Source organism: Apibacter raozihei, assembly GCF_004014855.1.
In the GTDB taxonomy this organism is placed as follows: domain Bacteria; phylum Bacteroidota; class Bacteroidia; order Flavobacteriales; family Weeksellaceae; genus Apibacter; species Apibacter raozihei.
In genome coordinates this window covers 1,730,143-1,787,813 of record NZ_CP034930.1, presented here as the reverse complement: position 1 = coordinate 1,787,813, position 57,671 = coordinate 1,730,143, and the positions used below count along the sequence as shown (strand labels likewise).

At 34.0% G+C, this 57,671-nt stretch carries 51 protein-coding genes, 2 tRNA genes and 3 rRNA genes (2 of these 56 only partly in view); 12 read left to right on the top strand and 44 right to left on the bottom strand.

Going from position 1 to position 57,671, the window contains the following annotated elements:
• The 11 genes from EOV51_RS08025 to EOV51_RS07975 all read right to left on the bottom strand — a co-directional run.
• Positions 1-651, bottom strand: partial view of an aspartate aminotransferase family protein gene (locus EOV51_RS08025; RefSeq protein ID WP_128151643.1) — the 5' portion only. It extends 540 nt beyond the left edge of the window; 651 of the gene's 1,191 nt are visible here — the first part of the coding sequence; its start codon is at positions 649-651; its stop codon lies off the left edge, out of view.
• Between the two features lie 144 nt (positions 652-795).
• A complete protein-coding gene (locus EOV51_RS08020) occupies positions 796-1,353 on the bottom strand; it encodes a hypothetical protein (protein WP_128151641.1) in 558 nt (185 codons plus the stop codon).
• 10 nt (positions 1,354-1,363) lie between these two features.
• On the bottom strand, positions 1,364-2,122 hold the full coding sequence (locus tag EOV51_RS08015; RefSeq protein WP_128151639.1) for a PoNe immunity protein domain-containing protein: 759 nt from the start codon (positions 2,120-2,122) through the stop codon (positions 1,364-1,366).
• An 11-nt stretch (positions 2,123-2,133) separates the two neighbouring features.
• Positions 2,134-2,892 carry a PoNe immunity protein domain-containing protein gene (locus EOV51_RS08010; protein ID WP_128151637.1) on the bottom strand — a complete coding sequence of 253 codons (759 nt, stop codon included), beginning with the start codon at positions 2,890-2,892 and terminating at the stop codon, positions 2,134-2,136.
• Positions 2,893-2,903: 11 nt separating this feature from the next.
• A complete protein-coding gene (locus tag EOV51_RS08005) occupies positions 2,904-3,662 on the bottom strand; it encodes a PoNe immunity protein domain-containing protein (RefSeq protein WP_128151635.1) in 759 nt (252 codons plus the stop codon).
• Positions 3,663-3,694: 32 nt separating this feature from the next.
• A complete protein-coding gene (locus EOV51_RS08000) occupies positions 3,695-4,999 on the bottom strand; it encodes a PAAR-like protein (protein ID WP_128151633.1) in 1,305 nt (434 codons plus the stop codon).
• Positions 5,000-5,011: 12 nt separating this feature from the next.
• Positions 5,012-5,599 carry a hypothetical protein gene (locus EOV51_RS07995; RefSeq protein WP_128151631.1) on the bottom strand — a complete coding sequence of 196 codons (588 nt, stop codon included), beginning with the start codon at positions 5,597-5,599 and terminating at the stop codon, positions 5,012-5,014.
• Between the two features lie 2 nt (positions 5,600-5,601).
• Entirely contained in the window at positions 5,602-6,546 is a 945-nt protein-coding gene (locus EOV51_RS07990) for a hypothetical protein (RefSeq protein ID WP_128151629.1), read from the bottom strand.
• A gap of 11 nt (positions 6,547-6,557) precedes the next feature.
• A complete protein-coding gene (locus tag EOV51_RS07985) occupies positions 6,558-8,795 on the bottom strand; it encodes a type VI secretion system Vgr family protein (RefSeq protein ID WP_128151627.1) in 2,238 nt (745 codons plus the stop codon).
• 151 nt (positions 8,796-8,946) lie between these two features.
• Positions 8,947-9,879, bottom strand: coding sequence for a ribokinase (gene rbsK / locus EOV51_RS07980; RefSeq protein ID WP_128151625.1), 933 nt, complete (start codon positions 9,877-9,879; stop codon positions 8,947-8,949).
• 233 nt (positions 9,880-10,112) lie between these two features.
• On the bottom strand, positions 10,113-11,120 hold the full coding sequence (locus EOV51_RS07975; RefSeq protein ID WP_128151623.1) for a T4 RnlA family RNA ligase: 1,008 nt from the start codon (positions 11,118-11,120) through the stop codon (positions 10,113-10,115).
• Positions 11,121-11,324: 204 nt separating this feature from the next.
• Between EOV51_RS07975 and EOV51_RS07970 the strand changes: the two genes are divergently transcribed.
• The gene (locus tag EOV51_RS07970; protein ID WP_128153321.1) at positions 11,325-12,689 is read left to right on the top strand and encodes a hydroxymethylglutaryl-CoA synthase family protein; all 1,365 of its coding nucleotides are present in this window, start codon (positions 11,325-11,327) and stop codon (positions 12,687-12,689) included.
• 56 nt (positions 12,690-12,745) lie between these two features.
• On the opposite strand, the gene EOV51_RS07965 is transcribed toward EOV51_RS07970, so the two are convergent.
• From EOV51_RS07965 to EOV51_RS07860, 22 genes are all read right to left on the bottom strand, one after another.
• Complete coding sequence (locus EOV51_RS07965; RefSeq protein ID WP_128151621.1) at positions 12,746-13,873, bottom strand: DegT/DnrJ/EryC1/StrS family aminotransferase; 1,128 nt, start codon at positions 13,871-13,873, stop codon at positions 12,746-12,748.
• 124 nt (positions 13,874-13,997) lie between these two features.
• A complete protein-coding gene (locus tag EOV51_RS07960; protein ID WP_128151619.1) occupies positions 13,998-14,777 on the bottom strand; it encodes an FKBP-type peptidyl-prolyl cis-trans isomerase in 780 nt (259 codons plus the stop codon).
• A 47-nt stretch (positions 14,778-14,824) separates the two neighbouring features.
• Entirely contained in the window at positions 14,825-15,556 is a 732-nt protein-coding gene (locus tag EOV51_RS14785) for an FKBP-type peptidyl-prolyl cis-trans isomerase (protein ID WP_128151617.1), read from the bottom strand.
• 207 nt (positions 15,557-15,763) lie between these two features.
• Complete coding sequence (locus EOV51_RS07950) at positions 15,764-16,438, bottom strand: FKBP-type peptidyl-prolyl cis-trans isomerase (protein ID WP_128151615.1); 675 nt, start codon at positions 16,436-16,438, stop codon at positions 15,764-15,766.
• A 23-nt stretch (positions 16,439-16,461) separates the two neighbouring features.
• The gene (locus tag EOV51_RS07945; RefSeq protein WP_128151613.1) at positions 16,462-16,965 is read right to left on the bottom strand and encodes a hypothetical protein; all 504 of its coding nucleotides are present in this window, start codon (positions 16,963-16,965) and stop codon (positions 16,462-16,464) included.
• A 131-nt stretch (positions 16,966-17,096) separates the two neighbouring features.
• Positions 17,097-18,188 carry a DNA polymerase III subunit gamma/tau gene (gene dnaX, locus EOV51_RS07940; protein WP_128151611.1) on the bottom strand — a complete coding sequence of 364 codons (1,092 nt, stop codon included), beginning with the start codon at positions 18,186-18,188 and terminating at the stop codon, positions 17,097-17,099.
• A gap of 41 nt (positions 18,189-18,229) precedes the next feature.
• Positions 18,230-18,640, bottom strand: a complete 411-nt coding sequence (locus EOV51_RS07935) for a Fur family transcriptional regulator (protein ID WP_128151609.1) — start codon at positions 18,638-18,640, stop codon at positions 18,230-18,232.
• Between the two features lies 1 nt (position 18,641).
• The gene (argS, locus tag EOV51_RS07930) at positions 18,642-20,405 is read right to left on the bottom strand and encodes an arginine--tRNA ligase (RefSeq protein WP_128151607.1); all 1,764 of its coding nucleotides are present in this window, start codon (positions 20,403-20,405) and stop codon (positions 18,642-18,644) included.
• 122 nt (positions 20,406-20,527) lie between these two features.
• A complete protein-coding gene (locus EOV51_RS07925; protein WP_128151605.1) occupies positions 20,528-21,517 on the bottom strand; it encodes an alcohol dehydrogenase catalytic domain-containing protein in 990 nt (329 codons plus the stop codon).
• A gap of 85 nt (positions 21,518-21,602) precedes the next feature.
• The gene (locus EOV51_RS07920; RefSeq protein ID WP_128151604.1) at positions 21,603-22,028 is read right to left on the bottom strand and encodes a hypothetical protein; all 426 of its coding nucleotides are present in this window, start codon (positions 22,026-22,028) and stop codon (positions 21,603-21,605) included.
• Positions 22,029-22,126: 98 nt separating this feature from the next.
• Positions 22,127-24,214: a PAAR-like protein gene (locus EOV51_RS07915; protein ID WP_128151602.1), complete on the bottom strand. Its 2,088-nt coding sequence runs from the start codon at positions 24,212-24,214 to the stop codon at positions 22,127-22,129.
• Positions 24,215-24,218: 4 nt separating this feature from the next.
• Positions 24,219-25,118: an ankyrin repeat domain-containing protein gene (locus EOV51_RS07910; protein WP_164875267.1), complete on the bottom strand. Its 900-nt coding sequence runs from the start codon at positions 25,116-25,118 to the stop codon at positions 24,219-24,221.
• 159 nt (positions 25,119-25,277) lie between these two features.
• On the bottom strand, positions 25,278-26,198 hold the full coding sequence (locus EOV51_RS07905) for an ankyrin repeat domain-containing protein (RefSeq protein WP_164875266.1): 921 nt from the start codon (positions 26,196-26,198) through the stop codon (positions 25,278-25,280).
• 7 nt (positions 26,199-26,205) lie between these two features.
• Positions 26,206-27,336 (bottom strand): LysM peptidoglycan-binding domain-containing protein, encoded by a 1,131-nt coding sequence (locus EOV51_RS07900; RefSeq protein ID WP_128151595.1) that lies wholly within the window; start codon positions 27,334-27,336, stop codon positions 26,206-26,208.
• A gap of 128 nt (positions 27,337-27,464) precedes the next feature.
• On the bottom strand, positions 27,465-28,667 hold the full coding sequence (locus tag EOV51_RS07895; protein WP_128151593.1) for a glycoside hydrolase family 10 protein: 1,203 nt from the start codon (positions 28,665-28,667) through the stop codon (positions 27,465-27,467).
• A 150-nt stretch (positions 28,668-28,817) separates the two neighbouring features.
• Complete coding sequence (locus EOV51_RS07890; protein ID WP_128151591.1) at positions 28,818-30,206, bottom strand: dipeptidase; 1,389 nt, start codon at positions 30,204-30,206, stop codon at positions 28,818-28,820.
• Positions 30,207-30,464: 258 nt separating this feature from the next.
• Positions 30,465-30,573, bottom strand: a 5S ribosomal RNA gene (gene rrf, locus EOV51_RS07885).
• A 90-nt stretch (positions 30,574-30,663) separates the two neighbouring features.
• Positions 30,664-33,490: ribosomal RNA gene (locus tag EOV51_RS07880) — 23S ribosomal RNA — on the bottom strand.
• A gap of 144 nt (positions 33,491-33,634) precedes the next feature.
• A tRNA-Ala gene (locus tag EOV51_RS07875) sits at positions 33,635-33,708 on the bottom strand.
• A gap of 12 nt (positions 33,709-33,720) precedes the next feature.
• Positions 33,721-33,794: transfer RNA gene (locus EOV51_RS07870), tRNA-Ile, on the bottom strand.
• A 265-nt stretch (positions 33,795-34,059) separates the two neighbouring features.
• Positions 34,060-35,580, bottom strand: a 16S ribosomal RNA gene (locus EOV51_RS07865).
• Together the 16S, 23S and 5S rRNA genes with 2 tRNA genes alongside form the textbook arrangement of a ribosomal RNA operon.
• A gap of 704 nt (positions 35,581-36,284) precedes the next feature.
• Positions 36,285-36,932 (bottom strand): YceI family protein, encoded by a 648-nt coding sequence (locus EOV51_RS07860; RefSeq protein WP_128151589.1) that lies wholly within the window; start codon positions 36,930-36,932, stop codon positions 36,285-36,287.
• A 131-nt stretch (positions 36,933-37,063) separates the two neighbouring features.
• Between EOV51_RS07860 and radA the strand changes: the two genes are divergently transcribed.
• The 3 genes from radA (at position 37,064) to EOV51_RS07845 (ending at position 39,858) form a co-directional block, all read left to right on the top strand.
• Positions 37,064-38,416: a DNA repair protein RadA gene (radA, locus tag EOV51_RS07855; RefSeq protein WP_128151587.1), complete on the top strand. Its 1,353-nt coding sequence runs from the start codon at positions 37,064-37,066 to the stop codon at positions 38,414-38,416.
• Between the two features lie 155 nt (positions 38,417-38,571).
• Positions 38,572-39,432: a M23 family metallopeptidase gene (locus tag EOV51_RS07850; protein ID WP_128151584.1), complete on the top strand. Its 861-nt coding sequence runs from the start codon at positions 38,572-38,574 to the stop codon at positions 39,430-39,432.
• A 15-nt stretch (positions 39,433-39,447) separates the two neighbouring features.
• A complete protein-coding gene (locus EOV51_RS07845) occupies positions 39,448-39,858 on the top strand; it encodes a bactofilin family protein (RefSeq protein ID WP_128151582.1) in 411 nt (136 codons plus the stop codon).
• A 48-nt stretch (positions 39,859-39,906) separates the two neighbouring features.
• On the opposite strand, the gene EOV51_RS07840 is transcribed toward EOV51_RS07845, so the two are convergent.
• Complete coding sequence (locus EOV51_RS07840) at positions 39,907-41,169, bottom strand: NAD(P)/FAD-dependent oxidoreductase (protein ID WP_128151580.1); 1,263 nt, start codon at positions 41,167-41,169, stop codon at positions 39,907-39,909.
• 171 nt (positions 41,170-41,340) lie between these two features.
• Here EOV51_RS07840 and EOV51_RS07835 point away from each other — a divergent pair, with 171 nt between their 5' ends.
• Positions 41,341-41,928 carry a DUF3109 family protein gene (locus EOV51_RS07835; RefSeq protein ID WP_128151578.1) on the top strand — a complete coding sequence of 196 codons (588 nt, stop codon included), beginning with the start codon at positions 41,341-41,343 and terminating at the stop codon, positions 41,926-41,928.
• Here EOV51_RS07835 and EOV51_RS07830 read toward each other — a convergent pair whose 3' ends face one another.
• From EOV51_RS07830 to tamL, 4 genes are all read right to left on the bottom strand, one after another.
• Positions 41,929-42,459, bottom strand: coding sequence for a TlpA family protein disulfide reductase (locus tag EOV51_RS07830; RefSeq protein WP_128151576.1), 531 nt, complete (start codon positions 42,457-42,459; stop codon positions 41,929-41,931).
• A gap of 16 nt (positions 42,460-42,475) precedes the next feature.
• Complete coding sequence (gene lptB, locus EOV51_RS07825) at positions 42,476-43,204, bottom strand: LPS export ABC transporter ATP-binding protein (RefSeq protein WP_128151574.1); 729 nt, start codon at positions 43,202-43,204, stop codon at positions 42,476-42,478.
• Between the two features lie 63 nt (positions 43,205-43,267).
• The gene (locus tag EOV51_RS07820) at positions 43,268-44,416 is read right to left on the bottom strand and encodes a sensor histidine kinase (RefSeq protein WP_128151572.1); all 1,149 of its coding nucleotides are present in this window, start codon (positions 44,414-44,416) and stop codon (positions 43,268-43,270) included.
• Positions 44,417-44,457: 41 nt separating this feature from the next.
• Positions 44,458-47,250, bottom strand: coding sequence for a translocation and assembly module lipoprotein TamL (gene tamL / locus EOV51_RS07815; protein ID WP_164875265.1), 2,793 nt, complete (start codon positions 47,248-47,250; stop codon positions 44,458-44,460).
• Between the two features lie 9 nt (positions 47,251-47,259).
• Here tamL and EOV51_RS07810 point away from each other — a divergent pair, with 9 nt between their 5' ends.
• From EOV51_RS07810 to EOV51_RS07785, 6 genes are all read left to right on the top strand, one after another.
• Positions 47,260-48,006: an RNA methyltransferase gene (locus EOV51_RS07810; RefSeq protein ID WP_128151567.1), complete on the top strand. Its 747-nt coding sequence runs from the start codon at positions 47,260-47,262 to the stop codon at positions 48,004-48,006.
• Positions 47,993-49,285 (top strand): cryptochrome/photolyase family protein, encoded by a 1,293-nt coding sequence (locus EOV51_RS07805; RefSeq protein ID WP_128151565.1) that lies wholly within the window; start codon positions 47,993-47,995, stop codon positions 49,283-49,285. The genes EOV51_RS07810 and EOV51_RS07805 overlap by 14 nt, the downstream gene beginning before the upstream one ends.
• Positions 49,286-49,361: 76 nt before the next feature.
• Complete coding sequence (locus tag EOV51_RS07800) at positions 49,362-50,327, top strand: YheT family hydrolase (RefSeq protein ID WP_128151563.1); 966 nt, start codon at positions 49,362-49,364, stop codon at positions 50,325-50,327.
• Positions 50,328-50,445: 118 nt separating this feature from the next.
• Positions 50,446-50,934 (top strand): lipocalin family protein, encoded by a 489-nt coding sequence (locus EOV51_RS07795; protein ID WP_128151561.1) that lies wholly within the window; start codon positions 50,446-50,448, stop codon positions 50,932-50,934.
• Between the two features lie 85 nt (positions 50,935-51,019).
• Entirely contained in the window at positions 51,020-51,586 is a 567-nt protein-coding gene (locus EOV51_RS07790) for a cob(I)yrinic acid a,c-diamide adenosyltransferase (RefSeq protein WP_128151559.1), read from the top strand.
• Positions 51,579-52,190 carry a thiamine diphosphokinase gene (locus tag EOV51_RS07785; RefSeq protein WP_128151557.1) on the top strand — a complete coding sequence of 204 codons (612 nt, stop codon included), beginning with the start codon at positions 51,579-51,581 and terminating at the stop codon, positions 52,188-52,190. Before EOV51_RS07790 ends, EOV51_RS07785 begins: the two co-directional genes overlap by 8 nt.
• Positions 52,191-52,245: 55 nt before the next feature.
• Here EOV51_RS07785 and ffh read toward each other — a convergent pair whose 3' ends face one another.
• Positions 52,246-53,595, bottom strand: a complete 1,350-nt coding sequence (ffh, locus tag EOV51_RS07780) for a signal recognition particle protein (RefSeq protein ID WP_128151555.1) — start codon at positions 53,593-53,595, stop codon at positions 52,246-52,248.
• A 181-nt stretch (positions 53,596-53,776) separates the two neighbouring features.
• Between ffh and EOV51_RS07775 the strand changes: the two genes are divergently transcribed.
• Complete coding sequence (locus EOV51_RS07775) at positions 53,777-54,721, top strand: manganese-dependent inorganic pyrophosphatase (RefSeq protein WP_128151553.1); 945 nt, start codon at positions 53,777-53,779, stop codon at positions 54,719-54,721.
• Positions 54,722-54,822: 101 nt separating this feature from the next.
• Here EOV51_RS07775 and tssD (EOV51_RS07770) read toward each other — a convergent pair whose 3' ends face one another.
• The 5 genes from tssD (EOV51_RS07770) to EOV51_RS07750 all read right to left on the bottom strand — a co-directional run.
• Complete coding sequence (gene tssD / locus EOV51_RS07770; RefSeq protein WP_128151551.1) at positions 54,823-55,215, bottom strand: type VI secretion system tube protein TssD; 393 nt, start codon at positions 55,213-55,215, stop codon at positions 54,823-54,825.
• 127 nt (positions 55,216-55,342) lie between these two features.
• Positions 55,343-55,729, bottom strand: coding sequence for a type VI secretion system tube protein TssD (tssD, locus tag EOV51_RS07765; RefSeq protein WP_128151549.1), 387 nt, complete (start codon positions 55,727-55,729; stop codon positions 55,343-55,345).
• Between the two features lie 124 nt (positions 55,730-55,853).
• Positions 55,854-56,369: a type VI secretion system TssO gene (tssO, locus tag EOV51_RS07760; RefSeq protein ID WP_128151547.1), complete on the bottom strand. Its 516-nt coding sequence runs from the start codon at positions 56,367-56,369 to the stop codon at positions 55,854-55,856.
• Positions 56,370-56,380: 11 nt separating this feature from the next.
• Positions 56,381-57,541, bottom strand: a complete 1,161-nt coding sequence (locus EOV51_RS07755; RefSeq protein WP_128151545.1) for a hypothetical protein — start codon at positions 57,539-57,541, stop codon at positions 56,381-56,383.
• Positions 57,542-57,563: 22 nt separating this feature from the next.
• Positions 57,564-57,671, bottom strand: partial view of a TssN family type VI secretion system protein gene (locus EOV51_RS07750; protein ID WP_128151543.1) — the 3' portion only. 870 nt of this gene lie beyond the right edge of the window; the window shows 108 of its 978 coding nt (coding positions 871-978); the start codon falls outside the window, past its right edge — the gene reads right to left on this strand; the stop codon is at positions 57,564-57,566.

Here is a 57,671-nt window from a genome sequence, read left to right as displayed (position 1 = left end):
AATTAACAGAGCTCCTACGTCTTCACAGCGTTTCTTAAGATTTTTAAAATAGTTTTCTTCAGGTGTTATAAAGCCTGCTGCTCCCTGAATGGTTTCTACAATAACACAAGCCGTTTTTTCCGTTATTTTGGAAAAGTCATTTTCGTTATTAAATTCTATAAAATTTATTTGTGGTAATAAGGGTTCAAAAGGCTTTTTGTTGGTGTCTCTTCCGGCAAGACTTAATGAGCCCTGTGAATTTCCGTGGTAAGCATCTATAAAAGAAATAATTTCCTGTCTGCCAGTATATCTTTTCGCCAGTTTCATGGAAGCTTCTATAGCCTCCGTTCCCGAATTGACCAAATATGTGGTATGTAAAGGTTCCGGTAAATTTTCTGCCAGCATTTTGCATATCTGAACCGGTTTTTCCAAGGCATATTCTCCATAAACCATCACGTGGAGATATCGGTCTGCCTGGTCTTTAATTGCCTGAATCACTTTGGGGTGTGAATGCCCAAGTGTATTGGCAGAAACTCCGGCAACAAAATCTAAATAAGCTCTTCCATCTTTTCCATAGATATAATTACCTACCGCTTTTTCTACTTCAAAACCTGAGGCGTATAAGGTGGTTTTTGCCTGATAATCAAAAAAATCATTTTGTAACTGTCCCATGTAATTACTACTGTTTAATTTTGTAGAAACAAAGATACAGATTTAATCCAGTAAATGATTTTATTGATAATAGTTATAAATATATTCATCTTAACAAGTGAATAAAATTTCCAATATTTTTTTTAAAACGATATTCTTGAAAATTTAAAAATCACTTTCTTTTTCGTCTAAAAAAAATTTACCTCCTTTTTTTGGTTTTTCTTCTTCTAGTGGTATTTTATTTTTTTGTGCATAAAGTTTAAATTGTTCTTGTTCAAATTTTCCCCATTCTTCTTTTGTATAATTTTTTCCTTTATGGGTTTTAAATACTAAAGTTTCCGAGCCAGAATTGGGAGAAATATCAGCCTTCGCTATGGAAACATTAGCTTGTGATTTTGCAGAAGAATTATTAAAATATTTTTCCGGAAAATCAAATAAACGAACATATTCCAATTCATCGTCCAATAAAAGCTTCAAAACTTTTTGTCCTTCTTCTTTGTTAATTATTACAGGTTTTTGTTCATCCCGATATATTAAAATACTTTTAAAAAAGTCTTTATTTATTACTTGAAATTTAATTCCTAACTGATTTTTGTTTATAAGTAGGAAGCAACCGGATATATCCGGAATTTCATCGTAAATCTGTTTCGCATTTTCCCATGAATTTTCTTCTTCCCATTCTTTTTTTAGGCCTGTCTGAGCATTATAAATTATTATCTTCATTTTAAATTTATTATTCCTCTTTCCAGTGAACCATATCATACGGATAATATGGATTATTTTTAAATCTTGAATCATCCAGACCTTTTACTTTTACTACGGCAGCTACTTCCCATGCCCAGTAACCACTGTAGCCCCAATCTTTAAGGTGGGTGTTATACCAAGGCTCTTCCTTGTGCATGTCATACCAATTATCTAAATATTTTTCTATTGAAATGTCAGCTTCGCTTGTGGGTTGTTCTGCAATTTCATACAATTTTTCATAGGGTTTATATGAACTCCTTTTAATAATTCTCATTCCTAAAATAAAGTATATTAACGGGGCTGGCTTATATATATCTTCTAACGCAGAATTATTTTCCCACTTATCTAAAAAATCGATAATTTCATTTAATTCTTTTTGCTGAAAATTCAATAATTTATAAAATGAAACTATTTCTAAAGCCAATGAATTATCTTTATAATTTTCTGAATATCCTTTAATAAAATAATCTAAAACTTCCTTATAAGTATCTTTCATTTTAACGGGAGATTCACCTAATGAATACATATTTTCAATTTTTTGTAATCTAATTTTACAAGCACTTAAATAATGGGTATCCATTAATTTCCCATGTTTTTTAATATAATTTTCAAAATCTTCTTTATCATCATCTATCCATTGATTACAACGTTCAATTTCTTTTTTAAAATATTTTTCATTTTTAAACTGAGCCCTGATTTTTTTATTTTCTTTAGATTCTGAACTAAAAAATTTGTCAAATATCCCCATACTCAATATTATTATTCCTCTTTCCAGTGAACCATATCATACGGATAATATGGATTATTTTTAAATCTTGAATCATCCAGACCTTTTACTTTTACTACGGCAGCTACTTCCCATGCCCAGTAACCGCTGTAGCCCCAATCTTTAAGATGGGTGTTATACCAAGGTTCTTCCTTGTGCATGTCATACCAATTATCTAAATATTTTCCTAATGAGGTTTCAGCTTCAGCTTTAGATTGCTGAGTAATCTGATATAATTTGTTATATGCTGGAAATGTAGAATCTCTTTTTTTATCCTGATCTCCCAATAAATAAAAAATAAGAGAATCCGGTTTCCATATTTCCTCTATTTTACTTTTGTCTGCCTTATATATAAAATCTTTAATTTTTTGAAACTCTTTTTCCGGAATATCTAATAAAATACCTAATGATACCATTTGTAATAATAAACTATACCCCTGATATTCCTCTGACCAGCCTTCTGAAAACCATTCTATTATATCGAAAAAATCTTTTTGTATAAATTGAATATCTTCTCCCAAGGAATACATATTACTTAATTTATCAAGTCTAATGGAGGAGGATGAGATATAATGAAAAGGTGTTAAACTTCCTTGTTTTTTAACATAATTTTCAAAATCTTCTTTATCGTTAGTTATCCATTGATTACAACGTTCAATTTCTTTTTTAAAATATTTTTCATTTTTAAACTGAGCCCTGATTTTTTTATTTTCTTTAGATTCTGAACTAAAAAATTTGTCAAATATCCCCATACTCAATATTATTATTTCTCTTTCCAGTGAACCATATCATACGGATAATATGGATTATTTTTAAATCTTGAATCATCCAGACCTTTTACTTTTACTACGGCAGCTACTTCCCATGCCCAGTAACCGCTGTAGCCTGTATCTCTAAGGTGGGTGTTATACCAAGGCTCTTCTTTATGCATACCATACCAATTATCTAAATATTTTCCTAATGAAGTTTCAGCTTCAGTTTTAGATTGCTGAGTTATCTGATATAATTTGCTATATGCTGGAAATGTAGAATCTCTTTTTTTATCCTGATCTCCCAATAAATAAAAAATAAGAGAATCCGGTTTCCATATTTCCTCTATTTTACTTTTGTCTGCCTTATATATAAAATCTTTAATTTTTTGAAATTCATTTTCCGGAATATCTAATAAAATACCTAATGATACCATTTGTAATAATAAACTATACCCCTGATATTCCTCTGACCAGCCATGTGAGAAATTTTGAATGGCTTTATGAAAATATGGTATTATTTCTTGAACAGTATCTCCCTGACTATAACAACATTCCAATATTTGATTATATTTTAAAGTCAAATTTATAGCCTGATAAGCTGTATTTTCACCATGTTTTAGTTTATATTCTTTATTATCTTCAATTAAAATATTTATTATCTTATTAAAATAATTAATTTCTTTTTTAAAATATTTTTCATTTTTAAACTGAGCCCTGATTTTTTTATTTTCTTTAGATTCTGAACTAAAAAACTGAGCAAATATTCCCATAAACTATTTTTATATAAATTTAGTATTTTTATTTAAAACCAGCTACCAATCCATTTCCCTACACTGCTTCCTGCTATACCACCAATAGCTCCACCTATTATACCTCCTACAATCCCTCCTGCTAATGTTCCTGCACCAGGAACAACTGAGCCAATAAAAGCACCTACGGCTGCTCCCGCTTCCGCTCCTGCCCAAGCTCCTGCCAAACTTCCTACCGCTCCTCCTGTAGCTTTTTTAGTCTCTGTACCAAATTCTCCTTCCTGTTGATAAGTAGTATAAACATTATAACTTTCCAAGGCAACCCCCACTACAATGGCTCCTCTCCCAGCAACCTTTCCCACTTTAGATATTGTCCCTGAATTTTTCGCTAAGTAAGAATTTATTTTCAACGTTTTGGAACTACTATTTATGCTTTTCACCATGTTAGTATTAGCAAGACTATTACGGGTATTTTGAATGAAACTGTTAGCTTTAGGTGCTGAACCTATTCCTTCTCCAGTTATTCTAGGTGGGGTAGTAGAACCTTCTAATGGAAAACTTGCTCCTTGGTTAGCACTTCTAACTCGAATTGCATCTTCATAAGTCGAAGGTCTATAATCTAAATCAACGCCTAATCTTTTTGCTTGACTTTTTGATTTTATTTCAAACCTTGCTACTTCATCAGATGGAAGAGGTGTTTTCCCCTCTATTATTTTTGCCGGAACCTCTTTTGCACCTGCCTCTAATGAAGCTACTCCTCTTCTATGATCTAAGGTTGTAAATCCCCCATCTGACATTTTAACAATCTCTAAAGGAGGAATTTGACCATATGCAGAACCATTTCTCAAAATTATATCTCTGGTACCTGAAAGTGGTCTTCTATCACTAAAAAAGGGATTAACAGTTTTCTGACTCCAACGTATTTGGTCGAGAGGCATAAGGGCATCTACTCCTATTAAATTTGGCGCTACAACATTAAACCCGTTTAGTGCCTGTCCTATACCTATTCCCAATCCGACAGAGGCTCCTGAAGCCTGTGAAGGCACAGTAAAATCCACTTTTATTTTACCTCCTTTTTTGCAAAGCAGGTTCGCATCTTCAAAAACCAGCTTGTAGCTGTTTACTTTTACTCCCTGGTTACATTTATCCCAATACACAGGATCAAAAACACAAGACCCGCATAAAGAACAGCTGCCAAAGGAATCTACATTCTCTCCGGGGACCATATCCATTTCGCTTACCAGCTTTTCCCCATATAAATAACTATTATTGTTGTGAGTTACTTTTATTTTTATAGGATTGGCTCCCTTATCACAAGTAAGCCAGCTATTATCCGGTATGTATTTTTTTTTAGACATCGTTTTTGTTTTTTACTCTTCAAATCTTCCTCCATTTAAAATACCTCTAAGTACAGACCAAGTCACAGGATATTTTTCTTCGTAATCCGTCCAGTCTATTTCGTCTTTCAAATGAACTGTGCCTCTTTCTAAAAATTTTTCTGTGGTTTTATTTTCCCAAAAATATCGGTTGCCGGTAAAAATATTGTCGTAAGGTTTCACTCCCAATTTTTCAGCTCCGTAGGTCAACAGCATCTTTAAACTTATTACATGGTTTCGCAGTTCCTTTTCAAAAGCCTTATATTTTTTTATTTCCTCAAAATATTCCGGAGTATTAACGGTGCTTTTATAAGGGGGTATAAAAGGTTCTTTTTCCAGTTCTTCCCAATTTACCTGCTTTTTAGGTGCAGTAAAGGCTTGTTCTACTATTTTTGCAATTAACCGGAAAGTTAAAAGCTCATTTTCTTTATACTGCCCTGCAACTGTCCATAAAGACAACAGATAATCTAACAAAGGAGGGTAAGTATATTTCCCATTTGCTGCTTCCTGATCTTTTTTTGCTAATAATTCTAAGGTATATTCCCGTAAATCAGCTCCGGTTTTTATTTCTTCTATAGTCATTTTTACTTTTTATATGGATTTTCTTCTATAAAAAAGCCTTTGGAATTTTTTTTCTCCGGATTATCTAAAAATATACTGGGCCTGCTTACTAACTTTTCAGTATCTTTTTCTTTTCTTTCCCTGATATTTTCCTCTAGTATTTGTATTTGATGAGCATTAGACACAGAGTACCATTCGTTTACATAGGTTTCTAAAAAAATATCTGCTTTTTGCAAAACTCCTTTTTCACTGAAATGATATTTTTCTTCCATATCTACCGATAATGAAGCGTCTATATTATAGACATCCGTCAAATCCTTTAACATTCGGGCAAATGCTTTCCGATTAAATTTTTTCTTATTTAAGTCTGCTGTGTTTTCATAAGAAGATATATTAAATTTACCCGGTTCGCTTTCAATGCTGGAATTAAGAATTAAAGGAAGATCTATAGTTCCAAAATATTTCTTTATTACCCATTCTTTTTTTTCTTTTTTTTGATATTCCTGAAACCAACCCTGAAAAAAAGCTCTCCAAAAACTATATCCCATAAAGGTTTCCATAAATCTATTCTTATCTTTTAGTAATTTGGATGTCTCTTCTATCATAAAATCTACACCTAGTGGATATTTCTTTTTCAAAGTGTCTTTCAGTTTTATCCATCGGGTATTTATTTCTTTAAAATTCTCAATATCCACAAGAACACCATCAACATTTGTGAGTAAAATAAGTTCTTTATATATACCTTCTATTTCATCTGCCCATTGATGTATAAGAGAAGAACCCTCCATTTTATGATTCATGAGCCTATACCGAAACTTTAATTGTTGGTTTTCTATTTTCAATAAGGATAATTCAATTTTTCTATCCTGAACAAATTCAATATTCTTATTTCCAATCAAAGTACGGTTTGCAGTGGTTACTTTATATTGATATTTTTCACCTAAAGGTGGAATATTAATGTAATACATAGTTAATATTTCTATGATTGATTAATTTCCACTTCTCCTCCTGTCACATAAGTCATACTGCCCCCTCCGATATTAGTATCAGTTGATCCTTTAAAAGTAGCTGAATCCGATGTACTTTCTATAGAAACAGTTCCCGCTTCTGCTGTAGATTTCATTTTTCCTATTTTTGCCGTATTCGTTATACCTTCCGGAGTAATGGCGACAGAATTACCGTCCTTATTTGTAAATGTTAATCCTTTCTGGTCTATAACAATGGTGTTTTCTCCTACTTTTAAAGTTATATTGGTATTTCCTTCCAACGTTATATTACCGTCTTTATCCATTTTCAGGGTGCTGGCATCTTCTCCTACGGATGTATTTGCATTCGTTCCGGCATTAACTGAATGTATTTTATTCGCATTGGTCGTCGCATTTCCAGCACCATCAAATTTCATATTAACCCCTCCATTATCTGTAAGCAAAGCACTTCCTTCTTTATCGTTAAACAGAAGTTTATTTCCTGTAGGGGTTTGCAAGCCTTTCATATAATTCCCTGCTCCTCCATGTCCGGATTTTCCTTTTCCATTGAACATAGCTCCCAGGCTTACGGGTTTCTCTGCATTCCCATTCTCAAAGCTTACAATGACTTCTTCACCTATTTCGGGTACTACATGCATTCCTTTGCCTGATCCTGCATAGGGGGTAATGGAGCGTATCCACGGAGTCATTCCGTTAAAGGGCTTCTGCCAGGCAAACTGTACCCGTATACGGCTCATTCCGTCCGGATCGTTGTTATCCATCACTATGGCGGATTGTTCTTCGCACTCCGGTATGGCATTTTCATCCATGTAGGCCGGCACTTCATTGTCCATCGGTACGCCTATCAGCTGGTTGTAATATCCTTCGGTAATGTCCTGATGGTGGCTGATTTCTATAACTTTATACGATTCCAACGGTACTTCCCCGTTTTTAAATATCTCATGCCCCGGCATCCAGGCTTTCATCTTCACAATATCCCCCAGTCTCAGGTTCGGGTTATTGGTCCTGGCTTCCAGAAAGAATACATTCTGGCGGCTCAGCTTCTGTCTTTTTACCGCCTCTTTGAGTTCCGGCTCTCCTTTTTCTAATAAGGACTGGTTATACAGGGACAAAGGTACCTTGGAATAGACCTCTTCGGAGGCTTTGATGGCATGCTGCTGGAAAGGATTCACCAGCTGGTGGGTAATGGGCACACTGTCCGAGTTTACCGTATGGTTCTTTGCCTGCTTGGCATCGTAACCTACATAGGTAAACTTCTGGGGTACCAGTCGCATACTCAGCTCATAGCTGTAAATATCCTGTTCTTCCACCAGTTCTTCGGTCTTTCCTCCACTGCCTCCAAAAACGATCTTTTGTCCGTTGTAATACAGCCATTCTCCATAGCGTACCGCTAATCTTTTCACAAAGTTCCAGTCGCTTTCACGGTATTGTACGGTATATTTTAACGGGTCTTTCAGGTTAGGGCGTAAGTCCCAGGCTACCAAATCCTGCGGGTATTCTCCGGTGGCTTTACGGATAATGGCCTCTAGTCCTTGCTCTTCAAAGCTCTCACAGTCCTGTCCGTTTTCCAGCAGGATGGTGGGGGCATGACCCCGGATAAAGAGTTTGTTATGCCCGTCTACTTTTTTATTGGATATTTCGGTGATGATTCCGGTAAAGACATAGGCTGACTGGCCGAACTGCTTGAATTGAAGGGTGCATTTTTTCCCCAGCAGGTTTCGCGAATGAGTCATCGGATAGGCATTCTTATCTCCGAAGGCTTCGGCATAACAGCTGATCATAAATTCATCATGGTCGGCCATGCGCTGGTGGATATCCAGGGTAAAATGGCTGTCTTTCAGTACATCCTGCCCGCCTATCTGGATCGTTGCATACACGATATGGGAGTTCTGCAGCTGGGAGGCTATGTCTCCTCCGTATTTGGCATAGTATTTACTGGCCTCTTCCCTGAGTTCTTTTTCCAGGACCTCGGGAGGAGTGACCGTAAAGTTATTTAAGGGTTTGAATAGTTCACTATCGGGTATATCGGAATATTTCTGGCTAAGGGTGGAGAGTCCCTGCTGTATTTCCGAAGCAGCGAATTGAGCTTGTTGGGCGGCTTCGAATAAAGGAGCGGTAGCTTCGGTAAGTTTCTGGTTTACCTGGTCGGTGACTCCGCCGGCATCGGCTGCTTTTTTAGCCAATTCGGATGCCTGGGGAGCCTGGAAGGAGTTTTTGTCCATCTGACTCATAATGTATTAATTTATAGATTACTACTAATAATATAAAACAGTATGAAGTAAAGTTACTAATTATTTCAATATGATTGACTAAAAAATACTAATTAGATTAATTTAGTATAAAAAAAATATAAAACAGTTCGAATAAGCAAGATACACCTTATTATTGATTGTATTTAGAATGAAAAAATTGTTTGGTCTCATCTTTTGAAGGAATTGAGGGCTGAGCTCCCATACGTGTAACAGAAATAGCAGAAGCAGCACAACAATATTTAAGAATGTCAGTAGTTATTGTCTCTTTTTCTGCTATACATGCAGCCAGAACCCCGCAAAAAGTATCTCCCGCACCCGTGGTATCAACAGCTTCCACAGGAAATGCCTTAACAGATAGTTCAGTATAGTCGGAATGATAAAATACTCCTTCTTTTCCAAGAGTAACTATCACATGTTTGCATCCTTTCTTTAATAATTCGCCGGTTATAGTTTTCAAATTTAAACTATCCACTTTTTCACCTGAAATTTCTTCTAATTCTCCCTTATTTACAACCAGATAATCAATACAGGTTAACAGGTGTTTATTTATTCTACATACCGGAGCCGGATTAAAGAGAACTTTAATATTTTTTTCCTTTGCCTTGAGAATCAAATTCTCTATAGTTAGTAAAGGTATTTCAGCTTGTAAAACCAGTAACTCAACATTTTTAAATAGTTGCTCCCAATCACTCAAATTCTCCATAGTAAGCTCCTCATTGGCTCCGGGTGCAAGAGCTATACAATTTTCTCCATCTTCTGATACATAAATAAGTGCAATACCTGTCGGAGATTTATCTGAATACAAAATCCGATTAGTAATCAGCAAATTATTACGAAAATATTCCTCAAGCTTTTTTGCATGAGAATCATTACCCAGACAGGTTATAAATTCTGTATTCACGTTTTGTTTAGCAGCTGCCAGGGCCTGATTTGCACCTTTACCACCGTAAGATTGTTCAAATTTTCCATTTCCAACGGTTTCTCCAGGCAACGGTAGCTTCTTCATTTTAATAACCATATCTACATTGGTGCTACCAATTACCAGTATTTTATTCGTACCCATAAGCTTAATTTCAGATTAGGCTAAAGTTACGTATTTTATCGGATACATTTTTACATTAAAATATAAACCTGCTTGTAAATTCTACTCCTAAATTAGTTTAGGCGATTTAGGATTCACTACAATTATGATTATTTAAACAGATATATATCTATGTGTTGAACCAAACGTTTGATTGTATGAGGGATCTGCGTTAATCAATTTTCTGTATAAAAGCCGTTAATTCATCTTTTATTTCATTGAAAAGGTTTTTCATACTCAGGACGTATTTTTTTCCAGATTAACTGACTATAATCTTTATGATCCAGCATAGCAAATAAAATAGATGCATAGTGTGAAGTTAAAAAATAATCAGCAGTTTCTTTTCGGGTATCTAGTATTTTGAACTCACTTTTACATTGATCTTCCATTTTCTGATATTGAGAAATTAGATCTTCACGTATATTTTTAACCCATTGAAAAAATTCATCCGGGACATTGCATAATAATTCTTCCAAAGGTCGATTATTTTTTAAATGCTCCCATATTGAAATTGTAGACAACTGAGTTACTAATTTATGTAAACGTATATATTCGGAAAATTTTACTTTCATCCTGAAGTTGTTTGAAAATTTTATGACAAATCCCTCTCGGTTCTTGTCCTGCTCTTTGTAAATCTGATTTAAATTTGTAAACTCATCATATTTTTTTACTATCGGAAAACCCAATTCCTTTAGAGGGTACTCTTTTCCTGTAGCAATATCAATAATTCCTAATAAAACTAAGTCTTCATTCAGACCATAATCAACAACAATTCTATTTTCAGGATAAATGATTTCGAATAAATAAGTATAGGATGAATTTAAATGGTTTATTGAATTTTTATATTTGGTATGTAAGAGTTGTGTTGCTTTGATCGCTTGTTTACTTGTAAATGATTTACGGGTAGCAATACGTGGTATACCTTCAGACCAATATAATATACCCAGAGAACCATCCATTTTTTCGTATACTTCATAGTTTAACTTAGGAATTTCCTCTGAAGCTAACTCTTCTTTGTTAAAAAATTTAGCAAATGGACGTGCCATTATCTGATAATTTTTATTTAAAATCAAACCTCTACATGCCAATGTCAGAGGATCCCATAATTTTTCAAATTGAGTTTTCTGTGTGTAATTATAAATAAACAAATCGTGTTCCGGATGTTTATGTACTTCAACACGTCCTTCTTTTACCGCTAATTCAATATGCTTTTTAGAAATCATAATCTAAATATATAGTAAACAAAGGTACTTTCTTACTACGCAACTCATTTACGTAAATAAAATTTACAGACAACCCGTTAATATATGCTTATCGTTTGTTTAATGTTTAAATATCATAATTTAATTAAAGGTAAATTAATTATACTCTTGAATTGTTTTATTATTTTTGTAACCTAAGAATAATATGAATATATGAATCAAAATATAAAAGTCGGAATTGATGCTATCTCCTATGATATTCCTAAGATTTACTTACCTATCAAGGAACTTGCTATCGCCAGAAACATAGAACCTGCAAAATTGGAAAAAGGTCTGGGACTCTTGAAAATGTCTCTGCCTGACGTGCATCAGGATGTTATAGTTTTTGCTGCCAATGCCTTGAAAAAGCTTATAGAACAGGAAAAATTAAATATTTCGGATATAAGCCGTATATATGTGGGCACTGAAAGCGGAATTGATTCATCTAAACCAATTGCTTCTTTTTTACTTCCGTTAATGGAAGATTTATATGGTGAAAATTCTTTTGAACATTGCGATGCTGTTGATTTGACGTTTGCCTGCATTGGAGGAGTAGATGCTTTGCATAATTCTTTGGATTTTGTACGTGTAAATTCTGATAAAAAAGCAATTGTAATTTGTACAGACTATGCTAAGTATGATTTGGAATCGACCGGTGAATATACTCAGGGTGCTGGTGCTGTAGCATTATTGGTAAGTACGAACCCGAGAATTCTATCTATTGACAATAATTTCGGAGTCAGTACAAAGGGGGTATTCGACTTTTTTAAACCCAAAAGATCGATTGAAAAAAGTAAAATTACTGGAAATTTATCTAATGATGAATGGTTCGGAGTTTTAGAAACTGATATAGAATTATTTAAGGAACAACCTGTATTTGATGGGCAGTACTCTAATATTTGCTATCAGGATCGTCTTAAAGGAGCGTATTTCCAATTGAAAAAATTACTTTCTGCAGACAATTCTACTACATTGTATAATCGCTGGAGAAATATAATTGTACATCTTCCCTACTCCTTTCAGGGGAGAAGAATGTTTTCGGAAATATATGCATTGGACAGCGACCTGAAAAACTCATTACCGGAAGACGGAGAAAAATATGCAGAACGTATTAAAGAAATTGGAAAATCAGAAGAATACAAATCGTTTGCCAAAGAGAAATTCAGTCCGGCTGAAATAGCATCCTCTGATATTGGTAATATGTATACTGGTTCTATTTTTATGGGCTTATTTTCAACTTTGTATTTTCATTATAAGAATAATACGGATATCACAAATGAAAAATTAGGTTTTCTTGCTTATGGTAGCGGTTCTAAATCCAAAGCTTTTGAAGGTAATATTGAAAACGGATGGAAAGATCAGGTAGCTAAATTAGAATTATTTGAAACTCTAGACAAAACCTCAGCTATAGATCTTAATACTTATCATTCATTACATAAAAAAGAATGTAAAGATTCTATATTAACTCCAGAGAACGAATTTGTTTTGGATCATATTGAAAAAGAAAATCCGGTTTTACTCGGAGCCAGATATTATAAATACGTAAAGTAAAATAATAATATATAAAAAAGGATTGTTTAATAACAATCCTTTTTTATTACCAATTTTTATTTAAAAAAAGTTAAAACAGTTTTAACTATATAGTTTAGCTGTTCTTCGTCTAATTCTGTATGCATGGGCAGGGAAATAACCTGATCTATCAGTTGATTGGTAACAGGAAAATCCTGATCGCTGTACTTACCGTTATCATAGGCTTTTTGCTTTCTTAAAGGAACCGGATAATAAATCATAGCCGGAATTTCATTTTGAGAAAGATATTCCTGTAATGCATTTCTATCTGCATTGACTACTTTAAGCGTATATTGATGGAAAACGTGAGTTGAATTAACGGCTCTGGCCGGAACAATTAAATTTGGATGATTTTCAAAATGGTTGTCATAAAAATCTGCCGTATTTCTTCTTTTTTCATTGTAAGAATCCAATAATGGTAATTTAGTGTTTAACACTACTGCCTGAAGACTATCCAAACGAGAATTTACACCTACTTCATCGTGATAATATCTTTTATACATACCATGATTAACAATACCTCTCAACCGGTGTGCTAAATGATCATCGTTGGTAAATATAGCTCCACCGTCTCCATAACATCCTAAATTTTTTGAGGGAAAAAATGAGGTGGTTCCCACAGTTCCCAATGTACCTGATTTTTTGGAACTTCCATCTTTTAAAATATAATCTGCACCAATTGCCTGAGCATTATCTTCAACCACATATAAATTAAATTCTTTTGCTATAGACAGTATTTCTTCCATGTTAGCACATTGCCCAAAGAGATGAACCGGAATAATTGCTTTAGTTCTTGGTGTAATGGCTTTTCTTATAGCTTCTGGGTTAATCATAAAGGTATCATAATCCACATCTACCAGAACAGACTCTAATTTTAATAAGCTTATAACTTCAACGGTAGCTGCAAATGTAAAGTCAGCGGTTATCACTTCATCTCCCGGCTGTAGATCCAAAGCCATTAATGCAATTTGTAGAGCTTCAGTTCCATTGGCACAAGGTATTACATGTTTTACATCCAGATATTTTTCCAGATTTTCAGAAAATTGTCTCACCTGAGGTCCATTGATAAAAGCTGCTGAATTTAATACTTCATCAAAACCATTTTCTATTTGTGGCTTTATATATTGATATTGGGTGATCAGGTCAACCATTTGAATTTTTTTCATGAACTATACAATTTAGTATTACAAATTTAATAAATGAATATGTAACGGATGCTTATATAAAAGAAAAAAACTCTTATATAAATAAGAGTTTTATCATGTTTGGAAATTTAAACTTTATCCAGTATTATTTCACTTGCTGCTGCTGTGCCTGTTGTTGGATTTGTTGTAACTGTTCAGGTGTAATCTGAGGTTGTGCATCCTGTTTAGGCATAGGTTTGAAGTCTACTAATTCCACCTCGAAAATCAAGGCCTGGTTAGGTCCTGCCGGGCCATTTTCTCCATAAGCTAATTCAGATGGTATATATAAAATATATTTAGATCCTTTGTTCATAAGCTTAACCCCTTCTTTCCATCCCGGAACAACTCTGGCTAATGGAATATCCGCAGGTTTTCCTCCCGTAGATTTTTTAGAATCTTCGATAACCGTACCATCGATTGTTTTTAAAACATAATTAACAGAAACCAAATCTTCTTCCGTAGGTTTTGCTCCAGTTCCTTCTTTTTCTACTTTATATTGTAATCCTGAAGCCGTAGTTTGAATTCCTGATTTCTTTTTATTTGCTTCTAAGAACTTTTTACTTTCTTCAGAGTTTCTTTTACCTACTTTTTCTAAATGTTTAGGCATGTAAGTTGCCATAAAAGACTGTATAGAATCCTCTGAAAATAATAATTTTTTATTTTCAAATTTATCTCTCATAGCCTGCATCACTAAATCAAGATTAATATCTTTATCAAGACCCTGAGGTTTAAAATTTTGAGCTAAACTTAATCCTATTGCATAAGAAGCTTTATCATCATCCGTTTTTAATGCGGATGATCCTCCTCCCTGAGCCTCTTTCAATTTATTACATGAAATAAGAGTTAGACCTGCTAATGAAGCCATTAAAATCGTCTTTTTGATCATTATATAATTTTTTTAGTATTTATATTATAATAGTTTATTTTACTTTTTTATTTCTGAACGTCTACTGTTTGTGGCGCTGATTTGAAATCAACCAATTCTACATCAAATATCAATACAGAATTGGGAGTAATATCTCTTCCTGCTCCACTTTCCCCATAAGCCAATTCCGAAGGAATAAACAATCTGTATTTAGAACCTTTGGTCATTAAGCTAACTCCTTCTGTCCATCCTTTTATCACTCTGTTTAGTTCGAACTCAATAGGTTCTCCGTTATTATTTTTATCTGTGGAGTCAAAAACAGTTCCGTTAAGTAGCTTTCCTTCGTATTTAACTTTAACCACATCTGTTTCTTTAGGTTTTTCCGTTGACTTACTTTTAGTAAGTATTTCATATTGCAATCCAGAAGCTGTCGTTGTTACTCCTTTCTTTTTTTTGTTTTGTTCTAAAAATTTAGCTCCTTCTTCTTTATTCTTTTGAGCCATTTCTTTCATTTTAGTTTGCATCTCAGCCATTTTCTTTTCTCCAAACGTTTTCATAAAAGATGCTATGGAATCTTCCGGATAAAGAAGTTTCTGACCTTTGAACACATCATTCATCGCCTGATTTAATATATTTAAATCTACATCATTAACCATGTCCTGCTGTTTTAAACTTTGTGCTATATTGGTTCCTATTGAATAGGATAATTTTTCTTTATCTGTTTTAAGTTCAGTTACTTTCTGAGCAAATACAGGTAATGAGCACATAACGAAAGCAGCTATAACAACATTTTTTTTCATTTATCTTATATATTTATTATATTAATATAGGTAGATGCAAATATCTAATAAATAATTGAATTTGTAACATAAATTTTAGTTAATGTTATACAAAAAAATATACTCTTAAGCGATGTTTATTTTTAATAGTCTTTACATTTTCGTTCCTATTTCTACTCTATATGTATACGTTCTCTGTTTTTATAGAAAGTAGATTTTTTTTATTAATTAAATTTCCGATTTAATTTCTACTAACTCTACTTCAAAAACTAAAACCTGATAAGGTCCTAAAGGACCATTTTCTCCGTAGGCTAATTCCGGAGGTATATATAAAATATATTTACTTCCTTTATTCATTAGCTTAATTCCTTCTTGCCATCCCGGTATGGTTTGAGAAAATGAATAATCAACAGGTTTATCAGAAGCTGATTTTTTTGAATTGTCAATAATAATTCCTTCTTTTGTTTTTAAAACATAATGGACGGATACAATATCTTTTTCTGTAGGTTGAGGCCCGGTACCCTCTTTCAGAATCTTATACTGTAAACCTGAATCGGTGGAATATATTCCGGATCTATTTTTGTTCAACTCTAAGAATTTCTTACTATTTTCTGCATTTATTTCCCCAATTTTTTTTAAGTGTTCTGGCTGATAATTAGCCATAAAAGATTGTATTGAATCTTCAGAAAACAATAATTTTTTATTATTAAATTTATCTCTCATTGCCCTAATCAATATATTTAAATTGATATCTTTATCCAGGCCCTTAGGAATAAATTCAGCAGCTAATTTTACGCCTAACGCATATGAAGCTTTTTCGTCATCAGTTTTCAATTTTGAAATCTTTTGCCCATAGTTGAGCACAGATATTAAAAATGATAACATTACTATGTATTTTTTCATAATGAGAATTTTTACCCTGAATTTTAAATTTCTAAACGAAAATCATTTCTAAGTTTTTCTAAAAGAGGATTAATTTTAACCATTTTTTCAAATTTATCTTTAGATGTAAGCAAAATGGTTTTACTTGTCTCCTTAATTTTATAATCAAATTCTATTGAATAATTATTAAGATGCTTTTTTAAATTTTGAAATATATTTTCCCTTAATGTTTCAAATTCATCATATGCAGAATTGGAAGGAAATTCAAAAAAAATAACTTGATTATTAACTACCTTACACGCTGTTGTGTTTAAAACGTTATATAAAACGGGCTGTTTTCCCTTAAGATTTTCCAAATAATTTATCCAGAATGATTTCACGTCTTGTTCTTTAAAATCATCTTTATCTTTTTCCGAAGAGTCTAACCCTGCATTTTCATCAGCAGATTCTTCTTTTGAATTTAATGAACTTTTAATTGATAAAAAAGAGGAACTCTTTTTGACCCCGCCTAAAGGTTTTTGAACTGATTTTACAGGTTTTTTTTCCAAATTTACTATGGATTCTGATACCTGTTCTTTTATTTCATTATTGCTAACTTCAGTACTGACTTTTGATTGAGATATTTTTACATTTTCACTTTTGGTCTGATTAATGTCTGCCGTAAAAAAGCCAGGAAGTATTATCCTAAATTTTTTTTTTTATCTCCCAGATTATTCTCTGCTGTTAAAGAAGCTAGTTGCATAAGCGCTATTTCCACAGACAATTTAGGATTCTTACTATTTCTAAAATTTATATCTGCCTGATGGCATATTTCAATAGCGTCTATGAGAAATTTTGGGCGACAGATTTGAGCTTGTTGCAAATATTTTTGTTTAGTTGACTCCCCTACTTCTAAAAGAGGTAGTGTCTGAGGATTCTGAGCAACCATTAAATCCCTGAAATGACTTCCTAAACCGGAAATAAATATTTGGGAATCAAATCCTTTTCTTACAATGTCGTTATAGGCTATTAATAAGCCGGGAATATCATTTTTAAGTGCTAAATCTGTAATTCTAAAAAAATATTCGTAATCCAAAATACTCAAATTTTCAGTAACTGCTGCAATAGTTAAGTTTTTTTGAGTAAAAGTAACCAGCCTGTCAAACATGGATAAAGCATCTCTTAATCCACCGTCTGCTTTCTGTGCTATAATGTGTAAGGCATCATCTTCGTAATGAACTGCTTCCTTATCTGCTATTTTTTTTAGATGATTTTTTATATCATTAATTTCGATTCTTTTAAAATCATATATTTGACAGCGAGATAGAATAGTTGGTATGATTTTTTGCTTTTCAGTAGTTGCTAAAATGAAAATAGCATGTGCAGGTGGTTCTTCCAAAGTTTTCAAAAATGCATTAAACGCAGCATTTGAAAGCATATGAACTTCATCTATTATATAAACTTTATATTTTCCTACCTGAGGAGCATACCTTACCTGTTCAATAAGATTACGTATATCATCTACTGAATTATTTGAAGCGGCATCTAATTCGAATATATTAAATGCAAAATCATTTTCGTCAGTTTCACCAAATTTTTCGTTGATTTTTCTTGCAAGTATTCGCGCACAAGTTGTTTTTCCAACTCCTCTGGGACCGCAGAAAAGAAGCGCCTGTGCTAACTGATTGTTTTCAATGGCATGTTCCAAGGTATCGGTAATATGACTTTGACCTACAACACTATCGAATTCAAGTGGCCGGTATTTTCTTGCAGAAACAACAAAATTTTCCATATTTACAAAGTTAGTATTTTCTTGGTGATAAATGAAAATTATTATTTACATTCATTACATACTCCATGAGCTATAATATCCAATTTTTCCATCTTGAATCCCAGAGGCATTTCCAAAACCGGGGCTTTGACTTTAGGCAGGCAGAATACCTTTTTACAACTGTTACAACAAAAATGTATATGACTATCTGCATGAAATTCTTCTGAGCAATTATCCAAACACAAAGCATAAACAGTAACGTTCCCATCATTGATACTGTGCAGAAGCCCTTTTTTCTCAAATGTTTTCAGAGTTCTGAATAAGGTTGTGCGGTCAGAATAATCAAAATCTGACTCCAAGTCAGAAAGGGAGATAGCAGAACTTTGTTTTAAAAAATAATCTAATACCAAAAGCCTCATAGCTGTTGGATTAATTTCTTTTTCTTTTAATATAAGTTCCAGTTGCTCAGCCATTCTACATTCTTTCAGGAGCACCAATACCTAAAAGGTTTAAAGCACTTTTAATAACATTCCCAGTCCATTGGGCCAAAGCTAATCTTAACTGTTTTTCAGATTCATATTCAGCATTAAGAATAGAATAATTCTGATAAAAATAATTAAATTCTTTTACTACATCGTAAATATAATTGGCTACAATAGCCGGATTTAAAGTATTAGCAGACTTTTCAATACTATCGGAAAAGGAAGCAAGCAAAATAATCAACGATCTTTCAGTTGCATTTAATTGCTGATCCGTAATAGTAATTATCTGTTGATTTGCTTTTCTTAATACAGATTGAATACGAGCATAGGTATATTGTACAAACGGTCCTGTATTTCCATTAAAATCTATACTTTCGTTAGGATCAAAAAGAATACGTTTTTTAGGATCCACTTTTAAAATATAATATTTTAATGCTCCTAGACCTATCATTTCATTTGTATGTTCTTTTTCAGCTTCTGTGTAACCATCTAATTTACCTAACTCCTCTGTTTTCTTAACCGCTTCTTTATGCATTTCTTCCATTAACTCATCAGCATCGACGACGGTACCCTCTCTGGATTTCATTTTACCGCTTGGTAAATCAACCATTCCATAAGAAAGGTGAAATAATTTATCTGCCCATGCATAGCCCAATTTTTTTAAAATTAAAAATAAAACCTGAAAATGATAGTCTTGCTCATTTCCGACAGTATAAATTAATTCCCCCAATTGAAATCGGGTAAACCGTTCTACAGCAGTTCCTAAATCCTGAGTTATATAAACAGAAGTACCATCTCCTCTTAAAAGTAATTTTTGATCCAGCCCATCGTCTGTTAAATCAGCCCAAACCGATCCGTCTTCTTTTTTAAATAATACCCCTTTGCTTAATCCTTCTTCAATTACATCTTTACCTAATAAGTAGGTATTACTTTCATATTGTATTAAATCAAAATTTACACCCAGTCTTTTATATGTTTGTTCAAAACCTTCATACACCCAACTATTCATTTCTGCCCATAGTTGTCTTATTTCTTTATCTCCATCTTCCCATTTTCTTAGCATGACCTGTGCTTCTAATAAAATGGGAGCATTTTTTTTTGCTTCTTCTTTATCTAATCCATTAGTAACTAATTCATTTACTTGTTTTTGATATTCCTTATCAAAAATAACATAATACTTCCCTACCAGATGATCTCCTTTTACTTTTGCAGAAAATGGTGTTTCTCCCTTACCAAATTTTTGCCATGCAAGCATAGATTTACAAATATGAATACCTCGATCATTAATAATCTGAGATTTCAAAACTTCATTACCTGCTGCTTTAAGAATGTTGCTTATGGAGTAACCTAATAAATTATTTCTTATATGCCCTAAATGAATTGGCTTATTAGTATTCGGTGATGAATATTCCACCATTATTCTGGCTTTATTTCCCTCTGATAATCCGTAATTTACATTTGAATAAGATTCCCTAAGCAACTGAGTAAAAACGCAAGGATTTAATTCCAGATTAAGAAATCCTTTGACAACATTAAAAGAAATAAATACCTCTTGTTGTACTAATACATTTCCTAATTCTTGAGCTATTTCTTCTGGTTTTTTCCTAACTTCTTTTACTAAAGGAAAAACTACCAAGGTGTAATCTCCTTCAAATTCTTCTTTTGTTGACTGTATTTCTATATTATGTATATGTAAACCGTAAAGGTCTTTTATAGCCTTTAGGCTATGCTCTTTTACTAACGACTTAGGGTTCATTTTAAAATCTCGTTTAATATTGCAAATTTACTAATTTTATTGCGTATGACCGCTTACATCAATAGTTTTATAATTTTTAAAATTTGAATTTAGCTGCGATTTTAAGATTCATGTTTTATATCTTAAACTTTAATGACATATTTAATTTCTGAATTATTATTTTTTAATTCGGCTAAATGCCTGGGTAGCTGTTCAAAATCACTAATATTTAAATCTCTAAGATGAAATTTTGAATTTCCTATATCATTTAATAACTTTTCACCCTGTATCATTAGATCTGCAATTTGAGCATCTGAAGCATAGGTATGAAATGCGCCTAAGGCAATTTCATGTAAAGAAATACATGTGGTAAATGCTGGTAAAGTATTTTCTTTCACCCTATCTTGAATAGCTACCATATGTCCATAATAACTAATCATATTCATTAATCCTGTTGCATGAATGCCACTGACTGTGTCGAAAATTATATCAAAAGAATTATGATTTATTGATTGGAGTAAAACATTTTCCCAATCAGTTAAGTTATAATCAACTGCATTGAGAACTCCCATTTTTAAAAATTTCTGATGATGTTTTTTACTTGAAGTTACGTAAACTTTTGCTCCGGCATCAATGATCAACTGGGTTAAAAAATATCCTACTGATCCTCCTGCTCCACTTACCAAAACCTTTTTATTTACAACATCCGGAACTTTTTTAAATGACTGCCATGCAGTTAAACATGGGCAAGGAAAAGCTGCTGCCGTAGAATCACTAACTTTTTCAGGTATATAAATTATATTTTTCCCATTAGTAATAGTATGGGTTGAGAAACTTCCGTTTTTATTTAAATCTGCATGATAGCAAACTCGAGTACCGAGTTGAATATGCTTCATTTTATTTCCTGTCTTTATTACGATCCCTGCTCCATCTACTCCAGGAATATGATTCTTTTTCCAGTTGGCTCCCCCAGAACTGATAAGTTTCCAGTCCACAGGGTTAAGACCAATATAACTATTTTCAATTAAGACTTCTTGTTCTTCAAGTTGCCGTACTGTCTGATCTTTTAAAATTAATTTCTCAGGTTCTCCTTTTTCAATCCAGCACCATGATTGTGATTTAATATTTGTCATTAATATTATTTAAATTTATTTTAATAAAATAAGGACATTAATTATTCGTATCCTTATAATTTTCATATTACATATTATAAGTTTATTAATCAGGAATCCAAGGCAGGCAATGAGTCTTTGAAAATTGTTCATATAATTCCTTCGGTGTCTTCCAATTTATTTGCTCCTTTTGTATTCCTTGTGTTTGTAAATAAGCCCAAAACTCTTGTTCTGTGATAAAACCCTTATTTATTTTTTGTTCTGGTATAAATATAAACCAAGCTTTAGGGAATTCTTCTCCACCTATAATTGGATATTTCTCACAATAACAAATAATTATTTTCCTTAATAGAATATTTATTTTCTGTATTCCATATGCTTTTACAATTTCAGCTGGAGTTTTCGGTTTAAAATCTGACTTTATAGCCCATTCTTCCCCTTTGTTTAATGATATGGTTTCATAAGGCTTAATAAGAGGAAAGCGGATGTAATCGTATCCTGAATTTTCTGTATAAAATGGATCTTTATTCATTTGGGTTTTATTTAGTTTTTTACTTTCATGCTGGGTACATGAAATGAAATTAACTGTAATTATTATTGTTATTATTATCTTTTTTATATTCATCTTATTCAGGGTTTAATTATTGATGTCCATTCGGCATTAAGGTGTAGTAAATCGTTCCCTCCTAATACATCATGATATGCAGTTCCGGTAATTCCGGTTATGGTATCATAAGCATCGCTCCTTCCTCCCGGACGTAAATCGAATATATCGGAAAAGCTATGGTTCATAGTAATCGTACCATCAGCCGCTACCTGAGCCGCTGAAGTTACATTAGTATTACGAACCATCCAGGTTAATTCATTTCCGGCAACTTTCCAGGTATCCCGGTATTCTTCTTTCCAAAATCCTTTGGCCTGATCCCACATATCCCCCGGAGCCCGTTGTCCTCCGAAACATACCAAGTCAACATCTTTTATAGAAAAAGCCTCATTACCATATCGTGGATCATTTTTTATCAGATTTACTAATTCCTGTTCCCTGGCTACCATAGCCGGATCATTTTTCACTTTTTCCAAAGCCTGCCCGGATATCTGTCCTTCTCCAAACTGTAGCATTGAAAGCATTCCGGCATCAAACAGAGTATTCACTTTGTTGTCTACTCCCAGCCATTCTGCTAATAATTGACGGGGACCATGCCCCCAGCCGGAACCTTCATAATCGTATCCGTTCCACCAGTCTTTCAGAATTTCGGAACGGCTCAAGGTAGAAGGAGTAATTTCCATGTTTGCCTTTACAGGATTCCCTGCTCCCATACGCTTCTGCATTTGTTCCATTGCCGTAATCAGATCTCCTATCATATGCCCGTCCAGCCAGGAACAGTCCTGCGGAACTACTATGCGCTGCATTCCTTGTTGTCGGGGCAAACCTCCGGTAAAATTCCCCCATATCCCCGACAAGGCTAATACTCCGCCCAATACCCCTCCTCCGGCCGTTCCTAACATACCTCCTGCCTGGCTGCCTATAAGTGCTCCTCCAACAGTAGTACTTCCCATAGTAACCGGATTTAGAGTAGTAGATCCAACAATAGCTCCTGCCGAACCACCGACCACAGTACCCGCCGCAGAACCGGCAACTCCTCCCAGTACCGGAAGAGCAGGTGCTGCCAATACTCCGCCGGATAATACCGCTTCCCGGTTATCCTGTAATCCGTTTAAGGGATCTTTGGTTCCTACATAGGCTTGTATATGCTTGGTATTGTTGACATCTATCCCGTTTCTTTCATAGGTTTTTTCATGCACGGCAGCGGCATTGTAGGTATAGGTAGGGTAACCGGTAGTAGCACCGGCAATAGTTGCCAGCCCTCCTCCTAAGGAATGCCCGGTAATACTCACATCGCCTTTTATATCTCCTGCATTTTTAGCTTCCTGTACTTTTTCAGCTAATTTTACCGAAGCATCATACTGTTCAGAACTTAGCCCCATTGCTTGTACATAGTCTTCTTTAATATCATTAATTCCCGCCCCAGGGTCGGTTCCCCGGTAAGCCACTACCACATTCCCATTTTTATCTTCGTAGAGCGTAGCATAAAATCCATTATCCTGATCCTGATTTAATAATTTTCTCCAATCGTCTTTAAGAATTTCTTCTGCTCGTTCTGCACTTACCGGTTTAAAACCGTCAATTTCCGGGTTATTCTCCGGGTTATCAAAATCTACATTGGTATACGCTCCCTGTGCCAGCCGGGCATGGGTAAGGGCTACACTCATATCAGGAAGTACTATATAAATAATTCCCCCCATCAGGCAACGAAGGTTGGCTTTTTCCAATAAGGCTTTCTGCCTGGAAATTTTAACCTTAGGGTGTACGACCGTCCAACGGGAAGGCTTGCACAAAGAAGAACAAAGGCTGGGCAGGGTTTGGGTAGCCAGACGGTTTCCCAATAATCCGCCGACAAACTTACCGGCAAAATAGCCTACAAAAGCTCCTACCGGTCCACCCAACGATCCTATAGCAGCACCTATCATTCCCCCTGCGGAAGCAGAGCCGCTTACCATTTTCTGGCAATGAAAATTATCTTTAAACCGATCGTTTTCCGTTGCTTTCAGCTTATTGTTGATATAAACGGAAGACTGGGAGGTTACTTTTATTTCCGAATTTGCTTTCCCTTCTAAGCAGGTAGTTAACGCCCCATCGGGTACATACAACTGGCTCATAAAATTAGTTTGTTAAAGGTTGTCCGGTAAGCGTTTTTCCCGCTGATAAAGAATCTCTTACCCTCTGAAAATATTTTTCACTATTTTTCATTCCCGAAAGCTCTTTTATTTCCTGAGGAAGTTGTTCATACCGTTTAATCTCATTTTCCATTCCTTTTCTTCTCTGTGCTTCTACCGGAAATTGGATATGGTATTCATTCCGCAAACGTTCTTTAACCGATTCCAATTCTTTTTTAGCCTTATCCGTTCCTCTAAAATCCTCCAACTTCTTTTGAACTGAAAATGCTAAATTATTTCCATTTGCATTTACAGAAAGAGGATCTGATCCTTTATCCAAAAAATAATGAATCAGAGCAAATTGTCTTCCGGATAAAGCTATCTGGGCGGCATTATCGCAGCTTCCGTACTCCAAATAATTAGCATCGGCCCCGTATTTAAAAAGCAGATTGAGATAGTCCTGCATATTATTATGTCCCATAGCTACATTTAAAGGTAATAAGCCTACCGGAGTATTGGGATTGGCTCCGTTTTCCAACAATAGCTTAGTTAATTTTAAATTTCCACGCCCTACTGCAAAAGAAATATTGGTTTCTTTTATAGGCGGATTACCTTTGGTTATATCTAAAGATATTTTATTCGGATCGGCTCCTAATTGGAGTAGTTTTTTTACCATAGGTAAATCTTCCATCAGGCAGGCATAGTACAAAAAACGAAAACCGCTTTTGCTGCTCAGGGCATTTATATCGATCTTTTTTTCCCGTATCAGGCGTTCTGCCTCACGGGTATCTCCTTTATATATAGCCCTGCCCAAGGGTAAGTAGACTTCTTCAAAACAAAATTCTGGAGTATATTTTTTACGATTTTTATCCCGAATGGGGTCTAAACATGATAATAATACATTCATTCCGGTTATAATTAAGATTATTTTTATAAATATAGATATAGTTCTCATAAGTAAGAAATTAGTATTTGTATATTTAATTTTTAACAATGAGCCAATTAATATTTCCCTTCTAAACAGGTAGTTAATGCTCCATCGGGTACATACAACTGGCTCATACTATCATTTAACTTTTGTCATTTGATCTACTTCCTCTATGTCTATTCCCCAGTAAGTTTTACCTAATGCCAATGAATCCTTTATTTTTTGAATAAACTTAGCATCACTTTCCATTCCCGATAAATCTTTTATTTCTCTTGGCAATTGTTCATATCTTTTGATATTTAACATGGCACCTTTTCTATAATCTGCTTTTATTGGAAATTGAATCTTATATTCATTCTGTAAACGTTCTCTAACCGATTCCAATTCTTTTTTAGCCTTTTCCGTCCCTCTAAACTCCGCTAATTCCTCTTGTATTGAAAATGCTAAACTATTTCCATCCATATCTAATAAAAGAGGATCTGCTCCTTTATCCAAAAAATAATGAATTAACTGAAAATGCCTGCCTAAAAGGGCTATCTGAGCACTGTTCTTTCCATCTCCATATTCCGGATAATTAGCATCCGCCCCATATTTAAAAAGCAGATTGAGATAGTCCTGCATATTGTCATGCGTCATAGCTACATTTAAAGGTAAAGAACCTACCGGAGTATTAGGATTGGCTCCGTTTTCTAACAAGAGTTTAGTTAATTTTAGATTCCCTCGGGCTACAGTAAAAGAAATATTGGTTTCTCTTATCCCTTTTCTTTTACCTGTTTTATCTATAGAAATTTTATTTGGATCAGCCCCTAATTGGAGTAGTTTTTTTACCATAGGTAAATCTTCCATCAGGCAGGCATAGTACAAAAAACGAAAACCGCTTTTGCTGCTCAAGGCATTTATATCGATCTTTTTTTCCCGTATCAGGCGTTCTGCCTCACGGGTATCTCCTTTATATATAGCCCTGCCCATAGGTAAATAGGCTTCTTCAAAACAAAATTCTGGAGTATATTTTTTACGATTTTTATCCCGAATGGGGTCTAAACAGGAAATAAACAGCATAATGATACTAATCAAACAAAAAACGACTGGTAAAAGCTTTCGGTTTTTCTTCATTGAGTGGAATAGTTTCATCTTTTGTGTTTGTTTCGGTATTTTCGGGTTTATCTGAAGATATACGGGTTATTTTATACTGTACAATATAAAGCAACTCTTTACTCATTTGTTCTTTCGCATATACATAGGCCTGCTTTAATTTTCCCGTTTGCTTATGGAACATATATTGTCCTTCTATCTTAAATTCGGGATTAAAAGGTGACTGCAACATAGCAGCATAACCTTTTTCGTATAATTCTTTAAAATGTTGCAAACGAGTAGACGGAACATCTGCCTGTAAGCTAAACTGTATGTATTCTTTTTCCTCTTTGCTGGTATAAAACCAGTCATAGCATATATTTTTTTGAGGGAATATAAGTGAATTAACTTCGATATTCTTTTTCAAAGGTTGTGTATAAAGAACAGGATACCTCAGATTATTTTTAGGACAAAAAACTACCTGATATAACATATTTTCTTTTATAAGCTTTGATACATTCTCAAAAGCTTTATTGTATTGTTCTACTATAATTTTCACAAAATCATCCTGCAATTCAGAAAATTTCACATCCTGAAATTTAATCTCTTCCCATCTCTCCAGTATTTCATTTTTATTGAGTACACTCTGAATAGTTCCCTCTTCATTCAAAACTATCTGTAAATGGTCAGATGATTCGTTAATTTTATTTATAACCTCTATTAACGTTTTTAACTGAGTATCGTACTTATGTATTTTTTTATCTTTAACTTGTATGTCAACCTGAGCATTTTTATTTTCTGTAATTCCCCATATACTTTCGGTTTGGTTCTCACTCATCGGATCATTCTTAACTAAAAACAGGTTTTTAATTTCAATCTTATATTCTTCCTTAAGCCCAAAAGTAAGGTTATTGTTTATATTAGATTTCTCATCCTTGGTTAATTGTCCCAAAGGTAATAATACTATTTTTATATGTCTGGGCAGTTTTTCTTCCCCGGACAGTAAGTCTGATAATTCGCAATGTGAATTATGATAGGTACGAAGAGCTTCGGCAGAAAGCTGAAATTTTTCAGCGATACTATGTAAAGTATCTCCTTTTTGTATTTTATAGACTTTATGATTCATAAAAAACAAACATTATAAAAAAACACTACATTATTAAACAATAAAAATACAAAAATATATTATATAAAAATAAAATAAGAGTGATAATAATTATTATCACTCTTATTTTATTTTTATATTATGTTGCGTTATTTAGAAAATGGACCACTGATTAAATTGTCTAAAACACCTTTCGGATTTGTCACCAAAGATTTATAACTAAAAAAAATATTACCTTTAACTTCCGGATAATTTTTGTTTAGTTTTACTTGTTCAATAAGCTCATCTGGATTTTTCCATTCGTTTACCCTATAAGCAGCCAGTCCAATATATAATTTTGTATGTGTCAATTTAGCTACATTATTCCACCATTCTATTAATGTAGAATAATCAGCTGAAGTATTTCCTCTGTGCCAATATAACTGAGGAGCTACATAATCCATCCATCCGTTTTGCATCCAATATAAAACATCTGCATATAAATCATCATAATTTTGAAGTGCTTTAGTATCAGAACCTCTGGGATCATTAGTCTGGTTTCTCCATACTCCAAAAGGACTTATTCCAAATTCAATATTTTTATTTTCTGATTTTATACTTTTATATAGGTTTTTGACAAATGTATTAATATTATTCCTTCTCCAGTCTGCTTTACTTGCGAAAGTGATTCCATATTTAGCATATTCTTTATAATCTGGGTATTCTAAGTTACCTACTTTGTAAGGATAAAAATAGTCATCTAAATGTACACCGTCAATATTGTAATTTTTAACTACTTCCATGATGCATTCTATTACATGGGTGGATACTTCAGGAATTCCAGGATTCAAATATAATTGATTAGCATATCTAACCACCCAATTCGGATGTTTAAACGCTATGTTATCTATGGAAAGTACATTTAAGTCTGCATTTTTAGCTGAAAGTCTGAATGGGTTAAACCATGCATGAATCTCTATATTTCGTTTATGAGCTTCAGTAATAATAAATTCCAATGGATCATATCCCGGATCTACTCCCTGCTTACCTGACAAATATCTTGACCATGGGCTTAATTTGGATTTATAAAAAGCATCTGAAGTTGGTTTTACCTGCAGTACTATAGCATTCATATTCCATTTTTGTACGTTATCTAAAATGGTTAAAAATTCTTTTTTTTGCTGTTCTGCTGATAATCCTGTTTTTGTAGGCCAATCTATATTTAAAAAAGATGCTACCCATACCCCTCTGAACTCTTTTACTTCTTTATTTAAGTTAGCATCCGTTGAATTTACAGTTTGTTTTGGTTGTCCTGAAACAAAATTTGCTATAATTAGCAAGGTTAGTATCAGTTTGAATTTTACATCTCTCATACAAAATTTACCTTTTACTTTAATCACTTTTACAAAATTAAGTATAAATCTAATATAATTGACTTAACGATTTGTTAATTATACTGTTATACACTATTCTATTTAACAAATAAAGTCAAACTAATAAGTATTATATTTTACTCATAAAATTTATTTTTTAATTTCTACATAATATTTATAGAAATAAGGTATAGTTTCAATACCTTTATAAAAATTGAATAAACCATAATGTTCATTAGGTGAATGTATTGCATCTGAATCTAATCCGAATCCCATGAGAACAGATTTGGCTCCTAAAACTTCTTCAAATAACGACACAATGGGTATACTCCCTCCAGTTCTGTAAGGTAACACTTCTTTACCAAAAGTTTTTTCCATAGCTTTTTTAGCAGCAATATATCCGGGATCTGTCGAAGGAAGTACGTAACCATTTCCTCCATGATGAGGTATAACAGAAACTTTAACACTTTCAGGAGCTATAGATTTAAAATATTTTGTAAATAAATTAGTGATTTCTTCGGGGTCTTGATGAGGAACTAATCTCATAGATATCTTAGCATGGGCTTTGGAAGGAATCACAGTTTTAGCACCTTCACCAGTATAGCCTCCCCAAATACCGTTAACATCTAGACACGGTCTTATAGACGTTCTTTCTAAAGAATTATATCCTTTTTCACCTTCAATTCCCTTTAATCCTATAGAATTCATAAATGTTAAATCATCAAATGGAACTTTGTTAATTTCTGCTCGATCACTTTGAGATAAATTTTCAACTTTATCATAAAATCCAGGTATTTGAATTTTACCATCATCATCAATTAATGAACTTATCATTTTTGATAAAACTATAATGGGATTAGGGACAGCTCCTCCATACAAACCTGAATGTAAATCTCTATTAGGTCCTTCTACCATTACTTCTACATAACTCAGTCCTCTTAAACCTGTTGTTACGGTTGGTACTTCATTAGAAAAAATATGTGTATCAGATATAAGTATAACATCACAGGACAATTGCTCTTTATGGGTATTCAAGAAATTTTCCAAATGAACAGAACCTACTTCTTCCTCTCCTTCAATGATAACTTTGACATTACAGGGTAAAGAATCTGATTTTATTAAAGATTCTAATGCTTTAACATGCATAAAAAATTGTCCTTTATCATCTGCAGAGCCTCTGGCAAAGATTGCTCCATCAGGATGTAAAACTGTTTTTTTTACAACCGGATCGAAAGGAGAACTTTCCCATAAATCTAACGGATCTGCTGGTTGTACATCATAATGTCCATAAACTAAAACGGTAGGCAAGTCGTTATTGATTAATTTATCTCCATATACCACAGGATTTCCTTTAGTTTCATAGACGCAAACATTCTCCAAACCTGAACTTTTGAAATTATTTGAAATTTCAGAAGCACAATGAATTATATCATTTGAATAAGCAGAATCCGCACTTATAGAAGGAATTCGTAATAAATCCAATAATTCACTCAAAAATCTATTTTTATTATTTATTTGATAATTAATAACCTGCTCCATTATATTATAATTTTTTTATAAACAAATATAATAAATCCTATTTTGATGTGAATATAAAAACAGTAATATTGAGTCTTAAAGAGAGAATATAAAAAAAATGAATCATTCAAAAACCATCAGAGCGATAGAGCTAGGTATAGAATTGGTTATAGATATAACTATAATGGTTTTTATTGAGTAGTAGAAATAGAATTAAAAAAGATAAATTAAATAAAAAAACCCTTAATCATTTCTGATTAAGGGTTTTTATGTTTAAAAATCCGGCGGCGTCCTACTCTCCCGCAAGTAGCAGTACCATCGGCGCAGTCAGGCTTAACTTCTGTGTTCGGAATGGGAACAGGTGGGCCCTGACGCTATAACCGCCTAAAATATCTTAATGGGATTTTATATAAATAAATTGAACCTTCCAGCTTCCTGAAAAACGGCTTGTTTTTCTGTATGTTTGTTTTAATACTATTGGACGAAACCTACGGGTAATTAGTACTGCTCGGCTGGGACATCGCTGCCCTTACACCTACAGCCTATCAACGTGGTGATCTCCCACGACCCTTAAAAGAACTCTCATCTTGCGGCGAGTTTCGCACTTATATGCTTTCAGTGCTTATCTCATCCAAACTTAGCTACTCAGCGGTGCACCTGGCGGCACAACTGATACACCAGAGGTTTGTTCAACTCGGTCCTCTCGTACTAGAGTCAACTCCGCTCAAAATTCTAACGCCCGCAATAGATAGAGACCGAACTGTCTCACGACGTTCTGAACCCAGCTCGCGTGCCACTTTAATGGGCGAACAGCCCAACCCTTGGGACCTTCTCCAGCCCCAGGATGTGACGAGCCGACATCGAGGTGCCGAACCTCCCCGTCGATGTGAGCTCTTGGGGGAGACTAGCCTGTTATCCCCGGAGTACCTTTTATCCTATGAGCGATGGCCCTTCCATGCGGAACCACCGGATCACTATGTCCTGCTTTCGCACCTGTTCGGCTTGTTGGCCTCACAGTCAAGCACCCTTATGCCATTACACTCTACGCACGGTTGCCAAGCGTGCTGAGGGTACCTTTGAAAGCCTCCGTTACTCTTTTGGAGGCGACCACCCCAGTCAAACTACCCGCCACGCAATGTCCTTCTTTTGCAGAAGTTAGGCTCCAGATAAATAAAGGGTGGTATTTCAACGTCAACTCCACGACTCCTAGCGAAGCCGCTTCATAGTTTCCCACCTATCCTACACATCATTTACCCGAAGTCAATACGAAGCTATAGTAAAGGTTCACAGGGTCTTTTCGTCCCATTGCGGGTAATCGGCATCTTCACCGATACTACAATTTCACCGAGCTCATGGTTGAGACAGTGCCCAGATCGTTACACCATTCGTGCAGGTCGGAACTTACCCGACAAGGAATTTCGCTACCTTAGGACCGTTATAGTTACGGCCGCCGTTTACTGGGGCTTCAGTCAAATGCTTTGGATTGCTCCGAACATCCTTCCTTAACCTTCCAGCACCGGGCAGGTGTCAGACCCTATACGTCATCTTTCGATTTTGCAGAGTCCTGTGTTTTTGATAAACAGTCGCCTGGGCCTTTTCACTGCGGCTCCCGTTTTACGGGGAGCGACCTTTCTCCCGAAGTTACAGGTCTATTTTGCCTAGTTCCTTAACCATGATTCACTCGAGCGCCTTAGGATACTCTCCTCATCCACCTGTGTCGGTTTTGGTACGGGCCACTGTAAACTAGCCTTAGAAGTTTTTCTTGAGAGCTCTTACCTACACTATCCATTCGGCCGAAGCTTCCTGGTACTATCACATTCGGCATCCTTGACGCATTTAACTATCAAAGATATACCTACACGCTTTAACGTACTATTCCGTCAGTACGCGGTAGTTTCATTACTCTGTCCCTCCTTCGAATTTACAGCGGGTATCGGAATATTAACCGATTGGCCATCGACATCTCCTTTCGGATTAGCCTTAGGACCCGACTAACCCTCAGCTGATTAGCATAGCTGAGGAAACCTTGGATTTACGGCGTGGGGGTTTCTCACCCCCATTATCGTTACTTATGCCTACATTTTCTTTTCTGTCTGCTCCAGCATGAGTCACCTCACACCTTCGACGCCAACAGAATGCTCCCCTACCGAAATATATTATTTCGCAGAGCTTCGGTAGTATACTTATGCCCGAGTATTATCCATGCCGGACCGCTCGACTAGTGAGCTGTTACGCACTCTTTAAATGAGTGGCTGCTTCCAAGCCAACATCCTAGCTGTCTGGGCAGTCCGACCTCGTTTTTTCAACTCAGTATACATTTCGGGACCTTAGCTGCTGCTCTGGGTTGTTTCCCTCTCGGACATGGACCTTAGCACCCATGCCCTCACTGCTAAGAAACATATAATAGCATTCGGAGTTTGTCAGGATTTGGTAGGCGGTGAAACCCCCGCATCCAATCAGTAGCTCTACCTCTATTATACTTGTCTTAACGCTGCACCTAAATGCATTTCGGGGAGTACGAGCTATCTCCCAGTTTGATTAGCCTTTCACCCCTAACCACAGGTCATCCGAAGACTTTTCAACGTCAACCGGTTCGGTCCTCCACTTTGTGTTACCAAAGCTTCAACCTGCCCATGGATAGATCACAAGGTTTCGCGTCTAATCCCACTAACTATAACGCCCTATTCAGACTCGCTTTCGCTGCGGCTCCGTAGCTGAACTACTTAACCTCGCTAGTGAAATTAACTCGTAGGCTCATTATGCAAAAGGCACGCCGTCACATCTTACGATGCTCCGACCGCTTGTAAGCGTACGGTTTCAGGATCTATTTCATCTTTCTTATCGAAATGCTTTTCACCTTTCCCTCACGGTACTAGTTCGCTATCGGTCTTTGAGGAGTATTTAGCCTTGGAGGATGGTCCCCCCATATTCAGACAGGATTTCACGTGTCCCGCCCTACTCATTGTCATTTATTTATGAATTTCACTTACAGGACTTTCACCTTCTCTGGTTACTTTTTCCAAAGTATTCTGTTACGCATAGATAAACTTTTGGGCTATTCCGATTTCGCTCGCCACTACTCTCGGAATCTCGGTTGATTTCTTTTCCTCTTCCTACTTAGATGTTTCAGTTCAGAAGGTTCGCCTCCCTTGCGGGATACTGTACTTAGGTACAGTGGGTTGCCCCATTCAGACATCTGCGGATCACTTCGTGTGTGCCAATCCCCGCAGCTTTTCGCAGCTTACCACGTCTTTCTTCGCCTCTCAAAGCCTAGGCATCCGCCGTACGCTCTTAACGATTTCTTTCCTTAGCCGCCTTTCAGGACGGCTGCTCGGTTTAATTTCTTTATATAAAATCCCAGTAATGTCAATGATCTGTATAACAACACTTGTTATAATCTTGTATCTTTTATAAAAATAACGCTTTTTCGTTATTTTTATTAATACTTGTGGAGAATAAGGGAGTCGAACCCTTGACCTCCTGCGTGCAAGGCAGGCGCTCTAGCCAACTGAGCTAATTCCCCTTGGTCATCTTGTAGTCTCAGGCAGACTCGAACTGCCGACCTCTACATTATCAGTGTAGCGCTCTAACCGGCTGAGCTATGAGACTCTGTCTGTTTGGTCTTTCCTGTACTTACTTTAAGCTCTTTCTGTCTTTCCTGTGCTCGTAGATGGTTCCAGGGGTGTGTTATTATATTGTGTGTTTCTTTTTTTATTTTTCTTTGCTTTCATGTGACACTTGATATTTTTTAATCTTATTGTTTATTACTATATATTAATCATTATAATTATTTATAGCTTAAATAATAAACAGACAAACTCCTGGAATAAAATAATTCCATTTGGGTTATCTTGTGATAACTCCTGTACTCTAAAAAAGAGATGTTCCAGCCGCACCTTCCGGTACGGCTACCTTGTTACGACTTAGCCCCAGTCACTAGTTTTACCCTAGGCAGCTCCTTTTACGGTCACCGACTTCAGGCACCCCCAGCTTCCATGGCTTGACGGGCGGTGTGTACAAGGCCCGGGAACGTATTCACCGCATCATGGCTGATATGCGATTACTAGCGATTCCAGCTTCATAGAGTCGAGTTGCAGACTCCAATCCGAACTGAGACCGGCTTTAGAGATTCGCATCACATCGCTGTGTAGCTGCCCTCTGTACCGGCCATTGTAGCACGTGTGTGGCCCAGGGCGTAAGGGCCGTGATGATTTGACGTCATCCCCACCTTCCTCGCGGTTTGCACCGGCAGTCCCATTAGAGTTCCCGACTTGAATCGCTGGCAACTAATGGCAGGGGTTGCGCTCGTTATAGGACTTAACCTGACACCTCACGGCACGAGCTGACGACAACCATGCAGCACCTTGAAAATTGTCCGAAGAAATACCTATTTCTAGGTACGTCAATTCCCATTTAAGCCCTGGTAAGGTTCCTCGCGTATCATCGAATTAAACCACATGCTCCACCGCTTGTGCGGGCCCCCGTCAATTCCTTTGAGTTTCAACCTTGCGGTCGTACTCCCCAGGTGGGATACTTATTACTTTCGCTTAGCCGCTGAGCCCTAAAGCCCAACAGCGAGTATCCATCGTTTACGGCGTGGACTACCAGGGTATCTAATCCTGTTCGCTCCCCACGCTTTCGTCCATCAGCGTCAATCGGTATTTAGTAACCTGCCTTCGCAATTGGTGTTCTGTGTAATATCTATGCATTTCACCGCTACACTACACATTCCGGCTACTTCAATACTATTCAAGACTTGCAGTATCAACGGCAGTTCTACAGTTAAGCTGTAGGATTTCACCGCTGACTTACAAATCCGCCTACGGACCCTTTAAACCCAATAAATCCGGATAACGCTTGCATCCTCCGTATTACCGCGGCTGCTGGCACGGAGTTAGCCGATGCTTATTCGTATGGTACCTTCAGCTATCTACACGTAGATAGGTTTATCCCCATACAAAAGAAGTTTAAAACCCATAGGGCTGTCGTCCTTCACGCGGGATGGCTGGATCAGGCTCTCACCCATTGTCCAATATTCCTCACTGCTGCCTCCCGTAGGAGTCTGGTCCGTGTCTCAGTTCCAGTGTGGGGGATCACCCTCTCAGGCCCCCTAAGGATCATCGTCTTGGTAAGCCGTTACCTTACCAACTAACTAATCCTACGCATGCCTATCTCTATCCGATAAATCTTTGAATAAATAGTAAGGTTACTACTTAGTATATCCGGTATTAATCCGGGTTTCCCCGGGCTATCCCAGTGATAGAGGCAAGTTACATACGCGTTACGCACCCGTGCGCCGGTCTCTCAAGAAGCAAGCTCCTTAATACCCCTCGGCTTGCATGTGTTAGGCCTCCCGCTAGCGTTCATCCTGAGCCAGGATCAAACTCTCCATTGTAAAATTTTTGTTTCTTTAACATGGTAGTTATCCCTAAAACTCAAATGGAATTAACTTTGTTATTATTCCAGGTTTGCTGTTTTGTCTTTTTATCTTGTGTCTCTTTTTTCATTCTTAAAAAAGAAACTTTATGTCAACGATCTTCTTTGTTTGCGCCCCTTCGCTACTTTCGTTATCTCAGTAATTCCGGATTGCGAGTGCAAAGATACAGACTTTTTCTTATCCTCCAAATATTTCTGCACTTTTTTTTGACTTTTTTTAACCCCAAACCTATAACTCACTATTAAACAATTAGATAAATCATTAACTTTTTTTTACCTTTTTTTTCCATTTCTCTCACTTCTTCTATTTCTCAATGTTAACACGATGTTATTTCTTTATCCTCCTCCTCTGTTTTTATTCTTCTATTCTATGATATACTTAATTCTCCCCCCCCTTTTTAATTGGGATGTCGTTCTGCAATATCTATAGTTGTACAAAAACTAATATTTAAATTAATGGTTAAATCATACGAACGGGTTTTTATATTCGAGCGGGCGTCAAAATCATTTGACGCCCGCCCGTAGTTTCTACTTATATCTATTAATACTTATTTTACTATTATTCTCATCGCATTTTTTTAATACTCTTTATATATACCTAATTATATAAAAATACCCTGATATAACATATCAGGGTGTGAATATTGCTTATTGTTTTTTTTATTATTTAGTTCCGTGAAGCTCTACTTCCATATCAAACAAATCTTTGATCAACTTATCCTGTGGATTTCCATTACTGTACGTAATATTAAAATCTTGTCTATTAATTGTAAATTTCTCTGTTTTTACAGTAATATTATTACCTTCAATAGTTACGTTAGCTTTTACTTTTACATTTTTAGAAGTTCCTTTAATTTCCAAGTTACCTTCAAGCTCTGTATTGTAATCACCTTCTAAAGGTTTTACTGAGGTAATAGTAAATTTAGAGTCCGGATATTTAGCGACATCAAATATTTCTTCTGCTTTTAAATGCTCATCTAATTTTTTAGCAATGCTTTCGTCCGCTTCATCTTCAGATTTGATGGTGTTCATATCTGCAATAAAACTTCCTGCTTCCAGTTTACCATCTTTAACTGTTAGTTCTCCGCTTTTAAAGTTTATTATTCCATGATGTTTCGTTGCTATAGATTGTCCTAACCATTTAATATTACTATTTACAGTATTAATTTGATAATTAGCGGCATCTTCACTAGCCTGAACTTCCTCTTTAGCTTCGGTAGTTGTTTTTGTTTCTTTAGATCCTTCTTTACAAGATTGCATACCTATTATGGTGAATACTGCAATCCCTAGTGTTACTACTATTTTTCTCATATTATTTTTTGAATTTATACAAAACTAATAAAATAATTTAAGTGATTATTATCTTTCTTTGTTAAAATTATCTTACTAAAAAAATAGACTACTTTTGTATATAAATTATCTATTTAAATACAATATATATTATGGCTAAAACCAAAACCACCTTTTTTTGTCAGAATTGTGGTGCGCAATATTCTCAATGGATGGGACAATGTAAAGCTTGCGGTGAATGGAATACTATTGTTGAAGAAGTTATAGAAAAAGAATCTAAAAATAATCAGACTTTTTCTAAAAATGACTCAAAATCGCGAGTTTTAAAAATTCATGAAATTGAATCCCAAGACGAAAACAGAATTCTTTCACAGGATACTGAGCTGGATAATTTGCTTGGGGGAGGAATAGTCCCAGGTAGTGTTATTCTTATCGGTGGAGAACCTGGAATAGGAAAATCTACCTTGTTATTACAGATTTCTCTTCAAATCCCCAAGAAGGTTTTATATGTTTCGGGTGAAGAAAGTTCTAACCAAATTAAAATGCGTGCTGATAGATTATCTATATCTAACCCTGATTGCTATATATTAACTGAAACATCTACTCAAAAAATTATAAATAAAGCTCAGGAAATTCAACCTGAATTACTTGTTATTGATTCTATTCAAACCATACATTCTTCTTATATTGAATCTTCGCCGGGAAGTATTTCTCAAATTAGAGAATCTGCATCGGAATTAATTAAATATGCTAAAGATACCTCTACCCCTATATTTTTTGTAGGCCATATTACTAAAGACGGAACTATTGCAGGACCTAAAATCTTGGAACACATGGTGGATGTAGTTCTCCAATTTGAAGGTGACCGAAATTATCTATTCCGTCTTCTACGAGCTAATAAAAACAGATACGGTTCCACATCAGAGCTGGGAATTTATGAAATGTTCCAATCGGGATTACGCCAAGTTAAAAACCCTTCTGAGATTCTTATTTCAAAGAAAGAAGAAAATTTATCCGGAAATGCTATTGCTGCAACACTTGAGGGACAGCGCCCAATGCTAATAGAGATACAAGCACTGGTATCTACTGCTGTATATGGTACGCCCCAAAGAGTTACCACTGGTTTTGATGTTAAGAGACTTAATATGCTTCTTGCCGTTTTAGAAAAAAGAGCTGGTTTTCATTTAGGTTCTAAAGATGTATTTTTGAATATTACGGGGGGGATTAGAGTAGATGATCCGGCAATTGATTTAGGGGTTATTTGTGCTATTTTATCTTCTAATGAAGATATCTCTTTACCTGATAATTGTTTGTTTGCTGGAGAAGTAGGTTTGAGCGGTGAAATCAGAGCTGTAAATCGTATAGAACAAAGAATTACGGAAGCAGAAAAGCTGGGCTACGATGTCATTTTTATTTCCAAATATAATAAGGTTGATGTTAAAAATCATTCTATACGTATTGAGCTGGTTTCAAAAGTTGAAGATGTTTATAAATTATTATTCTAACATATATAAAAATCTGATTTTAAACAACTTAAATTTTAATTTATTTCTTAATGTTCTGCTAAAATATTGTTAAATAATCAGGTTCATTTAATTCAATTATTTTGCAATGAGTATCTTTGTTACCCTTATGATCAAAAAATAAAATCATTTAAAACATGAGTAAAACAAAATATTCTACGGTAATAGTAACAGATAAGCACTCTAACGAAACTAAAGTATACAGTATTAATCAAAGACATATTGAAAATATGTCTTTGTATAAAAAAGTTCTTCTTTATTCATCAATTACTGTATGTATTTTATTAACCGGATTATCCACCTTTATTGCATACGGATACTATCAGAAGAGAGAACTTCATGGAAAAATTGCAGATTTGGAAAATAAACTGGATAATAAAAAATTAAACCAAATGCTGAATAATTTAGATGAAGCTGAAAAATCATTAGATAAAATTGAAAAATATTTAAAAGAAAGAGAAGTAAAGACTTTATCATCTTCCAGAACTTCCGAAGGAACTGACAATGTCGGAGGTGAGTATTATCCTATTGAAGATCTTAATCCCGATTTGATTGAATCAAGAAAAGACAGAGTTCAGGATTTATTGAATAAAATTCAATCTATACCTGTAGGCCTTCCTCATATAGGCAGATTAACTTCCGACTTTGGTGTAAGAGGAAATCCTATGTCAGGCAAGGGGTCAGAATTTCATCCCGGACTGGATTTAGCTGGAAAAATTGGTGATCCTATTCGGGTTACTGCTAACGGAACAGTTACTTATGCAAGTGTTAAAGGCGGATATGGCAATTGTATCATGGTTAAACATTCTCATGGTTATGAAACTCTTTACGGACATTTGTCAGCAATCAATGTTAAACTGGGGCAAAAAGTAAAAGCAGGCGATATTATTGGTAAACTAGGTAATACCGGACGTTCTACAGGTCCACACGTACATTATGAAATATTATATAATAAGGAAAAAGAAAATCCTAAAAAATACTTACAAATAACAGAATAATTAACCAACTACTATATGTTTAATAAGAAAAAAAATGACTCTCCGAGTCTAGGTTCTGAGAATATAACAACAATCATAGCGGAAGATTGTAAAATTGAAGGAACCATCAATTGCAAGGCTTTTATAAAAATCGACGGGCAGGCTTTAGGTGGAATAACCAGCGCCGGTGGTGTTATTTTAGGTAAAAAGGGTTACGTTAAAGGTGATGTGAAAACCAAAGAATTAATTATTTACGGAAAAATAGAGGGAGACGTTTTTGCTGATAATCTAACTCTTAAAGAAACCGGAAGCATTATAGGAAATATGCACGTTAAAAGTTTTCAGGTTGAAAATGGAGCCAATTATCATGGAACTGTAAGTATGGATGCTACGCAAATTTCTTCTTCTGCTGATAAAGACACTCATCATAATAAACAGACAAAATAAAAACAGACCAATTAATTTAAATTGGTCTGTTTTTTTATAAGTTGAAATTTACTTTTTATCTCCTATTTTGTAGGCTATGCCTAATGATGTGTTTCTAGAAAAATAAATTGTCATCCATCTATAAAATGTATTCAATTTATTTCCTACGGAAACTAAAGATATAAGGTGAATAGATGACCATATTGCCCAGGCTATGAAGCCTTTAAGAAACATGGTTGGATGTATTAAATCTGCAACCGCTTTATTTCTACCAATTACAGCCATTGAACCTCTATCAGTATAGTGAAATGGACTTAGCTTTTGATTTTTAATTTTTCTTTTTAAATTTTTTGCCAGGTTTTTACCTTGTTGTATGGCTACCTGCGCCAACTGTGGGTGACCTTCAGGAAATTCTGAATCTGTAGTCATTATACAGGTATCTCCTAATGCATATATATCTTTATATCCTTTTACTTCGTTAAATTCGTCAACCTGCATTCTTCTCCCTTTACCAAAAATGTCTTCTGACAACCCTTTAAAAACTCTTGATGTTACTCCCGCTGTCCATATTATAGTTCTGGTCTCTATTTTTTCACCTCCATCAAAATAAATAGCTCCTTCATCACAGTCTTTAACTCTCGTATTCAATAATACTTTTACCCCCAATTTTTTTAATGCTTTGTAAGATTCTTCATGAGATTTTTCACTCATTGCTCCTAAAAGAGTTGTAGCTCCCTCCACCAGATATATATTTACTTTACATTTTAAATTTCTATAATCAACCGGAGAAATATAATTTACTATTTCACAAAGTACCCCGGCAATTTCTACTCCTGCCGGTCCTCCTCCAGTAATTACTATGGATAATAATTTTTCCTGTTCCACCGGATCCTGAACTAGGGATGCTTCCTCCATACGTAATAAAAGTGTATTCCTTAATAAAAGAGCATCGTTGAGAGTCTTCATCGGAATGGCATATTTTTCAATGTTAGACATTCCGAAATAATTACTTTGGGTTCCGGTTGCAAATATTAATATATCGTAATCTATTTCGCCATTGGAAAGTACCACTTTTTTTTCCTGAGGCTTTACCTCCACTAGTTCTCCTAAATGAAAATGTACATTTTTTTTATGTCTGATAAATCTTCTGAAGGGATAACTGATAGCGGCCGGTTCTAATATGCTTGAGCTAACTTGATATATGAGAGGTGGGAAAAAATTATAGTTGTTCTTATCTACCAGAATAATTTCATAGTTATCATCATTGGCCAGCTGGGTCATTATATTAATTCCAGCAAAACCTCCTCCTACAAGGACAATTCTTTTTTTCATATTTTTATTATATTCCTTTTATTTTTTTACTGTTTTTTATGTGTATGGTATAACTGAGTGTTTAAGCATTATACAAACATTTAGCCAAAAGTGATATTTTTCATATTATATTTTAACAAACTTTTTAAGAATAAAAATATAAGCTTACTTTTGCAGTGTTATTTAAAATTTATGATTCAAATAGACGATACTATTATTTCTCTGGATATTTTTCAAAAGCAATTTGTATGTAATTTAAACAAATGCAAAGGAATCTGTTGTGTGGAAGGAGATTCAGGAGCTCCGCTTGATGAGGATGAACTGCCTGTACTTGAAGAAATATACGATCAGGTAGCTCCTTATTTGAGAGATGAGGGTAAACGTTCTATTGAGCTGCAGGGAAAATATGTTACTGATATTGACGGTGATTATGTTACTCCTTTAATTGAAGGTAAAGAATGTGCTTACGTAATATTTGATAATGCAGGTATAGCTAAATGCGCAATTGAAAAGGCATATGAGGAAGGTAAAGTTTCCTATAAAAAACCTATATCCTGCCACTTATATCCTATACGCCTTCAAAAACTCAGAAAATATATTGCTTTGAATTACGATGAATGGCATATATGTTCAGATGCATGTACTTTAGGAAAAGAATTAAAAGTTAAAGTTTTTGAGTTTTTAAAAGAACCATTAATCCGAAAATTTGGTGAAGATTGGTATTTTCAGTTACAAGAAGCCAATCAACTCATTTTGGACGAAATGGAAGAAAAAAAATAATTATTTTTGGTTTTCGTTTCTAAGATTTTCTATTATTTCCTGAATCTCAGGATCTTTAGCTGTTACTGAATAATATTTAGCTATTTTTCCATCAGGAGCTATAATCATATATCTGGGTATCCAATTTAATTCTATATATTCTGTAAAAGTATTTTTCCAACCTGTATAAAACCAGTAATTATTCCCTTTTTTATCTAATCCGTATTTGACAATACTTTTTAACCAGAATTCTTTATTCCGATCTAAAGACAGATATATAAAACTCACCTCAGGATTATTTTCTTTTAGTTGATCTGAAAAAGGCATATCTACCAGACAGTCTTTACACCACCCTGCCCAAAATTTTATAACTATAATTTTCCCTTTGTAGTTTTCAAGTAATGTATTTAAGGTTATTTTATTATCATTTACATCTAATACTTGTTCAGACAATGCTTCCTTCGAAAATTCAGTCTTTGATATCTCAGGTATTTTCTGAGCCACAAGACTTATAGAGAAAAATATTGATAGTATTGTTATAAAATATTTCATGGTTATTATTTAGGATTTAAATTTTTTCAAACCTGAAATTCTCTCCAAGGTATACCTGACGGACCATTGGATCGTTTGCTAAATCTTCAGGATATCCTTCTTTTAGTATATTACCTTCAAACATAATATAGGTTCTGTTAGTAATTGCTAAGGTTTGCTGTACATTGTGGTCTGTAATAAGAATACCTATGTTTTTATTGACTAACGATCGGACTACTTTCTGAATATCTTCTACCGCTATAGGGTCTACTCCAGCAAAAGGCTCATCAAGCAATATAAAATTTGGGTCGGTTGCCAGACATCTTGCTATTTCACAACGACGTCTTTCTCCTCCGGATAATAAATCTCCTCTATTTTTTCTTACGTGTTCCAATCCAAATTCTTCTATTAAAGAATCTGTTTTTAACCTTCTTTCTTTTTTTGAAAGCTTTGTCATTTCCAACACTCCTAAAATATTATCTTCTACGGAAAGTTTCCTAAAAATTGATGCTTCCTGAGCCAGATATCCTATTCCTTTCTGCGCTCTTTTATACATTGCATCGTGTGTAATGTTTATTTTATCAATAAATACCTGTCCTTGTGTAGGTTTTATCAGGCCTACAATCATATAAAAAGTTGTTGTTTTTCCTGCACCATTAGGCCCTAAAAGTCCGACAATTTCTCCTTGTTCTACTTTTAAAGATACGTCTTTTACTACTCTCTTGCTTCCGTAAGTCTTAATTAAATGTTCACCACGTAATATCATAGGGTCAAAAATAAATAAATTACCTAAGTTTTAGATTGTACTATCTGTTAAATTTTACAAAATTTATTTTTTAAGTATAATTCGAAAGGTTGTACCTTTATTTAGCTCTGTCTTTAAAACAAATATTTTACCAAAATGATAGTCAGCTATAATTCTTCTTGCCAGAGACAAACCTAATCCCCAACCACGCTTTTTCGTAGTAAATCCTGGTTTAAATATTGTTTTAATATTTTTTAAAGGTATTCCTGCACCGTCATCAGATAGATCAATATAGACATGTTTTTTGCTTTCCTGTATTTCCATTACAATATTCCCTTCTTTTTTCATAGCATCTACAGCATTTTTTATTAAATTTTCTATAACCCAACTATAAAGGGATATATTGAGCTGTAGAAATATAGGATGTTCAGGAGATATAAATTTGAAAGTGATGTGCTTGGATACTCTGTTTTTTAAATATAGGAAGGCCTGATAGGAAACTTCTATAATGTCTGCTTCTTCTAATGATGGTGTTGAACCTATCTTTGAAAATCTATCTGTAATATTTTGTAGACGATTGACATCTCTTTCTATATTTTGAATGGGATGCTGATCTATATCTTCTAGTTTTAATATTTCCAACCAGCCAATAATTGAGGATAATGGTGTTCCTATCTGATGAGCTGTTTCTTTAGCCATTCCGGCCCATAAAAGACTTTGTTCTGTTTTTTTCAGGGTTTTGAAATACCAGTAGGTAAACCACACAAATAATACTATTAAAATTATTAATATAATCGGGTAATATTCTAACTGTGTAAGTAATAATGAGTTTTTGTAATAAACATATTGCTTTCCAAATGGTAACACTATGGGAATCGGTTTATACAATTCCTGCATATTGTCCAATTCGTCTTTTAATCTTACCGGATTAGTTATAACTTCTTTCTTAACATTTTTTGAGTCAAGATAGGTTCCTTTTTCATCTACTAAAATTACCGGAATAGTAGTATTTTGCTCTATAAACTGTACTAAGAAAACCTGTGTATTAGATGGGATACCGCTTTCTGTATTTAAAAGCTCTAAGGTTTTGGCATAATTCGCTATTTTAACAGATTCTTCTCTTTTTAATTCCTTGACTTTTCTGTTGGAAAATATAACGATAAAAACAGAAACGGTTAATGCTACAACATATCCGAACCAATTGCTTAATCGTATATTTTTATAGAAAGTCATAATTTGTCTTTTATTTAAATCTGAAAAGTTAAATAAAAGGTTTAAAAAGGATAATCAATGGCAAAGTTAATCTGAGGTTTTAATACATTTATATGCTTGAAATACCAGCGGTCTCCTTCGTCTCTTCGCGGATCGTGAAATTTATAAGCAAAATCAAATCGTATGATAAAATTACTTATGTTCCAACGAACTCCCCATCCTCCTCCGATACCTAATTCTTTATAAAAACTGTCAAATTCAAATTTATTCAGGGAATTTTTTCGGATTCCCCATACATTTCCAGCGTCAACGAATAAAGCTCCTTCAAAGCCTTTACTTGGAAGCGGAAAACGATATTCAAGTGAAGTAAGTAGTTTAAAGTTTTCCAACGCAACTAATTCATATCCGTCTTTACTTCCAAACTTAGAAGTTCCCGGACCAAATCCAAACGCTTTAAAAGCCCTAACATCACTTGGTCCTCCCACAGAATAACTTCTGTCGAAAGGCATATCGAAAGAATTTCCGTATGGTATACCTATACCTGTAAAAAAACGTACATTGAATGATTTTTTCAATGATAAATTCCAATATTTCCTGATATCCAAATCAATTTTCACAAATTGAGAGTAGGGAACACCAAATATTTCTTTTACCACTTTATCATTTGATGTGGTAAAATCTTTTAAAGATTTATTAAATATAGATAAGGCATTTCCTGCTAATTCAATCTGGGTTTTAATGTAAAATGGGTTTTTGGGAGGAAAAAAACTTAATCTTTGATCGTAAGTAAAATTATATTTAAAAGAAGATATTAATACATTTTGTGTAAATCTATACCTTCTTGATTCCAATAATCCATAGGAATCCATACTTTCAGGCGAAACATGCATAAGTTCATCTCTAAAGGCCCGGTCGTTAATAACTTGTTCCTGAAGCTGCTTTTCTGTTATTTTCTTGTCGTTTAAAGCACTTTCAAGTTCAGGATATACTTTGAAATAAAGTTCTTTCATAGTATTCCAATCTTCGGTATAAATATTATAGTAATTTCCCGGATTTAGAAACTGTGTGTACTGCAACCCCCATAATGTTACCTGATGAACGGTGGTACGTGTAGGAGTAAAATTATACGATAATCCTGCATTATAGTTCCTTCTATCCAGCCCTATATTATATTGTGCATTATATCCCAGGGTAATTGCTGAGGAGGGTCCCCACCTTTTAGGTATGATTTTTTTACCGTTAAAAGGAACCAGCAATTTGGGAAATGACAAACTTGCCTGAGCTGAAACTTCTGAAGCGTTAAATAAACTACTATTATTTTTTTTAGATTCTATGTTTCCTACAGAACCACCTAATGTGACACTTAAATTCTCTGCTCCTTTGAAAAGATTTTTTGCAGTAAAAGTTACGTTAGGTGTTATCCCGAAATTCACCACTTTGGAGCCAAATGCCTCAAACCCGATTTCGTATGAATATTTATCCATAGGTGTAAGAATAATATTTGTCACCAAAGTTGAATCAGATCCGGATTCAGGTGCTGTTTTAAATCCCAGGATATTAAAGTTGTTAACTTTATAAATATTTCTCCGGGTTTCTATTTCAGAGTTTAATCGATAATATTGTCCTTTTTCAATAGCCAACATATCTCCCAATACGCGATTTTTGTATCTTCCACCTGTTTCATTAACTATGAAAGCTATTGTATCCTTTATAATTCCTTTGCGTTTTTTTCCATCTTCCCATTTGACTATCTTTCGGTCAGTAACGTAATAGGTAGAATCAATATGATACTGCATTTCTTTATTTAAATTCTGCAGAGTTACTCTTAACTGATTATATTTATATTTTTTAAATTTTAGTTGTGCGCTGTCTTTTTTTACATCTGTAGCAATAGCACTTTTTTTTATGGACATCCGAACCGGAACATTATATATATTTTTTGCAGTATCAACGTAGTAAATAACTTCATCCTTTAAATCGTTGAATCGAAAATATCCCATATTTTGAAATCTATTTTCAATACGCGAAATTTCTTTTTCAATAACATAGGCATCGAGTCTGTCTCCTTTTTTTATTGAAGATCCTCTACTGAAAAATACATTTATCAGTTCTTCTTTTGTTCTTTCAACTGAATTTTTCTTAACTTTTATTTTTGTCTGTCTTTGCAGATAACCGTTATATAAATTATCCTGAAGTTCCTGGGCTACGTCATAAATTATGGTATCCATAATCATAGGTCGCCCCAATTTTATATCGTAACGTACTTTGGCTTTTTTGCCAGATGCTAACAAGGTGTCTTTTACTGAAGATTTTCTCCAGCCTCGGTTTTTAAAATATTGTTGAAGATTTTTAGCAGAAGAAGCTGCTATTGCAGTATCAGCTATTACAGGCGGTTCTCCGTTATTATAGAAAAACCTGTCAAACCATCGATTCTGCCCCACATAGCTTTTAAGATTGTATTTAATATAGAGAGAATCCAGCAATGCCTGATTTCTTTCTTTTTGTTTAACTTTATAATAGTCGTAATAGACTGAATCAAATTTCGGATCAGAACGGTCATACATCCATAAGGCTAAAGGAACAAAAAAAAGTATAGTTTTATTGGGCTTTTGCTTTACGTAACTATCTAGTTCATCGGAAAATGGAGATTTATATTCATTTACCACCGGTTTTCCTTTCTCATCATAAAAAGGCATTCCATATGCATCTAAATAAGGCATCCCTTTTTTATCTAAGTAATTGTATTTATTACCTATAAACAGGTATTGTTTCTCAGGAACCTTATTTGTTTTACATGAAAAAATTAATAAGATTTGAGCGGAAATCAGTATCTTTAATGTTATATTGCGTTTCAATTTTATCATATGCTGTCTACCAACAAAATTAAACTTATTCAATCACTTAGTAAAAAAAAGTATAGGCAAAAATATAACTTATTTGTTGTTGAAGGTATAAAAAACATTAAAGAATTTGTCTTTAGTGATTTTATTTTAAAAAATATTTACAGCACTGAACCTATTTCATTTCTCAATGAGTCTCAGTACGAGTTAATTTCACAAGATGAACTTAAAAAAATAAGTTTTTTAACTACTCCACACAACGCTTTGGCTTTATTTGAAATACCAATATTTAATTTAAATAAAATTGTTGGCATGCAATTAGCTTTAGATGAAGTTCAGGATCCTGGAAATATGGGAACTATCATACGCTTAGCTGACTGGTTTGGAATTGAACAGATAGTTTGCAGTCCCGGTACTGTAGATATTTTTAACCCGAAAGTTGTGCAAGCATCTATGGGATCTCTGGCAAGAGTAAATATTGTGTATATGGATTTAGTCAATTTTATTACCTCAAACGAGGATTTAAGAATTTATGCTACAGATATGAACGGAGATAATCTTTATGAGACTTCTTTTGCTTCTGATGCTGTGTTGGTAATGGGAAATGAAGGAAACGGAATTTCGGACCAGGTAAAACAATTATGTACAAATGTTATTACTATTCCACGTTTTGGGAATATTCAAAAAACGGAAAGTTTAAATGTTGCTATGTCTGCCGGAATTATAATAGGTGAATTTTTTTCTCAAATTAATAAAAATGGAAACAGTTAATATTTTTTGGTTTCGCAGGGATTTACGGCTTGAGGATAATCTGGGTTTGTATGAAGCTTTAAAAAAAGGAAAAACTCTTCCGATTTTTATTTTTGATTCTAAAATTTTGGACCAATTACCGGACAAATATGATGCAAGGGTCACTTTTATTTATAAACAACTTACTGTTCTTAATAAAAAACTTGAAAAATGTAACACTTCTATAGCATTATTATCTGGCAGCCCTATAGATTGTTTTAAAAAATTATGTGATTCATATTCCATAGAATCTGTCTATTGCAACGAGGATTATGAACCGTACGGTCTTGAACGTGATAAAGAAATTGAAGAATTTTTAAAGAGTAAAAAAATTTCATTTAAAAAATTTCAGGATCATGTTATTTGTAATCCAAATGAAGTTTTTAAAAAAGATGGTTCTCCTTATACGATTTATACTCCTTATTCAAAACAATGGAAATCTACAGTTTCCGAAAAAAAAATTGAAACATATTCCAGTGAATCTTTGTTAAAAAACTGTATTAATCATAACACTCAGCAATTAAATATCGATAAGTTAGGATTTAAGTTGAGCTCTATTAATCCTCCGGAACTTAATTTATCTTCATCGATAATTACTAATTATAAAAAAAACAGAGATTATCCATCTATGTCGGCCACTACTCACCTAGGTATTTACCTGCGTTTTGGTACAGTTTCAATCCGTGAAATTTTTCTAAAATTCAAAAAAGTTGATACAAGCCTTATAGATGAACTTATATGGAGAGAATTTTTTATCTCCATACTTTATCATTTCCCAAAAGTTGTAAAGCAAAGTTTTAAATCTAAATATGACAATATTAAATGGAGATATAATGAGGATGATTTCGACCGATGGAAAGAAGGGAAAACAGGATATCCTATAGTTGATGCGGGAATGCGGGAACTCAATGAAAGTGGTACTATGCACAATAGAGTACGAATGATTACCGCTAGTTTTTTATGCAAGCATCTGTTAATTGACTGGAGATGGGGTGAAGCTTATTTTGCTTCAAAATTATTGGATTTTGAACTTGCCAGCAATAATGGTAACTGGCAATGGGCCAGTGGTTCAGGTTGTGATTCGGTTCCATATTTCAGAGTTTTCAATCCTACAATTCAAATGGAAAAATTTGATAAGGATTACCAGTATATCAAAAAATGGATCCCTGAATTTTCTGATAAAGATTCTTACCTTCAACCTATGGTTGAACATTCTTTTGCTAGAGATAGAGCATTGAAAGCTTATAAAGATGCTCTTTAATTCTGCTAATATTTTTTAGAGTTTTTTAGCAGATTTATTTATTAATTATTAAATTTAATAATTAATTTGATTCGCTATGCATTTTATAGAAAAATCGGGTTATCAACCTCCCAATAACTTTATATTTAAAAATGCTCATTTATCCACTATTATTCCCGGTGCTATAAAAAAATACCCGGTTCCTCCTTATTCAAGAGAAAAGCTGGAACTTCCTGACGGAGATTTTTTACTCCTTGACTGGTGGATAAACGATAGTACGGATAGCATAGTAATTATTTCTCATGGTCTTGAAGGTCATTCAAGAAGAACTTATATAAATAGTTGTGCCGATTATTTTCACAAATTCGGTTATTCGGTTTTAGCCTGGAACCAAAGAAGCTGCGGCGGCGAAATAAATCGGCTTCCAAAGTTGTATCACATGGGGCTGATTGATGATCTGAAGTGTGTAGTTAATCAAGCCATATATTCGGGATTTAAAAAAATTCATCTTATTGGTTATTCTATGGGAGGGATTGTAACTTTAAATTATGCTGGTAAAATTAATGTTCCTGAAGAAGTAAAATCTTGTATTACATTTTCTACTCCTCTCAACGTTTTACAAAATGTAAAAGCATTTAAAAAAACTTCCAATTTTTTTTATTTTCATAATTTTATGGTTGATTTTAAAAAGAAATTAATTTTTAAACATAGTCAGTTTCCTGATATTTTCAATATTAAACAGGCTAAATCTATTAAATCATTTGACGATTTAGATTCTCTTTTTACAGCTCCGATATATGGGTTTGCAAATAAAGAAGAATATTATTTAAAAGTTTCTCCTTTATTCGTATTAAACAACATTAAAACCCCTACTTTAATTGTTAATGCAGAAAATGACCCTTTTTTAACCGAAGAGAATTACTTGGATAGATATGAAATTTCAAATCCAAATATTTACTTTGAAAAACCTAAATATGGAGGACATGTGGGATTTCCATTGCATAACTCTAAGTTCTCGTGGGCTGAAATCAGGGCCAAAGAATTTATAGACAGTATACTTTAAAGTAATACCCAAATAGCTCTTTTTATCATTTATTATTAACAAAAATCTTCCTTAAATTTATTTATATTAAATTTTAAACATTTTTTATTATATTTGCTTAAATAAATTTAAATTTAAAATGATGAAAAAACTATTATTATTAATGTTATTGCCTTTATTATTTATTAATTGTTCAAGTGACGATGATGACATTCCATCAAACAACCACCCCATAGTAGGAACCTGGAAATATATTGAAATAAAAGCTAATGTTGAAGGGACTAACTTAACCGAGGAACAAAAACAATTAATTATTTATAGTATGGATCCTGCTCCTGCTTCCAATGGAGTAATTCATATAACTTTTAATTCTGATGGAACTGGTTGGATTAAACATTTTGAAGATAATACCATAGATTCTTTTACTTATACTATAACAGGTAACATAATTAATCTTAAAGATGATAATGAAAATGATAACGAGAATGAAACATATACTTTCGAAATTCAAAATAATAGATTAATTATAACAGAAACTAATTACAACACTTTAGAATATTATCAAAATTTATATCCATCTGCTGGTATTACTAAGACAGATCTTATTATTACTTACGAAAAAATATAATTTCAATTTTAAAGAAATGAAAAAAGTGACTGTATCCAGTCACTTTTTTTTTGTAATTTACTTGCTTAAATAATTTAAGTACTATATGAAAATATATACAAAAACCGGAGATAAGGGAATTACTTCTCTTTATGGTGGTACTCGTGTTCCGAAAAATGCTATACGGATTCAGGCCTATGGAGATGTAGATGAGCTTAACTCTTATTTAGGTTTAATTAGAAGCTATACTAAACAAAAAGAACTTGATGATCAGTTGCAAGTAATACAAAATTCTTTATTTGATTTAGGGGCAGAATTGGCTACTCCCAATGAAAAAATGATTTTGGCTAATGGAAAGCCCAGATTAGCCTGCTTAATTAGTGAAAAGCAAATTAGTTTTCTTGAGGAATGGATTGATGCGATGGAATCTGAACTTCCTGCATTAACGCAATTTATACTTCCAACCGGATGTCCGGCTACTTCAGTATCGCATATTGCACGAACCATTTGCAGAAGGTCTGAACGAGCTGTTATTTCTCTGAATGAACAGGAAGAGCTCCGCCCTTTGTGCTATATTTATTTAAACAGATTATCTGATTATTTATTTGTCCTAGCTCGTTATTTCGGTCATCTGGCGGGACATAAAGAAACTCCATGGACTCCCAATGAATAAAGCATTACTTTTTATCAACGGAAAAAAGCCTAAATCTATACCCGAAGATTTATCCTCTTATTCTTTAATATGTTGCACCGATGGTGCTTATACCCGTTATGTGAAAAAATTCAATTTAACAGTTGATTTCATTTCGGGAGATTTAGATAGTATTAAACGTAAGAAAGTACCTTCTCTTATAACTGTGATACCAACTCCTGATCAAAATAAAACTGATTTCCACAAGGCTTTAGAACTTCTTATTAAGCGTGGAATTAAAGAAGTTGATGTTTACGGTGCAACTGGTAGAGAAAGTGACCATTTTATTGGCAATTTGGCAACTGCTCTATTCTTTAAAAAGAAATTGAAAATTACTTTTTATGATGATTTTTCATATTTTTTCTTTTCTGAAAAAAGAGTAAATCTTTGTGGTGTTAAAGGAAAAACAATATCTCTCATTCCTTTTTTCACGGCAACAAATATTTGTACTGAAGGCTTAGAATATCCTTTGTCTAATGAATCATTAACATTTTCTGAAAGAATTGGTACAAGAAATAAAGCTAACAAAAATTCAGTAACTATCACCTACACTGATGGTGAATTGCTATTGTATATAGGTAAATAAAAAACACGGAGGTTTCCGTGTTTTTTTATGTAGTAATGCTTTCTGATATTTTAAATTAAAATGGTTTACCTCCGTTACCCATTTGTTTAGCCATTGCCTGCATCATCATTCTACCTTGGGGCGACTGCATCATTTTCATCATTTTGCTCATCTGTTCGAACTGTTTAAGTAGTTGATTTATATCTTGAACGGTACGTCCGCTACCTTTAGCTATACGATTTTTTCTTGATGTTGTAATAATTGCCGGATTTCTTCTTTCATCCGGAGTCATTGAATATATAAGTGCTTCAATATGTTTAAAAGCGTCATCGTCTATATTTACATCCTTCATTGCTTTACCCACCCCTGGAATCATTCCCATTAAATCTTTCATATTTCCCATTTTCTTAATCTGCTTGATTTGGCTTAAGAAATCATCAAACCCGAACTGATTTTTTGCAATCTTTTTCTGCAATTTTCTGGCTTCTTCTTCATCAAACTGCTCCTGAGCTCTCTCTACCAGGGAAACAACGTCTCCCATTCCTAATATACGGTCTGCCATACGTTCAGGATAGAAAAGATCTAAAGCTTCCATCTTTTCTCCGGTAGATATAAATTTAATAGGCTTATCGACAACTGTACGAATAGTTAAGGCAGCCCCACCGCGGGTATCTCCATCCAGTTTGGTCAATACTACTCCATCATAATCTAAAACCTCATTAAAAGCCTTGGCTGTATTAACAGCATCCTGACCTGTCATAGAGTCTACTACAAAAAGTGTCTCCTGAGGCTGAACTGCCTGATGAACGTTTCTAATTTCATTCATCATAGTTTCATCTATGGCTAAACGTCCAGCGGTGTCAATAATAATTACAGAAAACTTATTTTGCTTTGCATAATCTATTGCATGTAAAGATATATCGACAGGATTTTTGTTTTCAATTTCAGAAAATACTTCTACTCCGACTTGATTTCCTAAAACTTTTAACTGGTCTATTGCAGCCGGACGATACACATCACAAGCTACTAAAAGAACTTTCTTCTGTTTCTTTGTCTTGAGATAGTTAGCTAGTTTCCCCGAGAATGTAGTTTTACCAGATCCTTGTAAACCTGCTATCAGAACTATTGAAGGATTTGCCGACAGATTTATTCCTACGTTTTCTCCTCCCATCAATTCAGCTAGCTCGTCATGTACAATCTTCACCATTAACTGACCTGGAGTTAAAGAAGTAAGCACATTCTCTCCCATAGCCTTATCCTGGATTCTTTTGGTAAGATCTTTTGCCACTTTATAGCTAACATCGGCATCAACCAAAGCTCTCCGAATTTCTTTTACCGTTTCGGCAACGTTAATTTCAGTTATTTTTCCTCTACCGCTAATATTATGTAAAGCCTTATCTAATTTATCCTGTAAATTTTGAAACATATTCGTTCTTTATAATGTATTGCAAAAATAGAAAAGTTTTAATTAATTAAAAAATAAGTGTTTCAGTAATGCACTTTCTTTTCTTTTGTAAAAAAATCGTAAATAGCGTATATTTGCAACCTCATTATAAAATAGTTATCTGTTTTATCTTATGTTAAATAAATTTTTAATAATAACCCTCATGAGTAAAATACTAATTATAGGACATTTAAATCCTGATACAGACTCAATTACTTCGGCTATATCCTTATCATATTTACAAAATAAACTTGGAAAAAATACCGAAGCTGTGGCTTTGGGTAAACCTAATGAAGAAACCCAATATGCCTTAAATTATTTTAAAACTGAAGCTCCCAGAGTTATAAGTCGTGCCTCGGACGAGACTAAAGAAGTAATGCTTGTAGATCATAATGAATTTCAACAAGCTGTTTCCGATATTTCGGAATTGACAGTTCTTGCTGTAATTGACCATCATAGAATTGCTAATTTCCAGACTATAAACCCTCTTTATTATAGAGCAGAACCTGTAGGCTGTACTCAAACAATTATTTTAAAGCTATATAAAGAGCATGGTATTGAAATTCCTCCACATATAGCTGGATTGATGCTTTCAGGTATTATTTCAGACACTTTGCTTTTCAAATCTCCTACCTGTACAGATGAAGATATTAAAGCTGCTCAGGAACTAGCTACTATTGCTGGTGTCGACTTAAACGATTACGGTATGGAACTTCTTAAAGCCGGAACTAATTTATCTGGTAAAAGTGCTGTTGAATTAATTTCACTTGATGCAAAATCTTTTGAAGTAAATGATAAAAAAATTCGTGTAGCTCAAGTCAATACTGTAGATTTCAATGATATTTTCTCTAGAAAGGAAGAAATAATAAATGCTATAAACGAAGAGATATCCTCAAATCATTATAATTTGTTTTTATTTGTAGCGACAAATGTGCTTGATAGTGATTCTAGGATTATTGCATTAGGGGATTCTTATTTAAGTGCTGAACGTGCTTTTAATATACATTTAACTGAAAATGAAGGTTTTTTAAAAGGAGTAGTTTCCCGAAAAAAACAAATTATTCCTCAATTAACTGTGGCTTTGTCTGAAGAAACTGTATCTCAATAATCTTAAACTTTTATATCAAAATATTCTAATAAAAAAGTTCGGAAATTTCCGAACTTTTTTATTAGAATATTTTAGTAAGAAAATAACCTACGATAGAAAATTTAGATTTTCCATGTATTTTCATAGGAAACATTGGTTACTGTTAAATTTTTAGCAACGATTAACATACTTATAGACATAGGCTCATCGTTTATGGAATCAAATTCTTCAGTAAACTCTATACAGTATCCTTTTTCAAATTTAACTTCCTGTAAACGACTCATTGCATCTCTTCTATAAAAGATAATTGTTGCATCCTTTGTTTTTTCGGAAGATAACATCCAATCTATAAAAGTTGACTTTCCTGAACTTTCAATTTTCAAATGAACCTGTCCACCACGAATTGTAGCCTGAGGCTTCCCTGTACTATCTACACCTTGATTAAAACTATATTTGCAGTGTAAAACATTGTGGACTTCTCCGTCCATCTCTAATTTGGCTAAAAAAGATGACATGTTTGTTTTTTTTTAATTAATAATAAGAATTTTCATATAATCTGTAATAAAAAAGGGAGTAATATAAAACTCCCTTTTTTGCTCTATAGAGCTTTTTCTTTTAATTGAAAACCACGAATTTTGGTTATTATACCCACTCGTTAACGTGTTCTCCTGTTCCCATTTTGATAGCTTTAGCTGAAATGGTGAAAGTTTCTGTTAGGGGGTTAGAACCAATGGCATCGAAATTTTCTCTGTATTTTACTACATAACCATCTGAAAAGTTAAGTTCTTTAAGAGTTGCATCGGAATCTCTTTTTACAAAGATTACTTTTCCGTCTTTTCTTTCGAAACTGTTGGTCATCCATTCAAAAATATCAGTCTCACCGGTTGATTCTACTGTTACTTCAATTCTACCTCCTCTAGTCTGAGAAGATGGACGCCCGGTTGGATCTGTTTCCTGAGCTAAGGAATAATTAACATTTAGTACATTGTACTTTTTTCCTGCTACTTCTAATTTAGCTTTAAATGACATAATAAAATGATTTTAATGATTAATATTATAATTTAAAATTTAACTAATTAACTAAAACTTATAATACAAATATAACCCTTTTCTTTTATCTTATCTCATTTAAAATGTTAAAAAAAAGTTAAATTTAATCTTTTCTATTTAGCATTCTGCATATATCCAAATCCCTTTTCATAATTTCAATTTGCTTTCTATATGCCTCAACTTTAGCAAGTAGAGTATCAATTTCCGCTTTACTTTTGCCATAGGTTTTAATAGTCTTTTTAGAATCAATAAGGGAGCGGCTGGTAAGCAAAAAATTCTTATACAAGAGCCCTCTTCTCACGCTATCCTGACTGGGTATATTTTGTTCCATTTTGATCACCATATCGACTGATTTCTGCTGATAGTAATATGTATCCTGATTAGGCATATCAATGGAATCAATATATTTTTTTAGTAATTCCATCTGCTCTTCAAATTTGGACTGAAATCTAAATTCGTTAATCATAGAGGCATTTTCTTTTTTTAGTTCTTCGTTTTCCCTCCAAGGCAAATGAAAATTAAAAAATACTGATACTACAATGATAACTACAGTTATTAAAAACAGTGAAATAAAGAGTAGAAATGAAATTAATCTTTCTTTTTTATTTAATACTTCCATAATGTTATTTTTTAATCATCAAAAAATCTGCTTCTTTTAGTTTTTTCTATCGGATCATTTTCCATTCTCTCTTTTACAAATATTCCGGTATCATTTCTTCTTCCGATAAAGTCAAGTTTATTTAATGCAGAGAACAGTTGGTCAATTGTTCTCATGAAAATACTCACCTGACTCATCGTTTTATCAATTTGCGAATGATTATACCCAACGTTTACTAAATCTGTAAACAATACTTCAAAGTCTCCTTGTGATAAACCGCACCATTCTGCCAAATAATTTAATAATTCTTCTTTACCTGCTCCGGATTTGGCATCTACAAAATTTTTCATAATCCTTCCTAAACGAACAATTTTGTCAAACATAAAGGCTGGACTGGTGTATAAACCAAACCATCGTAATGAATTAATTTCGTTTCCTAGATAGGTAATTATTAAATCGGATAATTTAAGTACCATAACCGCTAATTCGTTAGTTTGATGCTTACGGTTAATTTTCTGCGCAATTTGTACTGCATACAGTTCAAGCTGTCCCATAAACTTATCAATTCCCGTGTGCATATCAATAAGTTCTTTATGACTATTGGTCGTAGTGCAGGGAGGAATATAACCCGGCTGTAAACTGGTTTCTTCTTTATTTATTATTATTTTACCGACAGTGAGCTGGTAGCCTGCATATGAAGATTGTTGTGAAAGCTGCCCTTCCTGTACTAAATGTAACTTATATGTTGGTACCAAATATGGATATCTTGGAGGATTTTCTTCCGGATCCAATTCTCCAAAGGGAACTTTCTCAAAAGGATTTACAACAATATTAGCAAGCAAAACAACATTTTGCGCTTCATCCAGATTATATACAGCTTCAGGATATGGCATCTGCATATCTATGGAATTATTCATCGGGGTTATTTCTATTCTAGCTCCGTTAGGAGTAACCGCATGACATTCTTCTATTTTAACTCTTAGTAATTTGTGATTGTCTATTACCAAGGATATTTTTATAGACTCCATTGTATTCTGTACAGGTAACAAGCCATAACTTATTGGAGTTACGTGGCTACCAATGGCATCTCTGGCCATATCTACAAAGTTATCCTGCATTGCAATAAAATGAGATTTATTAATTTTCATCCCATCTATCCAATTCACCGGAAAATAATTTAATTTTTCTAACATGGTAAAGTCTTATTATCTTAAATTAAAAATTATCTTTTTTTTGTTTTTCATCTATATTAGGATTTTCTTCAATCTTACTATCTTTCATATCATAATCCAGTTCATCTTCAGAATTTAGTAACGGGGGTGT

Coding starts and splice junctions, on each gene's coding strand:
- EOV51_RS08020 (WP_128151641.1), bottom strand. CDS start 1,353: ATGAAGATAATAATTTATAATGCTCAGACAGGCCTAAAAAAAGAATGG.
- EOV51_RS08015 (WP_128151639.1), bottom strand. CDS start 2,122: ATGGGGATATTTGACAAATTTTTTAGTTCAGAATCTAAAGAAAATAAA.
- EOV51_RS08010 (WP_128151637.1), bottom strand. CDS start 2,892: ATGGGGATATTTGACAAATTTTTTAGTTCAGAATCTAAAGAAAATAAA.
- EOV51_RS08005 (WP_128151635.1), bottom strand. CDS start 3,662: ATGGGAATATTTGCTCAGTTTTTTAGTTCAGAATCTAAAGAAAATAAA.
- EOV51_RS08000 (WP_128151633.1), bottom strand. CDS start 4,999: ATGTCTAAAAAAAAATACATACCGGATAATAGCTGGCTTACTTGTGAT.
- EOV51_RS07995 (WP_128151631.1), bottom strand. CDS start 5,599: ATGACTATAGAAGAAATAAAAACCGGAGCTGATTTACGGGAATATACC.
- EOV51_RS07990 (WP_128151629.1), bottom strand. CDS start 6,546: ATGTATTACATTAATATTCCACCTTTAGGTGAAAAATATCAATATAAA.
- EOV51_RS07985 (WP_128151627.1), bottom strand. CDS start 8,795: ATGAGTCAGATGGACAAAAACTCCTTCCAGGCTCCCCAGGCATCCGAA.
- rbsK (WP_128151625.1), bottom strand. CDS start 9,879: ATGGGTACGAATAAAATACTGGTAATTGGTAGCACCAATGTAGATATG.
- EOV51_RS07975 (WP_128151623.1), bottom strand. CDS start 11,120: ATGATTTCTAAAAAGCATATTGAATTAGCGGTAAAAGAAGGACGTGTT.
- EOV51_RS07965 (WP_128151621.1), bottom strand. CDS start 13,873: ATGAAAAAAATTCAAATGGTTGACCTGATCACCCAATATCAATATATA.
- EOV51_RS07960 (WP_128151619.1), bottom strand. CDS start 14,777: ATGATCAAAAAGACGATTTTAATGGCTTCATTAGCAGGTCTAACTCTT.
- EOV51_RS14785 (WP_128151617.1), bottom strand. CDS start 15,556: ATGAAAAAAAATGTTGTTATAGCTGCTTTCGTTATGTGCTCATTACCT.
- EOV51_RS07950 (WP_128151615.1), bottom strand. CDS start 16,438: ATGAAAAAATACATAGTAATGTTATCATTTTTAATATCTGTGCTCAAC.
- dnaX (WP_128151611.1), bottom strand. CDS start 18,188: ATGGAAAATTTTGTTGTTTCTGCAAGAAAATACCGGCCACTTGAATTC.
- EOV51_RS07935 (WP_128151609.1), bottom strand. CDS start 18,640: ATGGCTGAGCAACTGGAACTTATATTAAAAGAAAAAGAAATTAATCCA.
- argS (WP_128151607.1), bottom strand. CDS start 20,405: ATGAACCCTAAGTCGTTAGTAAAAGAGCATAGCCTAAAGGCTATAAAA.
- EOV51_RS07925 (WP_128151605.1), bottom strand. CDS start 21,517: ATGACAAATATTAAATCACAATCATGGTGCTGGATTGAAAAAGGAGAA.
- EOV51_RS07920 (WP_128151604.1), bottom strand. CDS start 22,028: ATGAATAAAGATCCATTTTATACAGAAAATTCAGGATACGATTACATC.
- EOV51_RS07915 (WP_128151602.1), bottom strand. CDS start 24,214: ATGAGCCAGTTGTATGTACCCGATGGGGCGTTAACTACCTGCTTAGAA.
- EOV51_RS07910 (WP_164875267.1), bottom strand. CDS start 25,118: ATGAATGTATTATTATCATGTTTAGACCCCATTCGGGATAAAAATCGT.
- EOV51_RS07905 (WP_164875266.1), bottom strand. CDS start 26,198: ATGCTGTTTATTTCCTGTTTAGACCCCATTCGGGATAAAAATCGTAAA.
- EOV51_RS07900 (WP_128151595.1), bottom strand. CDS start 27,336: ATGAATCATAAAGTCTATAAAATACAAAAAGGAGATACTTTACATAGT.
- EOV51_RS07895 (WP_128151593.1), bottom strand. CDS start 28,667: ATGAGAGATGTAAAATTCAAACTGATACTAACCTTGCTAATTATAGCA.
- EOV51_RS07890 (WP_128151591.1), bottom strand. CDS start 30,206: ATGGAGCAGGTTATTAATTATCAAATAAATAATAAAAATAGATTTTTG.
- EOV51_RS07860 (WP_128151589.1), bottom strand. CDS start 36,932: ATGAGAAAAATAGTAGTAACACTAGGGATTGCAGTATTCACCATAATA.
- radA (WP_128151587.1), top strand. CDS start 37,064: ATGGCTAAAACCAAAACCACCTTTTTTTGTCAGAATTGTGGTGCGCAA.
- EOV51_RS07850 (WP_128151584.1), top strand. CDS start 38,572: ATGAGTAAAACAAAATATTCTACGGTAATAGTAACAGATAAGCACTCT.
- EOV51_RS07845 (WP_128151582.1), top strand. CDS start 39,448: ATGTTTAATAAGAAAAAAAATGACTCTCCGAGTCTAGGTTCTGAGAAT.
- EOV51_RS07840 (WP_128151580.1), bottom strand. CDS start 41,169: ATGAAAAAAAGAATTGTCCTTGTAGGAGGAGGTTTTGCTGGAATTAAT.
- EOV51_RS07835 (WP_128151578.1), top strand. CDS start 41,341: ATGATTCAAATAGACGATACTATTATTTCTCTGGATATTTTTCAAAAG.
- EOV51_RS07830 (WP_128151576.1), bottom strand. CDS start 42,459: ATGAAATATTTTATAACAATACTATCAATATTTTTCTCTATAAGTCTT.
- lptB (WP_128151574.1), bottom strand. CDS start 43,204: ATGATATTACGTGGTGAACATTTAATTAAGACTTACGGAAGCAAGAGA.
- EOV51_RS07820 (WP_128151572.1), bottom strand. CDS start 44,416: ATGACTTTCTATAAAAATATACGATTAAGCAATTGGTTCGGATATGTT.
- EOV51_RS07810 (WP_128151567.1), top strand. CDS start 47,260: ATGCTGTCTACCAACAAAATTAAACTTATTCAATCACTTAGTAAAAAA.
- EOV51_RS07805 (WP_128151565.1), top strand. CDS start 47,993: ATGGAAACAGTTAATATTTTTTGGTTTCGCAGGGATTTACGGCTTGAG.
- EOV51_RS07800 (WP_128151563.1), top strand. CDS start 49,362: ATGCATTTTATAGAAAAATCGGGTTATCAACCTCCCAATAACTTTATA.
- EOV51_RS07795 (WP_128151561.1), top strand. CDS start 50,446: ATGATGAAAAAACTATTATTATTAATGTTATTGCCTTTATTATTTATT.
- EOV51_RS07790 (WP_128151559.1), top strand. CDS start 51,020: ATGAAAATATATACAAAAACCGGAGATAAGGGAATTACTTCTCTTTAT.
- EOV51_RS07785 (WP_128151557.1), top strand. CDS start 51,579: ATGAATAAAGCATTACTTTTTATCAACGGAAAAAAGCCTAAATCTATA.
- ffh (WP_128151555.1), bottom strand. CDS start 53,595: ATGTTTCAAAATTTACAGGATAAATTAGATAAGGCTTTACATAATATT.
- EOV51_RS07775 (WP_128151553.1), top strand. CDS start 53,777: ATGAGTAAAATACTAATTATAGGACATTTAAATCCTGATACAGACTCA.
- tssD (WP_128151551.1), bottom strand. CDS start 55,215: ATGTCATCTTTTTTAGCCAAATTAGAGATGGACGGAGAAGTCCACAAT.
- tssD (WP_128151549.1), bottom strand. CDS start 55,729: ATGTCATTTAAAGCTAAATTAGAAGTAGCAGGAAAAAAGTACAATGTA.
- tssO (WP_128151547.1), bottom strand. CDS start 56,369: ATGGAAGTATTAAATAAAAAAGAAAGATTAATTTCATTTCTACTCTTT.
- EOV51_RS07755 (WP_128151545.1), bottom strand. CDS start 57,541: ATGTTAGAAAAATTAAATTATTTTCCGGTGAATTGGATAGATGGGATG.